This is a genomic window from Mechercharimyces sp. CAU 1602 (assembly GCF_024753565.1).
Taxonomy (GTDB): domain Bacteria; phylum Bacillota; class Bacilli; order Thermoactinomycetales; family JANTPT01; genus Mechercharimyces.
The window spans coordinates 57,216-114,886 of record NZ_JANTPT010000002.1 but is presented as its reverse complement, the minus strand read 5'-3'; the positions used below and the strand labels follow the sequence as shown (position 1 = coordinate 114,886).

48 protein-coding genes, 2 tRNA genes and 1 other RNA gene (2 of these 51 cut by a window edge) are annotated in these 57,671 nt (G+C 45.5%); 37 read left to right on the top strand and 14 right to left on the bottom strand.

Annotation, left to right across the window (positions count from 1 at the left end; all coding sequences use genetic code 11):
- The 12 genes from gap to NXZ84_RS11580 all read left to right on the top strand — a co-directional run.
- Positions 1–740, top strand: the 3' portion of a protein-coding gene (gene gap / locus NXZ84_RS11635; protein WP_258840497.1) for a type I glyceraldehyde-3-phosphate dehydrogenase. 271 nt of this gene lie to the left of the window's left edge; the window shows 740 of its 1,011 coding nt (coding positions 272–1,011); the start codon falls outside the window, past its left edge; it ends in the stop codon at positions 738–740.
- Between the two features lie 122 nt (positions 741–862).
- Positions 863–2,044 (top strand): phosphoglycerate kinase, encoded by a 1,182-nt coding sequence (locus tag NXZ84_RS11630; RefSeq protein WP_258840496.1) that lies wholly within the window; start codon positions 863–865, stop codon positions 2,042–2,044.
- Positions 2,045–2,076: 32 nt separating this feature from the next.
- Positions 2,077–2,844 (top strand): triose-phosphate isomerase, encoded by a 768-nt coding sequence (gene tpiA / locus NXZ84_RS11625; protein WP_258840495.1) that lies wholly within the window; start codon positions 2,077–2,079, stop codon positions 2,842–2,844.
- Positions 2,841–4,388: a 2,3-bisphosphoglycerate-independent phosphoglycerate mutase gene (gene gpmI, locus NXZ84_RS11620; protein WP_258840494.1), complete on the top strand. Its 1,548-nt coding sequence runs from the start codon at positions 2,841–2,843 to the stop codon at positions 4,386–4,388. The genes tpiA and gpmI overlap by 4 nt, the downstream gene beginning before the upstream one ends.
- Positions 4,389–4,400: 12 nt before the next feature.
- Positions 4,401–5,690, top strand: a complete 1,290-nt coding sequence (gene eno, locus NXZ84_RS11615) for a phosphopyruvate hydratase (protein ID WP_258840493.1) — start codon at positions 4,401–4,403, stop codon at positions 5,688–5,690.
- Between the two features lie 192 nt (positions 5,691–5,882).
- Positions 5,883–6,113 (top strand): preprotein translocase subunit SecG, encoded by a 231-nt coding sequence (gene secG, locus NXZ84_RS11610; RefSeq protein WP_258840492.1) that lies wholly within the window; start codon positions 5,883–5,885, stop codon positions 6,111–6,113.
- 160 nt (positions 6,114–6,273) lie between these two features.
- On the top strand, positions 6,274–7,098 hold the full coding sequence (locus NXZ84_RS11605) for an alpha/beta hydrolase (protein ID WP_258840491.1): 825 nt from the start codon (positions 6,274–6,276) through the stop codon (positions 7,096–7,098).
- Positions 7,099–7,111: 13 nt separating this feature from the next.
- Positions 7,112–9,415 (top strand): ribonuclease R, encoded by a 2,304-nt coding sequence (gene rnr, locus NXZ84_RS11600; protein ID WP_396654038.1) that lies wholly within the window; start codon positions 7,112–7,114, stop codon positions 9,413–9,415.
- A 73-nt stretch (positions 9,416–9,488) separates the two neighbouring features.
- Positions 9,489–9,953: an SsrA-binding protein SmpB gene (smpB, locus tag NXZ84_RS11595; RefSeq protein WP_258840489.1), complete on the top strand. Its 465-nt coding sequence runs from the start codon at positions 9,489–9,491 to the stop codon at positions 9,951–9,953.
- A 67-nt stretch (positions 9,954–10,020) separates the two neighbouring features.
- Positions 10,021–10,388: a transfer-messenger RNA gene (gene ssrA, locus NXZ84_RS11590) on the top strand.
- A gap of 83 nt (positions 10,389–10,471) precedes the next feature.
- Positions 10,472–10,546 (top strand) — tRNA-Thr (locus tag NXZ84_RS11585).
- Positions 10,547–10,686: 140 nt separating this feature from the next.
- A tRNA-Ala gene (locus NXZ84_RS11580) sits at positions 10,687–10,762 on the top strand.
- 298 nt (positions 10,763–11,060) lie between these two features.
- Here the strand turns inward: NXZ84_RS11580 and NXZ84_RS11575 are convergent.
- The gene (locus NXZ84_RS11575) at positions 11,061–11,888 is read right to left on the bottom strand and encodes a TetR family transcriptional regulator (RefSeq protein WP_258840488.1); all 828 of its coding nucleotides are present in this window, start codon (positions 11,886–11,888) and stop codon (positions 11,061–11,063) included.
- Between the two features lie 523 nt (positions 11,889–12,411).
- On the opposite strand from NXZ84_RS11575, the gene NXZ84_RS15120 reads away from it, so the two are divergent.
- The 12 genes from NXZ84_RS15120 (at position 12,412) to NXZ84_RS11515 (ending at position 28,663) form a co-directional block, all read left to right on the top strand.
- A complete protein-coding gene (locus tag NXZ84_RS15120) occupies positions 12,412–14,493 on the top strand; it encodes an SBBP repeat-containing protein (protein WP_309495866.1) in 2,082 nt (693 codons plus the stop codon).
- A 323-nt stretch (positions 14,494–14,816) separates the two neighbouring features.
- On the top strand, positions 14,817–15,005 hold the full coding sequence (locus NXZ84_RS11565; RefSeq protein WP_258840487.1) for a hypothetical protein: 189 nt from the start codon (positions 14,817–14,819) through the stop codon (positions 15,003–15,005).
- Between the two features lie 167 nt (positions 15,006–15,172).
- Complete coding sequence (locus NXZ84_RS11560) at positions 15,173–15,643, top strand: DUF1259 domain-containing protein (protein ID WP_258840486.1); 471 nt, start codon at positions 15,173–15,175, stop codon at positions 15,641–15,643.
- Positions 15,640–16,059 (top strand): DUF1259 domain-containing protein, encoded by a 420-nt coding sequence (locus NXZ84_RS11555; protein ID WP_258840485.1) that lies wholly within the window; start codon positions 15,640–15,642, stop codon positions 16,057–16,059. Before NXZ84_RS11560 ends, NXZ84_RS11555 begins: the two co-directional genes overlap by 4 nt.
- A 263-nt stretch (positions 16,060–16,322) precedes the next feature.
- Positions 16,323–18,410, top strand: coding sequence for an SBBP repeat-containing protein (locus tag NXZ84_RS11550; RefSeq protein ID WP_309495863.1), 2,088 nt, complete (start codon positions 16,323–16,325; stop codon positions 18,408–18,410).
- Positions 18,411–18,654: 244 nt separating this feature from the next.
- The gene (locus NXZ84_RS11545; protein WP_309495861.1) at positions 18,655–20,736 is read left to right on the top strand and encodes an SBBP repeat-containing protein; all 2,082 of its coding nucleotides are present in this window, start codon (positions 18,655–18,657) and stop codon (positions 20,734–20,736) included.
- 237 nt (positions 20,737–20,973) lie between these two features.
- Positions 20,974–23,052 (top strand): beta strand repeat-containing protein, encoded by a 2,079-nt coding sequence (locus NXZ84_RS15115; RefSeq protein ID WP_309495859.1) that lies wholly within the window; start codon positions 20,974–20,976, stop codon positions 23,050–23,052.
- A gap of 189 nt (positions 23,053–23,241) precedes the next feature.
- A complete protein-coding gene (locus NXZ84_RS11535) occupies positions 23,242–23,652 on the top strand; it encodes a hypothetical protein (RefSeq protein ID WP_258840484.1) in 411 nt (136 codons plus the stop codon).
- Between the two features lie 342 nt (positions 23,653–23,994).
- Positions 23,995–25,482 (top strand): spore germination protein, encoded by a 1,488-nt coding sequence (locus NXZ84_RS11530; protein ID WP_258840483.1) that lies wholly within the window; start codon positions 23,995–23,997, stop codon positions 25,480–25,482.
- Positions 25,483–25,507: 25 nt separating this feature from the next.
- Positions 25,508–26,599 (top strand): GerAB/ArcD/ProY family transporter, encoded by a 1,092-nt coding sequence (locus NXZ84_RS11525; protein ID WP_258840482.1) that lies wholly within the window; start codon positions 25,508–25,510, stop codon positions 26,597–26,599.
- Positions 26,596–27,672 carry a Ger(x)C family spore germination protein gene (locus tag NXZ84_RS11520; RefSeq protein WP_258840481.1) on the top strand — a complete coding sequence of 359 codons (1,077 nt, stop codon included), beginning with the start codon at positions 26,596–26,598 and terminating at the stop codon, positions 27,670–27,672. The genes NXZ84_RS11525 and NXZ84_RS11520 overlap by 4 nt, the downstream gene beginning before the upstream one ends.
- 85 nt (positions 27,673–27,757) lie before the next feature.
- Positions 27,758–28,663 carry a C40 family peptidase gene (locus tag NXZ84_RS11515; RefSeq protein WP_258840480.1) on the top strand — a complete coding sequence of 302 codons (906 nt, stop codon included), beginning with the start codon at positions 27,758–27,760 and terminating at the stop codon, positions 28,661–28,663.
- Between the two features lie 53 nt (positions 28,664–28,716).
- Here NXZ84_RS11515 and NXZ84_RS11510 read toward each other — a convergent pair whose 3' ends face one another.
- A complete protein-coding gene (locus NXZ84_RS11510; RefSeq protein ID WP_258840479.1) occupies positions 28,717–28,959 on the bottom strand; it encodes a hypothetical protein in 243 nt (80 codons plus the stop codon).
- Here NXZ84_RS11510 and NXZ84_RS11505 point away from each other — a divergent pair.
- Both NXZ84_RS11505 and NXZ84_RS11500 read left to right on the top strand, forming a co-directional pair.
- Positions 28,953–29,201 (top strand): hypothetical protein, encoded by a 249-nt coding sequence (locus NXZ84_RS11505; protein WP_258840478.1) that lies wholly within the window; start codon positions 28,953–28,955, stop codon positions 29,199–29,201. The two genes, NXZ84_RS11510 and NXZ84_RS11505, sit on opposite strands and share 7 nt — an antisense overlap.
- Before the next feature lie 248 nt (positions 29,202–29,449).
- On the top strand, positions 29,450–30,418 hold the full coding sequence (locus NXZ84_RS11500) for a 4-hydroxy-3-methylbut-2-enyl diphosphate reductase (RefSeq protein ID WP_258840477.1): 969 nt from the start codon (positions 29,450–29,452) through the stop codon (positions 30,416–30,418).
- A gap of 77 nt (positions 30,419–30,495) precedes the next feature.
- Here the strand turns inward: NXZ84_RS11500 and NXZ84_RS11495 are convergent, their stop codons facing one another.
- Both NXZ84_RS11495 and NXZ84_RS11490 read right to left on the bottom strand, forming a co-directional pair.
- Positions 30,496–30,666 (bottom strand): hypothetical protein, encoded by a 171-nt coding sequence (locus tag NXZ84_RS11495; protein ID WP_258840476.1) that lies wholly within the window; start codon positions 30,664–30,666, stop codon positions 30,496–30,498.
- Between the two features lie 177 nt (positions 30,667–30,843).
- A complete protein-coding gene (locus tag NXZ84_RS11490; RefSeq protein ID WP_258840475.1) occupies positions 30,844–31,155 on the bottom strand; it encodes a DUF1811 family protein in 312 nt (103 codons plus the stop codon).
- 130 nt (positions 31,156–31,285) lie between these two features.
- On the opposite strand from NXZ84_RS11490, the gene NXZ84_RS11485 reads away from it, so the two are divergent.
- From NXZ84_RS11485 to speD, 4 genes are all read left to right on the top strand, one after another.
- Entirely contained in the window at positions 31,286–31,690 is a 405-nt protein-coding gene (locus NXZ84_RS11485; RefSeq protein ID WP_258840474.1) for a hypothetical protein, read from the top strand.
- Positions 31,691–31,811: 121 nt separating this feature from the next.
- Complete coding sequence (locus NXZ84_RS11480; RefSeq protein ID WP_258840473.1) at positions 31,812–32,171, top strand: DUF2512 family protein; 360 nt, start codon at positions 31,812–31,814, stop codon at positions 32,169–32,171.
- Positions 32,172–32,251: 80 nt separating this feature from the next.
- Positions 32,252–33,019, top strand: a complete 768-nt coding sequence (fabI, locus tag NXZ84_RS11475; RefSeq protein WP_258840472.1) for an enoyl-ACP reductase FabI — start codon at positions 32,252–32,254, stop codon at positions 33,017–33,019.
- A gap of 273 nt (positions 33,020–33,292) precedes the next feature.
- Positions 33,293–33,706 (top strand): adenosylmethionine decarboxylase, encoded by a 414-nt coding sequence (gene speD / locus NXZ84_RS11470; protein ID WP_258840471.1) that lies wholly within the window; start codon positions 33,293–33,295, stop codon positions 33,704–33,706.
- 84 nt (positions 33,707–33,790) lie between these two features.
- Here speD and NXZ84_RS11465 read toward each other — a convergent pair whose 3' ends face one another.
- Entirely contained in the window at positions 33,791–35,641 is a 1,851-nt protein-coding gene (locus NXZ84_RS11465) for a M14 family metallopeptidase (RefSeq protein ID WP_258840470.1), read from the bottom strand.
- 381 nt (positions 35,642–36,022) lie between these two features.
- Between NXZ84_RS11465 and NXZ84_RS11460 the strand changes: the two genes are divergently transcribed.
- From NXZ84_RS11460 to NXZ84_RS11450, 3 genes are all read left to right on the top strand, one after another.
- Positions 36,023–36,739 carry a response regulator transcription factor gene (locus tag NXZ84_RS11460; protein ID WP_258840469.1) on the top strand — a complete coding sequence of 239 codons (717 nt, stop codon included), beginning with the start codon at positions 36,023–36,025 and terminating at the stop codon, positions 36,737–36,739.
- Positions 36,736–38,085: a sensor histidine kinase gene (locus tag NXZ84_RS11455; RefSeq protein ID WP_258840468.1), complete on the top strand. Its 1,350-nt coding sequence runs from the start codon at positions 36,736–36,738 to the stop codon at positions 38,083–38,085. The genes NXZ84_RS11460 and NXZ84_RS11455 overlap by 4 nt, the downstream gene beginning before the upstream one ends.
- 102 nt (positions 38,086–38,187) lie before the next feature.
- The gene (locus tag NXZ84_RS11450) at positions 38,188–41,307 is read left to right on the top strand and encodes an MMPL family transporter (RefSeq protein WP_258840467.1); all 3,120 of its coding nucleotides are present in this window, start codon (positions 38,188–38,190) and stop codon (positions 41,305–41,307) included.
- Between the two features lie 222 nt (positions 41,308–41,529).
- Here the strand turns inward: NXZ84_RS11450 and NXZ84_RS11445 are convergent, their stop codons facing one another.
- From NXZ84_RS11445 to NXZ84_RS11415, 7 genes are all read right to left on the bottom strand, one after another.
- Positions 41,530–43,023, bottom strand: a complete 1,494-nt coding sequence (locus NXZ84_RS11445; RefSeq protein ID WP_309495854.1) for an SBBP repeat-containing protein — start codon at positions 43,021–43,023, stop codon at positions 41,530–41,532.
- Entirely contained in the window at positions 43,024–45,123 is a 2,100-nt protein-coding gene (locus NXZ84_RS11440) for an SBBP repeat-containing protein (protein WP_258840466.1), read from the bottom strand.
- 20 nt (positions 45,124–45,143) lie between these two features.
- Positions 45,144–47,153, bottom strand: a complete 2,010-nt coding sequence (locus NXZ84_RS11435) for an SBBP repeat-containing protein (RefSeq protein ID WP_258840465.1) — start codon at positions 47,151–47,153, stop codon at positions 45,144–45,146.
- A gap of 118 nt (positions 47,154–47,271) precedes the next feature.
- A complete protein-coding gene (locus NXZ84_RS11430; RefSeq protein ID WP_258840464.1) occupies positions 47,272–48,771 on the bottom strand; it encodes an SBBP repeat-containing protein in 1,500 nt (499 codons plus the stop codon).
- A gap of 170 nt (positions 48,772–48,941) precedes the next feature.
- A complete protein-coding gene (locus NXZ84_RS11425; RefSeq protein ID WP_258840463.1) occupies positions 48,942–50,519 on the bottom strand; it encodes a GMC family oxidoreductase in 1,578 nt (525 codons plus the stop codon).
- Entirely contained in the window at positions 50,516–51,115 is a 600-nt protein-coding gene (locus NXZ84_RS11420) for a gluconate 2-dehydrogenase subunit 3 family protein (protein WP_258840462.1), read from the bottom strand. Before NXZ84_RS11420 ends, NXZ84_RS11425 begins: the two co-directional genes overlap by 4 nt.
- Positions 51,116–51,121: 6 nt before the next feature.
- Entirely contained in the window at positions 51,122–51,514 is a 393-nt protein-coding gene (locus tag NXZ84_RS11415; protein ID WP_258840461.1) for a hypothetical protein, read from the bottom strand.
- Positions 51,515–51,682: 168 nt separating this feature from the next.
- Here NXZ84_RS11415 and NXZ84_RS11410 point away from each other — a divergent pair, with 168 nt between their 5' ends.
- Entirely contained in the window at positions 51,683–52,804 is a 1,122-nt protein-coding gene (locus tag NXZ84_RS11410) for a mandelate racemase/muconate lactonizing enzyme family protein (RefSeq protein ID WP_258840660.1), read from the top strand.
- 92 nt (positions 52,805–52,896) lie between these two features.
- On the opposite strand, the gene NXZ84_RS11405 is transcribed toward NXZ84_RS11410, so the two are convergent.
- A complete protein-coding gene (locus tag NXZ84_RS11405) occupies positions 52,897–53,268 on the bottom strand; it encodes a DUF423 domain-containing protein (RefSeq protein WP_258840460.1) in 372 nt (123 codons plus the stop codon).
- A 90-nt stretch (positions 53,269–53,358) separates the two neighbouring features.
- A complete protein-coding gene (locus NXZ84_RS15110) occupies positions 53,359–55,263 on the bottom strand; it encodes a sulfotransferase (protein ID WP_309495851.1) in 1,905 nt (634 codons plus the stop codon).
- A 152-nt stretch (positions 55,264–55,415) separates the two neighbouring features.
- On the opposite strand from NXZ84_RS15110, the gene NXZ84_RS11390 reads away from it, so the two are divergent.
- The 3 genes from NXZ84_RS11390 to NXZ84_RS11380 all read left to right on the top strand — a co-directional run.
- Entirely contained in the window at positions 55,416–56,078 is a 663-nt protein-coding gene (locus tag NXZ84_RS11390) for an ArsR/SmtB family transcription factor (RefSeq protein WP_258840459.1), read from the top strand.
- Between the two features lie 59 nt (positions 56,079–56,137).
- Positions 56,138–57,412: an MFS transporter gene (locus NXZ84_RS11385; RefSeq protein WP_258840458.1), complete on the top strand. Its 1,275-nt coding sequence runs from the start codon at positions 56,138–56,140 to the stop codon at positions 57,410–57,412.
- A gap of 80 nt (positions 57,413–57,492) precedes the next feature.
- Positions 57,493–57,671 carry the beginning of a CBO0543 family protein gene (locus NXZ84_RS11380; protein WP_258840457.1) on the top strand. The gene runs 286 nt beyond the window's last position, so 179 of the gene's 465 nt are visible here — the first part of the coding sequence; it begins with the start codon at positions 57,493–57,495; its stop codon lies off the right edge, out of view.

Genomic DNA, 57,671 nt, shown 5'->3' with positions numbered 1-57,671 from the left:
TCGAGATTGTGATCGAATCGACGGGCCGATTTACAGAGCGTGAGGCGGCTGCTAAGCATTTACAAGGAGGAGCGAAAAAAGTAGTTATCTCCGCACCGGCAAAAGGTGAAGATTTAACTGTAGTGATGGGTGTGAATGAAGATCAATATGATCCTAATAGCCACCATGTCATTTCTAACGCTTCGTGTACGACAAACTGCTTGGCACCAGTTGCTAAAGTGCTCCATGAATTGTATGGAATTCGTCGCGGTCTAATGACAACGGTCCACTCCTACACCAATGATCAACAAATTTTGGACCTCCCCCATAAAGATATGCGCCGTGCGCGGGCAGCAGGCATGTCGATCATCCCTACTACGACGGGTGCTGCTAGAGCGGTAGGAAAAGTGTTACCTGAATTAAACGGGAAGTTAAATGGATTTGCCATGCGTGTTCCCACACCTAATGTCTCTGTCGTCGACTTTGTGGCTGAATTGGATAAAGAGGTAACAGTAGAGGAAATCAATGCCGCACTGCAACATGCTGCGGAAGGAAAGTTAAAAGGGATCTTGGCTTTTTCCGATGAGCCATTAGTGTCACGCGATTATTATGGCGACGCACACTCTTCTATTGTCGATGGTTTAACCACGATGACGATGGAGGGAAATATGGTGAAAGTGGTATCTTGGTATGATAATGAATGGGGCTACTCCAGCAGAGTGGTCGACCTAGCGGATTATATTGCCAAGCAAGGGTTATAAGAAATAGAATAAGGAGAGCACTTCTGTAAAGACCGTACGTATTGATGAAGCTACGGCGCGAGGAGCCGCTCTCCTTTTCGCTTGTATTTAAGGCGTAACCTATTGTCAAGGAGGCACAATATATGAACAAGCAATCAATACAGGATGTGAATGTTCAAGGCAAGCGAGTATTTTGTCGCGTCGACTTTAATGTTCCGCTCCAAGACGGACGGGTAACAGATGATACGCGAATCAGGGCGGCGCTCCCTACCATCTTATATTTGCGGGAACAAGGAGCGAAAGTGATATTAGCGAGTCATCTCGGACGACCTAAGGGAAAAGTAGTGGAAGAATTACGGTTAGATGCTGTGGCCAAACGCCTTTCTAATCTACTTGGTATTACGGTCGCAAAAGCGGATGAAGTGGTGGGTGAGGAAGTACAAAAGTATGCCCACAATATGAAGCAAGGGGAAGTATTTCTATTAGAAAACCTCCGTTTTCATCCGGGTGAAGAAGCAAATGATCCCCAACTCGCACAGGCGATGGCAGGGTTAGCGGATGTGTACGTCAATGATGCCTTTGGTGCTGCCCACCGCGCACATGCTTCGACGGAGGGAATCGCCACTCATCTCCCAGCGGTTGCCGGATTGTTGATGCAAAAAGAATTGGAGATATTGGGGCATGCGTTGGAACAACCAAAGCGTCCGTTTACGGCGATTATTGGTGGTGCCAAAGTGAAAGATAAGATCGGAGTGATCGAACATCTCCTCGATGTGGTCGATTCTTTGATCATAGGTGGAGGCTTAGCGTATACATTTCTACACGCTCAAGGACATGAAATTGGGAAATCGTTGTTAGAAGAAGATAAAGTGGAGTTAGCAAAGTCATTTATGGATCAGGCGAAGGCGAAAGGCGTTCAGTTACTCTTGCCGACGGATGTCGTTGTGGCGGAACGTTTTGCCGAAGATGCAGAAGCAGAAGTGGTTGATGTTTCTAATATACCGGCAGATAAGCAAGGACTTGATATTGGTCCTGCTACGAGAGCCACTTTTGCCGATGTCATTCATTCTTCACAACTGGTTATCTGGAATGGACCGATGGGTGTTTTTGAGTTTGATCGTTTTGCTCAGGGAACGTTTGCGATTGCTCAAGCGATGGCAGATTCAGGCGCCCTTACGATTGTAGGTGGAGGGGATTCCGCTGCCGCCATCGAGAAATCGGGGTTGGCAGAACAGGTGGATCATATTTCTACCGGTGGGGGTGCTTCTTTGGAACTGATGGAAGGGAAGGATTTGCCTGGTGTCATTGCATTACACGATCGTTAATCAACTCTATATGACGAAGGAGATGCACTCTCATGCGAACACCTATAATTGCAGGTAACTGGAAGATGAACAAGGATCAGGAGGAGACGATAGACTTTATTCGTTCTTTTCCTGCCTCTACCCTTCCTGCCGATGTATCCGTAGTACTATGTGTTCCTTTTCCCGTTATCCCGCTGTTGGTGCATGCGGCTGAGGAGACAGATGTGGCGATAGGGGCGCAAAATATGCACTGGGAGAACGAGGGTGCCTACACAGGTGAAGTAAGCGCTACGATGCTTGTCAAGGCAGGAGTCGAATATGTAATCTTGGGTCACTCTGAGCGCAGGCTTTACTTTATGGAAACCGATGAGATGATCAATCGCAAAGTGAAGAGTGCGCTTGCAAGTGGGTTAACCCCTATCGTGTGCGTAGGAGAGTCGCTGGCAGAACGTGAAGCACAGCAGACGACTGACGTGGTTAGAAAGCAAGTACTACGAGCATTAGCGGGTATTGAAACGACCGTATTGGAACGTGTGGTGATCGCGTATGAACCGGTATGGGCGATTGGAACAGGCAAAGCTTCTACCCCTGTAGAGGCGGGTAAAGTGATCACCTCCATTAGAGATACATTGCGGGAACAATTTACTGTTGCGGTGGCAAATGCAGTTCGTATCCAGTATGGAGGTAGTGTAAAACCAGATAATATTGCCGCCTATATGGCAGAAACAGATATCGATGGAGCCCTAGTAGGTGGAGCTAGCTTAGATCCCACTATGTTCTTCCACTTGGTGAAAGCGAGCATAGGAGGGGATGAAGGATGACACAGCGCAAACCAGTCGCCTTAATCATTCTCGATGGATTTGCTTTGCGCGAAGAGCGGCATGGTAACGCTGTCATGCAGGCGCATAAACCTAACTTTGATCGCTTGTGGGAGCAATATCCGCACACACAGCTACAGGCGAGCGGTGAAGCAGTTGGACTTCCTCCGGGGCAGATGGGTAACTCTGAAGTAGGTCATCTCAACATTGGTGCCGGACGTATTGTATATCAAGACTTTACACGAATCAGTAAAGCAATCGAATCGGGGGATTTCTTTACCAATCAGGTACTGCTGGCGGCGATGGAGCAGGCAAAAAACAAGGGAACTCAGCTCCATCTCATGGGCCTACTATCCGATGGTGGGGTACATAGTCATATCGACCATCTCTATGCGTTATTAGAGCTGGCAAAGCAGGTAGGATTGAAAGATGTGTATATACATGCTTTTATGGATGGACGTGACGTTTCTCCCACCAGTGGAGTGGACTATTTAGAACAGTTAGAAGCGAAAATAGAAGAAATAGGTGTGGGTAGACTCGCCTCACTGCACGGACGTTATTTTGCTATGGATCGCGATCAACGCTGGGAGCGTGTGCAACAATCGTACCGTGTGCTCGTAGAGGGTGAAGGGGAGAAAACCTCCGACCCGATCGCTACTCTGCAGCGAGCATATGAGCAGGAAGTATATGACGAATTTCTTCCCCCTACTGTCGTTATAGATGAAGAGGGGAAGGAACGTGCTACGATCTGTGATAATGACACAGTTATCTTTTATAACTTCCGCCCCGATCGTGCTATTCAATTGTCGCAATCGCTAACTTCCTCTTCGTTTATGGGGTTTGAACAGAGCAAACGTCATCCGCATGAGCTTTCATATGTGTGTCTGACGCATTATAGCGATTCGATCCAAGCAGAAATCGCGTTTGATTCAGTCGATTTAGAGGATACATTCGGAGAGGTAGTCTCCCGTGCAGGATTAACACAATTGCGGATCGCTGAGACGGAAAAATATCCGCACGTCACCTTTTTTTATAATGGAGGACGAGAGGAGCCTTTTATAGGTGAGGAGCGAAAATTGATTCCATCTCCTAAAGTGGCAACGTATGATCTGCAACCAGAGATGAGCGCATATGAGCTGACAGCGCAACTGGTGACTGAGATTGAACAGGAACATTATGATGTGGTTATCTTAAATTTTGCTAACCCGGATATGGTAGGTCACTCAGGCAAGTTGAATGCCACGATTCAGGCGGTAGAGGCAGTAGATGATTGCTTGGGACAAGTGGTTCGTGTCATTGAGGAAAAAGGTGGGGTAGCGATGATTATTGCTGACCATGGTAACGCCGATATGGTACTGGACGAGCAGGAACGACCTGTCACTTCTCACACTACTTTTCCCGTACCCTGTATTGTGACAGACGAGTCGATCCATCTGCGAGACGGGGGTATTTTAGCTGATGTGGCACCTACCTTGCTACAGTTATTGCAACTTGATAAACCAGCGGCCATGACTGGGAAATCGGTAATTGATACACCAACTAACTAGGGGGTTTTAGCTATGACCATGATTGAAGATGTATTTGCGCGTGAAGTGATTGATTCTCGTGGGAATCCAACCGTGGAAGTGGAAGTGATTTTGGAATCAGGAGAGCTGGGAAGAGCGATCGTACCGTCGGGTGCCTCTACGGGTGCATATGAAGCGGTGGAACTGCGGGATGGAGAAGAAGGACGCTTTATGGGCAAAGGGGTGCTACAAGCGGTCCAAAATGTGAACGAGGTTATTGCCCCAGCTTTGGAAGGGTTGGATGCGCTGGATCAAGTGCAGATTGACGCGATCCTTACTCAATTGGACGGAACAGAAAACAAAGGGAACTTGGGTGCGAACGCTATTTTGGGTGCTTCAATAGCGGTAGCGCGGGCGGCTGCACAAGCACTGGAATTGCCATTGTATCGGTATATTGGTGGGATTAATGCGAAGCGTTTACCTGTCCCTATGCTCAACATTCTCAATGGGGGCGAACACGCGGATAACAATGTAGACATACAGGAGTTTATGGTGATGCCTATCGGTGCTCCTACCTTTGCGGAAGGATTGCGGATGGGGGTAGAAGTATTTCATCACTTGAAAAAGGTTTTGTCAGAGCGAGGCTTATCTACCGCTGTTGGGGATGAAGGCGGGTTTGCTCCAAATTTGTCCTCTAACGAGGAGGCGTTACAAACGATTGTAACGGCGATTGAGCAAGCAGGATATGAACCGGGAGTAGATATTGTTCTCGCACTAGATGTCGCTGCTACAGAGTTGTATCAAGACGGGGAGTACCATTTTGCGGGTGAAGGCATCCGCCGCTCGACAGAAGAGATGATCACTTTCTATGAGGAGCTTGCTCACAAGTACCCAATTTATTCTATAGAGGATGGATTAGCAGAAGATGATTGGGAAGGGTGGAAAGCATTGACCGATCGACTCGGTAAGCGTGTCCAACTGGTCGGGGATGATTTGTTTGTTACCAATACAGAACGCCTGGCACGAGGAATTGAAGAAGGAGCTGGAAACTCCATTTTGGTAAAAGTGAATCAGATTGGAACATTGACAGAGACGATGGAAGCGATCGAAATGGCAAAAAAAGCTGGTTTTACGGTAGTGATCTCCCATCGCTCAGGCGAGACAGAAGATACTACCATTGCTGACCTGGCAGTAGCAGTTGGATCAGGGCAAATTAAGACGGGCGCCCCTTCACGGACCGATCGTGTTGCCAAATATAATCAACTATTGCGGATTGAAGAAGAGTTGGATGTGTGTGCTGAATATCCAGGGAAAAGTTCCTTTTATCAGCTTAAACGGGACTAAGGACTGGGGAGCTAGCCAACTATGAAGTGGGTAGAAAAGAGGGCTATCATTGGATAGCCCTCTTTTCTCTTTAATGTGTAACGTGTTCATATGCGTAGGGAAGGAGTAGTTTCTGAAGGCCTCCGCTATATTGCAAAATAACTGAAATTGTGATAGATTAAGCTGTATGAGTAGTGACGGGGGGTGGAACGGGTGGCAATAGCAGCAAAGATCATACTTGCGATCATCAGTATTGGCTTGATCGTCGCAGTTCTCTTACAATCAGGTAAAAGCGCAGGCCTATCCGGTGCGATTGCTGGTGGTGCGGAACACCTTATGGGTAAAACGAAGGCAAGAGGGATGGATGCAGTCCTTAACAAGGTAACCATCGTGCTAGCCGTCTTATTTATGGTGATGGCGGTAGCGGTAGGCTTGTTCGTATAATATAGCTTAAATATGCCTGACTTGGAACAGCGGGAGCAATCCGGCTGTTTTTGTTTATTTTGCATCCGTTTCTTCCGTTGTCACCAGGGGTGAAAAAAGTCGTGGTATGATTAGAGTACGGTACTTTCGCACAAAATGAATATAAAGGGATGAAGAGGGTATGAAAATAGTAGAGCGTTCGACACAGCCGTTTTTATATTCGGGAGGAGAAACGGGCATCTTATTGGTACATGGCTTTACAGGCTCACCGTCCGAGCTACGACCGTTAGGAAAACATCTGCACGAACAAGGGTATACGGTGCATGCGCCCCTATTAGCAGGTCATGGATCGTCTCCTGAAGAGATGGAAAAAACAGGTTGGGAGGACTGGTGGGGAAGTGTATTGGAAGGCTATAACCATTTGCAAGCGCAGGGGGTAGAGCGGATCATTGCTTGTGGTTTGTCGATGGGGGGAGCTTTGGTGCTCCATCTAGCTCATATGAAACCGCTGGCAGCTGTCATTCCCATGTGTGCTCCCATTTGGGTACAGGATCGACGCGCTCCTTTAGCGGATGTTTTACAGTATGTTGTTCGTTTCCGTCCGCGCGGAGGGGAGAAACCGGCTCATATTGAACAACATATTGTTCCCTATGATCGCACGCCGATGCGCAGTGTGGCCAGCCTTCGAAAATTTATTCGCCACTTACGCAAAACTTTGCCCCACGTTACGGTTCCTGCACTTGTAGTACAAGCGAGGCAAGATGAAACGGTGCGCCCTGAGAGTGGTCAATATATATTTGATCATATTGCATCGGAGAATAAGCAATTGATCTGGTATGAAAAGTCAAGTCATATCATTACGGTGGATCGTGAACGGAAGCAATTATTTGAAGATATTTCAACCTTTATTCAAGAGGTACTGCCAGCAGTTCCAGCAATGGAACCCGACCACTGGGGTGGTGAGATGATAAAGGAGGAAGGAGAGAGAGATGGACTTAGAATATAATATCTTAGAGTTTATGAGGAAGAAAGCATATAAGCCGATGTCATTTAATGAATTGGTGGATACCTTTGCTGAGCAACAAGATGATCGCGATCAATTTCAATATGTGTTAGATAAGTTGGAGGAGGGGGGACATATTGTTCGTACGCGCGCCCAGCGATACGGGGTGCCCGAACGCTTAAACTTAGTTCGTGGTACACTTCAAGGTAACGCAAAGGGGTTTGGTTTTGTGTTACCTGATCACCCCGACTTTTCTGATGTCTTTATCCATGCGAATGATTTGAATGGAGCTATGGATGGAGACACTGTGTTGGCACGGCTGCATGGTAAAGGAAAGCAGGGACGACGGGCAGAAGGAGAAGTCGTTCGGATTATTAAACGTGGTCGGCAGGAAGTAGTGGGCACTTTTCATCAGGCCTCCCAATATTTTGGGTTTGTTGTGCCGGATGATAAACGGCTGGCCGCTGATATCTTCATACCACACGAAGCACAGGCAGGGGCAACGGATAGGCAGAAGGTCGTCGTACAGATTAAGATTTATCCACAGGGAAGAAAGAACGCAGAAGGTGTTATTAAAGAGATTATCGGCCACAAGGATGATCCAGGGGTAGACATCTTATCTATCGTGCGCAAACATCAATTGCCCGAATCTTTTCCGGAGGAAGTACTGCAGGCGGCTGAACAAGTGCCTGATTCAATCAGTGAGGCGGAAGTTGCAGAGCGTCGTGATTTGCGCGATCGTCAAATGGTTACCATTGATGGGGCGGATGCGAAAGATTTAGATGATGCTGTTTCCATTGAGCAATTGGAACATGGACACGTGCGGTTAGGCGTACATATCGCCGATGTTAGTTATTACGTACGCGAAGATAGCGCGTTAGATGAAGAGGCGATGAGACGGGGCTGCAGTGTTTATTTAGTTGACCGTGTTATACCGATGTTGCCACCACGTCTATCTAATGGCATCTGTAGTTTAAATCCCCAGGTAGATCGCCTGACGATGACGTGTGATATGGAGATTGACTCTAGCGGGGATGTCGTTGATTACGATATTTATCCCAGTGTGATTCGTACAACAGAGCGGATGACATATGCGGATGTAAAAAGTATTTTGGTTGATGGGGATCCTGCGTTGATTGAACGGTACGCACAGTTGATCGACGATTTTCGCCGTATGGAAGAACTATCGTTAACCTTGCGCTCGAAGCGTATGCGCCGGGGGGCGATCGACTTTGACTTCACTGAAGCAAAAATTTTGGTAGATGAAGATGGAAAACCGACAGATATCGTTCCCCGGCCTCGCACCGTAGCCGAGAGAATGATTGAAGAGTTTATGTTGATTGCTAATGAGACGGTGGCAGAGCACTTCTTTCGGCAGGAAACACCGTTTGTCTACCGCATTCATGAAAAGCCAAACAGCGAGAAGCTTCAATCCTTTGCAGAGTTTATTACTCACTTTGGCTATCAGTTGCGTGGGCAGACAGATGACATTAAACCGCGTGCTCTACAAGATGTTTTGGAAGAGATTGCTCATACCCCGGAAGAAGCAGTGATTAGTAAGGTGATGTTACGTTCGATGCAGCAAGCAAAGTATTCACCGGAAAGTTTGGGTCACTTTGGCTTAGCAGCGAAATTTTATTCTCACTTTACGTCTCCTATTCGTCGCTACCCTGATTTAATCATTCATCGCATTATCCGTGAGTCGGTGACGGGTCAGTTGACACCAGAACGGAAAACTCATTATCAGCAAATTCTAGGTGATATTTCAGAGCAATCATCCCGTCGCGAACGGATGGCTATCGACGCCGAGCGTGAGACGAACGATTTGAAGAAAGCTGAATTTATGGTAGATAAAGTAGGAGAAGAATTTGATGGAGTGATCAGCAGTGTTACCTCCTTTGGTCTATTCGTCGAGTTGGAAAATACGATTGAAGGACTGGTTCATGTTAGTTACATGACCGATGATTACTATCATTATAATGAGCGAACCTATACGCTAAATGGGGAGCTCTCTGGCAAGGCGTATCATATGGGGGATGCCGTACGTGTAAAAGTGATGGGTGTCGATTTGGAAGAGCGCAAGATCAACTTTGAATTATTGGAGAGCGGAGAAGGAAGCACAACGCGCCGGCCAACAAAACAACCGCAGAAAAAATCGGCAAATAAGCGAGCGGGTCATGGGAAGCGTAAACCTAAAACAAAGGTGAAAGCCAAGAGTGGATCCCCTGTCAAAGGGAAGTCTTCTGAAGGCTCTCCTAAGGCGAAAAAGAAGAAGAAAAGCTATAGAAACAAGGCGAAAAAGAATAGAATGGCAAAGTAGGTTATTGACGGAATGCCAATATTCTTGCTAAAATATAACTCCGTATAGCTAACAGTAGTGGGTGGTGAGAATATTGGCGAAAAAAGGGAGTCGTGTCATTGCACAAAATCGCAAAGCACGTCATGATTACCTTATTGAAGAAACGTTTGAAGCTGGACTTGTATTGACAGGAACAGAGATCAAGTCGATCCGCCAGGGACGTGTTAATTTAAAAGATAGTCATGCGCTCGTCAGCGGTGGTGAAGTAAAGTTAGTCAACATGCATATTAGTCCGTTTGAGCAGGGAAACCGCTTTAATCACGATCCAACACGAACGCGTAAGCTCTTGCTCCATAAGAAGGAGATTAATAAGCTTATCGGCTTGATTAAACAGAAGGGTTATACTTTAATCCCCTTAGATTTACACCTTCGCAATGGCTATGCCAAGATTCAATTAGCACTAGCTAAAGGGAAGAAGACGCATGACAAACGGCAAGCAGTGGCAAAGCGGGATGCTGATCGTGAGATTCGCAGACAGCTGAAAGAACGGCAGATGTAGGCTTCCTCCTTTACATTAATGGATAGTTGTGATAGAATAGGTACCTGAAACGTTGATTTATTCCCGCGGGGGCGTTTATTGGATTCGACGGGGACAGATCGAGCGTTAGTAGCGAGTCGAGGGGCAGCGTCCTCGTAAATAACGCGAACGCCTAATATAACTGGCAACGATAACAATTACGCTCTAGCTGCTTAATTTAAGCTAGCTAGGATCCGGTCCACCATCGTCCGTGTGGTGTTTTCCCGGGTCTCATAATCTAGCGGACTAGCTGGTCAGGAGTGCTATCGACTGACGAGTGAATGATAGATAGCTGGTCAGACGAATAGCCTGTCGTTGGGCAGTTCGGCTGATGAGACTTCAATACAACGACTGCACTCGGAGAATCTAACGTGGCGATGTCTTCGGACAGCGGTTCAACTCCGCTCGCCTCCACCATAATAAATGACCGTCCAAGTATAGACTCTTCTATCAAAGCATGCTATAATCATGAGGGTCTGATGGCGATCATAGGTGAATAAGCTGGAGTAGCTCAGGGGTAGAGCAACGCACTCGTAATGCGTAGGTCGGGGGTTCAATTCCCTTCTCCAGCACCATGAAAAGACAGGGTGAATGTCCTGTCTTTTTGTATATGATCATGATGAGATCTGTGTATAATGTGAGTGATATGTACTTCTTGACATCGCATCAGATATGTAGTAGTATAAATCTTGTCTTTCGAAAAAGATTATTTTATGGGGCATTAGCTCAGCTGGGAGAGCGCTACACTGGCAGTGTAGAGGTCAGCGGTTCGAGCCCGCTATGCTCCACCACACCAACCCTCGAGAAATCGGGGGTTTTTCTATTTGAAAACGTTACTAACGGAGCACTAAAAAGTAAATTGGGGGCCAAATGTGGACACGCTTACTTAGGCACACCTTTTGGATAAAGGTAGTTTAATTTTAATTCGTTACCCTCCCCACTAAAAAAGCACCTTGTGGGTGCTCTCTTGTTTGTTTCATATATTTTATAAACATATCTTTCACACTTTTTTAATCTCTTGCTTCTAAATTTTACTTGGCTCCAGCTTGATCTGGCCAATTATTTTATATCCTCTTTACCTATGTACTTTCAATGCTCTTCGGGATTGATTATCCTATAGACGTTAACGTCATCATTATTTATGGATAAAAAATGATGTGTTTCATTGTCACCTAGTCCCCGAACATAGCCTGGAATATTTCCGATTGGTTTTGGACGACCTTGACCGATTCTCCAACTATATAAACGTTCTTTAGGACGATACGAACCTTGAAAATATGCGTTTTTCCCTCGAGCGCAAAGAGCGTATGAACCGTGTACTTCCTTGGGAGTTTTGTAAGATGTATATGTTTTACTAGATGAATCTATTTGGAGCAAAGGAAAATCACTATAAGGGAAAATCCATATTGAAGAACCTTTTCCTTTACAGATGGCATAACAATCATCTATAAGCGGAGCTCCCAGTAAATCAGTATGGTATCTCAATACTGGTGTACCCTCATAGTTAAATTGTATTAGACCTTCATGTCCTATACTATCCCCAAAGACACCTTCGTCAAAATAGCTAATCCATATACTTTCATTATTGACTAATATGTCTTCAATGCCATCTCCACAATTAAAATGATTTTGTTTAATTCCATTCATATCAAAAATATGCAGGTTCATTCTGTCCTCATTTCTACTATTAGCAATGAGAAAGTGATATTTATCAATCCATCTGATGAAGAGGGAATGGAATCTCCTAATACCTAAGTTGGTCAAGTACATAGTTCCGTCATTGATTTTAAGTATGAATTGGTTGTTCTCTTCAATTAGCATTAACAATCCATAATCATCTTTCCAATCACAATCTATGATTTTGGTATTTTTGTTTTTGGATTTTAATGTATATAAATTTTTTTCTATAATATTCATGCTAACATCTCTCCAAGAATGTGAATACTAAAAGGTTACTCATTAATCGAGCTGAATGCATCGCACACAGTGATATATGTGGCTGATCGAAGATTCCACCTATGAAAGTGGGACAGATTCTCCTGTTAACATCCATTTTATACCTAGCAAGGGACGGATTCAATTATCATTTAATACCCGCTTATACTCTTTAATCTTGTGCATGCTTTGTGTAATGTCTACCTCAAGGAAGAATTGTTTTACCGTCCCTTGTCGCAAAATAAGCGTCTGACCGGATGATATCACTTCCTATCTTCAGCTCGAGTTCAGTCTTTCATTGAACAGGGCGATACTTTATATACACATTATTCCGCGATAGGTAGTGATGGACGGCCAGCATCTTTTTTCTCACAATCGTATTCCTTCCTTCAACGATGATTGGCACGCTCATGACGAGGGTGTTTTTTTGACTTTGCCCATGCCCAAGTTGGAGTTGGATGCATAGGATAATGCATCATGGTAACATTCGATGGAGGAATATGGGATGAAGAATATACAGAAGGCTGAATTGCAGTTCAAAGCGTGTCAAGGGGACAGTTGTGAAAGGGATGCTTATGTTGCAGAAGGGCAAGGAATCCTGTATACGTTTCTGCCAGAGGGAGTACGGTTTACGATAGAGGGGTCTGATGAGTTGGTACTGCGGTTTGTGGATGCACATGATGGGGTGGCTCCCAGAGGGTTAGAGCTAAGTGGACGAGGATATAAACGTGTCATCTATGAGAGCGTATGGCAGGGGATTGATGTGGTGTTCTTAAGTGATGAAGAGCGGCTGAAGTATGATGTGGTTGTTTATCCAGGGGCGCGTGTTGAAGATGTTCGGCTGAAATATGAGGGTGGAAATGGAGTGACCCTGGGCGAGTATGGTGATTTATATATTTATACAGATGAGGGTGTTTACTGCGAAAAAAAACCAATTAGCTTTCAGTGGACAAAACAGGGAAAAAAGTACATTCGCACACAATTTGAGCTCAACAAAGATGGGTCTATTCAATTTGGAATAGATAAAGAGAAGTACGATTCTACTCAAATGGTTGTCATTGATCCGGTCGTCTTTTATTCCACTTACCTTGGGGGCTCAGAAGTAGATACTGGGCAAGATATTGCGGTGGATAAAGCACAAAGTGCATATGTAGTAGGACAGACGGCTTCCACAGATTTTCCTGTGACAACAGGGGCTTTTCAAACCATGTTTATGGGTGTTGCTGATGTGTTTGTTAGCAAATTTAATAAGGGTGGTACCTCCCTTATTTACTCTACCTACATTGGAGGAGATCTTGATGATTTAGGAGTAAGTATCGTTGTGGACAGTGCTAATCGTGCTTATGTGACGGGAGTTACTTTTTCGAGTAACTTTCCTGTAACTTCTGGAGCCTTTCAGACGATGCCAAGATCAATATTTGTAACGAAATTGAATGCCCCAGGTACTTCCCTTGTCTATTCTACTTATTTAGGAGGTACAAGTTTGCTAGATTCAAGTTCTGCCATAGCAATTGATGGGGAGGGCAATGCTTATGTGACTGGAGAAGCACAATCCACTGACTTCCCAACGACAACAAATGCATTTCAAACGATTTTGGGAGGGAGTTCAGATGCATTTGTAACTAAATTAAATACAACAGGAAGTAATCTAGTCTATTCTACATTTTTAGGAGGGAGTTCGATTGATAGTGGACGTGATATCATTGTGGATGATAGCGATCAAGCTTATGTTACTGGCTCCACTCAGTCAACGGATTTCCCTATAACTACAGGCGCTTTTCAAGTTACGTTTGCAGGAGTGATTGACGCATTTATTACGAAGTTGAATGCTACTGGATCATCACTCGTCTATTCCACTTTTCTAGGTGGTTCCAATCAAGATGGCGGTATAGGCATTGATTTGGATGAAGCTAGCTATGCGTATGTGACAGGATTTACATTTTCTGTGGACTTTCCAACAACAAATAATGCATTTCAAGTTACTCGACCTGGACCTGAATCTGCTTTTGTAACAAAGTTGAATCCAGGTGGGAGTGCGCTTGTCTATTCCACTTACTTAGGTGGAAGTCAGCGAGAAAATCCCTTGGGCAGAGGAGGTATTGCTGTAGACTCGTTTGGAGGGGCATGGGTGATAGGGAATACCAATTCTACTGATTTTCCGCTTACCACGGATGCCTTTCAAGATAGCTTAGCGGGAAGTTTTGATGCCTTTGTCACACAAATGAGTTACTCTGGACAGGGAATTTCTTTCTCCTCTTACCTTGGGGGTAGTCAGAATGAAAGTGGAAATGGTGTGGTGCTAGATTCAGCGGGATCTGCTTATTTTGCTGGCTTTACAGCTTCAACGGATTTTCCAGTCACTTCTCAAGCGTTTCAGGAGACCAATTTCTCACCAGGGATTAATAGCGCTTTCGTCACGAAAGTAGGATCGCTTACCTCCGTCGGTGCTACCGGTCCGACAGGAGCGACGGGTCCAACAGGAACCACTGGAGCACAAGGTCCAATAGGACCAAGAGGACTAAGAGGACGGCGTGGTCCAAGAGGAGCAAGAGGTTTGCGTGGAGATGGAGGAGAGTTTAACGGGTAGAGAAAGCATCACTGCAAGGTGTGGATGGGGAGAAATTATAATGAGAAGAAGTGGCGAGTAAATTGAGTCGTTTAGGCAGGTGGGAGGATGATATGTCGTAGGGGAAATGATTTTCATGTAAAATAAGGAAATAGTGATCCCGTGAACTAATTTAAAGATGTGAAGCATCCGGTGTGGATGCTTTTCTAATGCCTTTTTTTCAGAGTGAGTGGTAGTGAGGAAGATGATCAAACGAAAGGACGATGACTATCTATGTAAATGTGCACAGGTTGATTGAGATCATGGCGTATGAGATACGAGCGGTCGGATGACGATCTAATGGATTGGATAGAGAATCAGTTACAAGGGCTGTTGTCGGGATGGATGGATTTGATGAGATTATGGCAAGTTGGATAGCGGAGCAAATAAGCGTATCGAAGACAGCGATGTTAAAATGGGTCAATGGTATGAATGATGAAAGAGATAAGAAGTGGAATGAGCACATACTTACAAAAAATAAATACATATACTAAATGAAACTGAATCGGAATGATATATTTTGATCTTTCGTAATAGTTTTCACCTACTTCTCATTAGTGGGTTTTTCCAATCAGTTGGGGAAAAGCTCTACCTGATTCCCTGATGTTTCAGCTTAAGTCCAAATCGAGTTTGATAACATAATTTTCCGGAGGTGAATTTCATGGGTTATCAGCAAGTGTGTCAATCCTTTGGGGAAGTACTTGGATTTGCGCCCAAGATTATAAATGGGAACTGTGGGGTTCAGCTATTGAGGATTATTCCAAATACCATAATGAATAGAAGGGCAGCAGGTCCACAAATATATCCTGCTATCTTTACCTTTGGGAAGGTGAATCGTGATGCAACTGCTCTTAATCTGGGTGTATTGGGGCTATTGCAAGAGGAACTGGAGCCTGTTCTGCAATTTTTGCGGCAGAACAACTTTACCCTCGCACCGATCCAGAATCATTGGGTATTTCAAAAACCGTTAGTTATCTATATTCATTGGCAGTCGATAGAAAATCCCATTGTCTTTGCTCTGAAAAGCAGAGGAGTGTTTCAAGTATTAAAAAACAGGAATTTTGTTAATATCCTTTCTGCCCGACCCGTCCACAAAAGACAATATATAAAGATTGAGGAGAGAGGAAGATGAGTTCTTTTGCTGACATTTGTAAAGTGTATGGAAAGATCTTAGGAGGGAATCCTCAGATTATCGATGGGACTTGTTTTGTTTTTCTTTTCCGAAATGTTCCTACCACGATTTTAGGACAAGAAACGAGAAGCCCATATGTACAGTCTTTTGCATTTTCATTCGGCTCACTCGACTGCCGGGGTCGGTCACTAAATACGAGTGAGTCAGGGATGTTTGAAGGAGAGGTAAATTCTTTTGTTCGCTCGTATCTTAAAAATAATGTCTCGATTGCGGCGATGCACAAACACTGGATCTTCGATCGTCCTAGCATCATGTATATTCACGCCCAATCAATAGAGAACCCCATTCGCTTTGCTTTGAAAGCTAGGGAAGCTCTCCAGACACTTAGGTTCCGAAAGTTCCAATCTGCGTGTTAAGTTATGAACCTACGTGTGGTTCTTTCGAGAAATCAGGTAGTATCTGATTTTAAAGAATGTTTACAAAATATATTTCGGAGCGGTGGAGTGTTCTATCTCTGTGTCAGGTAATGACTGTTTGGAGGGTCCTCACTTAAAAGAAGAGGGATAAAGTGATTTAGCTGAGGGTGAATGAGAGGGGATGGTGTGATTTTGCCCATATCCAAATTGGATGTTGAACATAGGATAAAACATGATAGCGACATCCAATGGAGGGATAGTGAATGAAAAAGGTGAAAACCGAGAGGCAATCACTTCGGTTTAGGCGGAGCACTGAGAATGGGAAGGGTGCTTATGTTGCAGCAGGGCAGGGAATCCAGAGTATGTTCTCGTCAGAGGGCATACAATTTACGTTAGGTGGATCTGATGAAGTGATCTTGCGATTTGTTGGTGCGATTGAGGGAATTGTACCGGAGGGGCTCGATCTAGCCGAGCAAGAGTATAAACGCGTAGTCTATAAGGGTGTCTGGCGGGGGATGGATGTGGTTTTCTATGGAGATGGAGCTCAGTTGAAATACGATATAGTGGTTTATCCAGGCGCTTGTGTGGGAGATATTCGATTGCGGTATGAGGGTGGAGGCGATGTGACATTAAGTGAAAGAGGAGACTTGTTTGTATATACGTCTAATGGGGTGATATTTGAACCAAATCCGGTAAGTTATCAAATGGTGAAGGGGAAGAGAACGGGGATTGCAACTCAGTTTCAACTAGCAGACGATGGGACAATTGGTTTTATTATAGATGGGGGTTATAAGAAAGATAACCTATTGGTGATAGATCCTCTCGTCCTTTATTCTACTTACTTAGGGGGAAGTGAATCTGATAGTGGGAGTGGGATTGCTGTTGATAGGAATTTAAATGCTTACGTGACAGGGAGTACTATATCCTCAGATTTCCCTGTGACAACAGGTGTTTTTCAGACGATATACACTGGTGGGACAGATGGTTCCAACGCATTTATCAGTAAGTTTAGTGTGTCGGGTAACTCCCTTATATATTCTACTTTTCTAGGTGGAACAGATAGTAACTCGGGGGCAAGTATTGCTGTTGATGGGTCAGAAAATGCTTATATAACCGGGTTGACTAGTTCTACTAACTTTCCCGTTACCTCTAACGCTTTTCAGACGGTGTTGCCTGGCAATCAATCTGCATTCGCAACAAAATTAAATGTAACAGGGACTTCCCTTGTCTATTCTACTTACCTGGGCGGTCAAAATGGATCGGAAATAGGAAGAGGAATTACTGTAGATGAACTGGGAAATGCCTATGTGACTGGGATTACGGGTGCTAATGATTTCCCTGTAACAACAGGTGCTTTTCAAACACAGTTTGGGGGAGGGCCTCAAGATGCATTTATCTCTAAATTAGATACAACGGGAACGGCTCTGGTTTATTCTACTTTTTTAGGAGGAAATGGAAATGATGACGGCAGAGATATTGTAGTGGATAGTGACAATCAAGCGTATGTGACTGGAGAAACAACCTCAACCAATTTTCCAACGACACCGGGATCTTTTCAGACAATATTAAATGGCGGGCGGAATGTATTTGTAAGCAAGGTTAATTCTGCAGGCTCTTCATTGATTTACTCCACTTATTTGGGTGGGAATGTCTCGGATACGAGTTTAGGCATTGATTTAGATGGAAGAAATAATGCCTACGTGACAGGGGCAGCACAATCTACTGATTTCCCAATAACTAACAATGCATTTCAAACCGTATTTCTAGGAAGTATCACAGCTTTTGTAACAAAGTTGAATCCTCTAGGCAGTGCACTTGTTTATTCTACCTTTTTAGGTGGAAATGGGAGTGATACGGGTGTTGGCATTGCCGTTGACTCTTTTGGCACAGCATGGGTGAGTGGTCAAACTACTTCCACTAACTTTCCAGTTACATCGGATGCCTTTCAAGATAGTAATGCTGGTGGAGTGGATGCATTTGTTTCACTAATGAGCTTCTCAGGCGGGGGAATCTCTTTTTCTTCATATCTAGGGGGAAGTGGGACGGATAGAGGTTCTCAGATAGCAGTCGATACAGAGGAGAATGCTTATATGACAGGGAGTACGGGATCAATTAATTTTCCCGTTACCTTTGGAGCATTTCAAAGTCAATTGGTGGGATCAACGAATGCCTTCGTCATAAAAGTAGGGCAGCTCACTTCCGTTGGTGCAACAGGCCCGACAGGTCCGACAGGTCCGACAGGAGCCACCGGTTCGACAGGAGCTCAGGGTATAAGCGGCCCGCGTGGGCGACGTGGTCCCAGGGGACCCAGAGGTCCGCGGGGTACAGGGGGAGGAGAGACGGGATTGTAGAAAGGTACATGATAATGTGCAAACGAAGGGGGCAACTAAGCTGATCCTATTGGGGGAGAGGGTTGCTCTTTTTGTGCTGGTTCGCTCCCCCGACTGCCCCGTAGAAGGGTGCTTATGTAACGGAGATTTGAGGGGGATTCTTGTCGGGACCGTCAGCTTGGAGGATAGCAAGGAGTGTTTTTGACACCGGAAGAAGGTTTTCTTCATAACATGAATCATTAGTGATAAGTGAGGTGTGGAGATCGTGCGTGTAAGCGTGGATGAGTACCACTACAGGCGAGGTGTACAGGATCGGTGTGTCGTCGGAATAGAAGGTGAGAGCGGGGGGATGCGCTTTGTGTTTCATTCCCATGGGGTGGCTTTGCAGTTGGCATCGGATACATGGGTACAGCTTCAGTTTTGCCACGCGCATCGCAACCGGGTACCAAAGCGAATGGCAAGTGGAAAGATAAGGTTTCATCAAGTCATGTATGAGCAGGTATGGAAAGGAATTGACCTTCTCTTTTCGTGGAGTGAGCAGCAGTTTAAGTATGACTGTCTCGTTCATCCGGAAGCGGCAGTCACAGACATCCGCTTGCGCTATACAGGGGGGACGCCCTTGGGGATTGACGTAAACGGCCACCTTCTTGTGGGCACAAAAAGTGGGGTAGTGCGCGAGGAGAAGCCAGTCAGCTTTCAGCAGGACGGAAGTGTCCGCATTGAAACCGAGTATACCTGCTATCCAGATGGAGGGTTTGGCTTTCGCACCGTCACTTCTTATGATCGCCGCCAGCTGTTGGTGATTGATCCCAATGTGCGCTACTCCACCTTTATTGGAGGATCTACAGGTGCTGATAACGGGCTTGCGATAGCGGTTGATGCTTCAGGCAATGCGTATATTACTGGACAAACGAACTCAACCGATTTCCCGGTGACTAGCGGCGCGTTTCAAACAATAAACAATACGACACTTCCAGGGTTAACAGATGCGTTTGTTACCAAACTAAATTCAGTAGGAAGTTCCCTTCTCTACTCCACCTATTTAGGAGGAAACTCGGCTGACCGGGGGAATAGCATTCAAGTAGATACTAGTAATAATGCCTATGTGGGTGGGTTTACGTTATCTATAGATTTTCCAGTCACGTCAGGAGCATTTCAGACCATTGTGGGTTCCACTAGTGGATTTGTGACAAAGCTAAATGAGACGGGTACCAGTTTGATTTATTCTACGCTTCTGGGGCAAGGTACACTTATAAACGGATTAGCTATCAATGCTAGTGGAAATGCGTATGTGACAGGTGCTACTTCTTCTGATTTCCCAATCACCTCGGGTGCCTTTCAAACGGTATTTGGTGGTGGAGGTTCTTCTGACGCTTTTGTTACGCAATTTAATGTACAAGGTAGCTCCTTAGTTTATTCTACTTTTCTCGGTGGCAATGGTGCTGATACAGGACTAGGTATTGCTTTAGATAGTAGTGAGAATGCTTATGTGACTGGAAGTACGAGTTCAACCAATTTTCCGGTCTCCACCAATGCTTTTCAGACAGTGCTCCTTGGCTTAAGCACGAGTGCATTTATAAGTAAGCTAAGTGCTTCTGGGTCAACCCTTACCTACTCCACCCTCTTAGGCGGGAGTGGGATAGACTCAGGCAGTGAGGTTATGGTGGACTCGTTTGGATTGGCGTATGTGACAGGGGATACGAATTCAACTAACTTTCCTGTTACCCCTACTGCCTTTCAAACGGTATTTGGTGCGGGTTTAAGGGATGCTTTTGTTACCAAACTGAATGCGACAGGTTCCAATCTTCTCTTCTCTACTTATCTAGGAGGGAGTGGGAATGACTTTGGGATAGGGTTGTCTCTCGATTCTTTTTTCAATGCATGGGTAACCGGTAGAACCTCTTCCACTGATTTTCCACTTACTTCGGATGCCTACCAAGTTAACTTAGGTGGAAGTCAGGACGTGTTTGTTACTCAAGTAAGTTCATCGGGACGGGGAATTATGTATTCTACGTACTTGGGGGGAGTGGAACTTGATATTGGAAATGGCATTGTAGTAGATCGGAATAACCAGGACGATGTATATGTAGCAGGACCTGCAGGAACGGGGTTTCCAACTCTGCCTGGAGCGTTTCAAACCCTTAACCCTTCTACTGCCCCAGGAAATCCGAGTGTGTTTGTGACAAAGTTCTCTCAATTAACTGCTGTAGGAGCCACGGGCCCGACTGGTCCGACAGGAGCCACCGGTTCGACAGGAGCTCAGGGTATAAGCGGTCCGCGTGGACGGCGTGGTCCCAGGGGACCCAGGGGACCGCGGGGTGCAGGGGGAGGAGAGACGGGATTGTAGAAAGGTACATTAATAATGTGTGTAAACGAAGGGAGCAACTAAGCTAATCCTATTTGGGGAGGAGGGTTGCTCTGTTTGTGCTGATTAGCTCCCTCGACTGTCCATAGCAGTTACAAGGATCCGATGTACGTTGTTGTTGGGACAGTCAGCTTGGAGGATAGCAAGGAGTGTTTTTGACACTGGAAGACGGTTTTCTTCATAACATGAATCATTAGTGATGAGTGAGGTGTAGAGATCGTGCGTGTAAGCGTGGATGAGTATCACTATAGACAGGGTGTACAGGATCGATGTGTCGTCGGATTAGAAGGTGAGAGCGGGGGGATGCGCTTTGTGTTTCATTCCCATGGGGTCGCTTTGCAGTTGGCATCGGATACATGGGTACAGCTTCAGTTTTGCCATGCGCATCGTAACCTGGTACCAAAGCGAATGGAAAGTGGAAAGATAGGGTTTCATCAAGTCATGTATGAGCAGGTATGGAAAGGAATTGACCTTCTCTTCTCGTGGGATGGGCAGCAGTTTAAGTATGACTGTCTTGTTCATCCGGGAGCGGCAATCATAGACATCCGCTTGCGCTATACAGGGGGGACGCCCTTGGGGATTGACGCAGACGGCCACCTTCTTGTGGGCACAAAAAGTGGGGTAGTGCGCGAGGAGAAGCCAGTCAGCTTTCAGGAGGAAGGAAGTGTCCGCATTGAAACCGAGTATATCTGCTATCCAGATGGAGGGTTTGGCTTTCGTACCGTCACTCCTTATGATCGCAGCCAGCCGTTGGTGATTGATCCCAATGTACGCTACTCCACGTTTATTGGAGGATCTACAGGTACTGATAACGGGCTCACGATAGCGATTGATGCTTCGGGCAATGCGTACATCACTGGACAAACAAATTCAACCGACTTTCCGGTGACTAGCGGCGCGTTTCAAACCACAAATAGTAGTGTTGGAGGAGCAAGAGATGCGTTTGTTTCCAAACTGAATTCAGTAGGAAGTTCCCTTCTCTACTCCACCTACTTAGGAGGAAACTCGGCAGACCGAGGGAATAGTATTCAAGTAGATGTAAGTAACAATGCTTTTGTGGGTGGGACTACGCTTTCTACCGATTTTCCAGTTACGTCAGGAGCATTTCAGACCATTGTGGGTTCCACTAGTGGATTTGTGACAAAGTTAAATGAGACGGGTACCAGTTTGATTTACTCTACTCTCCTGGGGCAAGGTGCAACTATAAACGGATTAGCAATCAATGACAGTGGAAATGCGTATGTGACAGGTTCTACTTCTTCTGACTTTCCGGTCACCTCGGGTGGCTTTCAAACGGTGTTTGGTGGAGGTTCTTCTGACGCTTTTGTTACGCAATTTAATCCACAGGGCAGTTCTTTAGTGTATTCTACCTTTCTTGGTGGAAATGACACTGACACAGGACTGGGAATTGCTTTAGATAGTAGTGAGAATGCGTATGTAACGGGGAGTACGGATTCAACCAATTTTCCGGTCACTACCAATGCCTTTCAGACAGTGTTCCCTGGCGGAACCTCAAATGCGTTTGTAAGTAAGTTTAATACTTCTGGGTCCACTCTTATCTACTCTACCTTCTTAGGCGGGGCAGGTGTGTTAGATTTTGCTAATGAGGTGGTGGTGGACTCGTTTGGGCTGGCATATGTGACAGGGAATACGAGATCAACCAACTTTCCCGTTACCCCTACTGCGTTTCAAACCGTGTTTGGTACAGGCGTAAGTGATGCCTTTGTTACCAAATTGAATGCAGTAGGTTCCAATCTGTTGTTCTCTACCTATCTCGGTGGAAGTGGTACAGATTTAGGAATAGCGCTCTCCCTCGATTCCTTCTTCAATGTATGGGTAACCGGTAGCACCTCTTCCATTGATTTTCCGCTTACTTCTGATGCCTACCAGGCTAACTTTGGTGGGAGTCAGGATGTGTTTGTCACCCAAGTAAGTTCATCGGGACGGGGAATTATGTATTCCACATACCTAGGAGGGCCGGTGCAAGATAATGGCTTTGGCATTGTGGTGGATGGGAATAATCAGGACGATGTATATGTAACAGGATTTGCGGGAACGGGATTTCCTACTCTACCGGGTGCATTTCAAACCCTTAATCCGTCTGCCGATTCAGGAAATTCGAGTGTGTTTGTGACAAAATTCTCTCAATTAACTGCTGTAGGAGCAACCGGCCCGACTGGTCCGACAGGAGCCACCGGTTCGACAGGAGCTCAGGGTGTACGTGGCCCGCGTGGACGGCGTGGTCCCAGGGGACCCAGAGGTCCGCGGGATGCAGGGGGAGGAGAGACAGGTTTATAAGCATGATGATAGAAGGAGATGTATGGTGAGTAGATGCATCTTAAGTGAAGCAACCCTCGAGAAATCGGGGGTTTTTTATGTTTCAGCTTAAGCTAGAACGAGTTTGATCGCGCCTATCAAGTTAATATTAGGATCACAGCAACTTCATATTTTACATAAAATAGAAAGAAAGGATAAAAGGAGGATAAAATGAATCAGTTTAATATCTCATCAGACATATTGAGGCAAGGGCCGTTACCGTTTAACGTATATGTGCATGCGTCTGTTGCAAAAAGTATTTTATCAAATATTTTAGGGATCGAATCGTTATTGCGAGGTGCTGCACGAGGGACACAATCTATAGAAATGGTGGGGAAAACATCTGAGGCACATGGTCACTTAGTATTTGTGTTGACGCAATCGGGTCAAATCAGTGCACGTCTGATTCAACTTGGACAAGGGTCTATATTGACACGAACAGGGACGACTCCGTTATGGGCGGTTCCACAACTGGTTGCCGCTCGGGCAAATTTGAAGGAGCTGTCAGATGATGAGGACATCCCGTTGTGGGCAAGAGAATATCTTATTTTAGCAGAAGCACAGTTGGCTATTATACTTTAGTGCTTGGTCATCATATAGGGATTTTAAGTATATTGCACTGAATCAATGAATCTAATTAGAGATGGGACAGAGGGATGAAGTGTACCGATGTCCGATCTTTGTTTTTTCGCTTAGTGTCATGAAAAGAAGAAGGGTTTCCACTCATTAGTGAATGAAAAAGAAGGATTATGTAAAGGAGGATGAGGTTGAAACTTCCTGAGTTCATCTCTTTTTAAATGAGAAAATAAACACAATGCTGCTTATATCTCATGTTCGAAAATAGAGGTAATGTTTTCCCTTTCTCTAGCTCATACTATGCTAGAAGTATGCAGTAAGCTGGAGATATAGACAGGGGGGAAATAGATGTGGTTTAAGAAACAGGATCGTGGGCGTAATATAAGGGAGCTTATGCGCGCGCTGAGTAAGTCATCCGACTTTGTTCATTATCATCAAAATCAAGGCCCTCGTACTTACTTGATCTACTACTTTAAAACTTTGATTGACTCGACACAGATGCATCGCGATATCTTGCCTTATTTAGATCGGGATGGGATCGACAGCTTAGAAGATATGAAAGGGTTATTTCCTATTAATGATGTTGAAATTTTAAGTGATCCGGCAAAGATCGAAGAAAAATTGTTAGCCGGTTACCTCTTTATACAGCTGCATGAGCGGGATGGGAAAGGAATTGTCGTTCAAGCGGCTCTCACTAAATCGCGAGCTGTCTCTCAAACTGAAATCGAGTTTAGTGTAACGGGTCCCAAAGAAGCATTTATAGAGGATTTAGATACGAATCTAAACATGATTAGGCGGCGTATACCTAATGGAAAACTGCGGATAGACGAGCTAACGGTTGGGAAGGCTACTAAAACCAATGTGGCTATCTTGCACTTAGAGGGAATAACGAATAAGGATTATGTGGATCGCTTGCATCATCGGATTACAAATCAAAACTTCGATATGTTTACCGATTCCAGTTTATTAGGTGAGATTGTGAGCGATAACTCTCTGTCTATCTTTCCGCAGGTTTTGGAGACGGAACGAACCGATCGGGTGGTGGCATTATTAGAATATGGTAGTGTGGTCTTTTTGAGTAATGGTTCTCCCAATGCGGTAGTGATGCCCGCAACCTTAGGTTGGTATTTTAGCTCATTTGATGATTACTATCTTCCTTGGATTATTGGGTCTTTTTTCCGCATCATTCGTATGTTTGCTGTTCTTTTTTCAGTGGTGGCTACCCCGCTTTATGTTGCTGTTTTAACGTATCATTATGAAATGATTCCCTCTGATCTTCTCGCTACGTTGGTTTCCTCACGTACCAATATTCCCTTTAGCCCTTTTATGGAGGCACTCTTTTTAGAGATTACGATTGAGCTTTTGCGTGAAGCAGGGGCGCGCATGCCGACAAAAATTGGACAAACCCTGGGTATTGTGGGCGGTATTGTGATTGGAACAGCCTCAGTGCAAGCTTCTTTAACAAGTAATGTGTTGTTAATTATCGTCTCCCTATCTGCACTTGCCTCCTTCACTACGGCTATATACCGCATGACGAACACTGTGCGTGTGTTACGGTATCCTCTGTTAATATTTGCGGCTACTTGGGGATTGGCAGGTCTTGTACTTTGTCTTCTCTTTTATATGGTACATCTGATTAGACTTACTTCACTGGGAGTGCCCTATTTAGCACCCGTCTATCCTCCACGCTGGCACGACTTGACGCACCAAACATTATTTCGCCCCTCTTATGCGCGTGAGTATTTGCGCCCCAGCTTTTTGCGCGCACAAGAACCGAAACGATTTGATCCAAAACCAGACATAAGGGAGAAAGAGAAGAAGGATATCGACGAATAATTATGTGGTGGAGGGTGGGTACAACATGCAAGTAAAAGTGAAAGAGAGAAATCAGATCTCACCCTCATTGGTATACTATCTCGTCGTCGCTAACCAACTGGGTGTAGGGGTGCTCGGATTTGAACAAATTCTTTCTCACTCGGTAGGAAATGAAGCATGGATCGTGGTACTGATCGGTGGGCTTACGATTTATCCGCTGATCTGGATGATATATCGCATATGTGAGCAGGAACAAAGCGATGTGATGGGGATTCATGAACATTTATTGGGGAAATGGGTGGGGAGTTTTGTTAATTTATTATGGATGGGATACGGTTTCTTGATTGCACTCGTCATCATTCGCACTTATTTGGAGGTATTGCAAGTATGGCTGTTCCCTTCTCTAAATGAGTGGGTATTTGCAAGTATGTTTCTTATTTTATCTTACTATGTTATCTCAGGTGGGTTTCGCACGGTTACAGGAATAGCATACTTCTCAATTTTATTAACAACATGGCTAGTCTTTACAACCGTTTATACGTATGAATTTGCTCATCCCAGTAATTTACTTCCGATCTTTCACCATAAGTTAGGGGAGTTTGTTCAAGGATTGAGGGAAAATACGTTAAGCTACTTAGGATTTGAGTTGCTACTTATTTATTATCCCTTCATTAAACAGGCGGAGAAGTCGAGAAAATGGGCCTATCTAGGACATTCGACTACGGTCTTTTTTTATCTGTTTGCTGTTATTGCTTCGACGATGTATTACAGCCAGGGTGAGCTGGCGGAGACGATCTGGTCGTCGATCAACAAATTAAAGATGGTGGAACTTCCTTTCTTGGAACGGTTTGAGTATTTAGCGGTCGCTGTTTGGATCAGTGCGGTGTTACCGAACTTATGCATGGGACTCTGGGTAGCCAGCCGGATTGGGAAGAAGATATGGGGGGGAAGGCAACGACATATCTTAGTAGTAATGATCCTGGTCTGTTTACTGTTAACGGGTATGATTGAAGAACGGGAGACGATTAATAATCTAAATAACTGGCTAGCCATGATTGGGTTTTATTTGATCTATGTGTATATTCCCCTTTTATTCCTATGGGTGACGTGGAGGGGGAGACGGGGGGTAAAAGCATGAGAAAAACAGTGATCTGGATGGTGATTATCTTTGTACTACTTATGGTAGGCAGAGTAGAACAATTAATAGTAGATGAAGTGCAGCTTTTATTTGCCGTTGGCTTTGATGTGTCAGAGGGGAAGGATAAATATGAAGCTACCATCTCCGCTCCCACCTACGAACCAGATCAATCGCTCAACCGCAAGATTGTTTCAGCTAAGTCTAATACGAGTAAGGGATTGCGCCACAAGTTGGGGAGTGAATTGGAGCGCCCGTTTGCTATTGGAAAGCTAAGCATGGTCTTACTGAGTGAAGAGGTGGCGAAGAAAGGGGTCATCACCTTATTGGATAGCTTTTTACGAGAGCCTAGTGTAGGAAGTCGCGCTCATATTGCGGTGGTAGAAGGCGATATAAAGGAGTTGTTACAGGGAGAATTCTCTCGCAGTGAAGATATCGGGATGTATTTAAGTGAAATCATCTTGCAAAATATGAATATAGGTTACTTGCCGGAAAGCAATATTCATTTATTTAATTATGCTTATCATGAAGATGGGGCGGATCCGTACTTGCCTATCTTTAAAGCGAAAGAAGACACGGCTCAGATTATGGGGTTAGCTCTTTTTCAAGACGATCGCTATGTGGATAAGTTAGAGTTAAACGATGTCTACTTGTTTAGCATGTTGCATGAGGGTGTGAATCAAGGGAACTATGAATTTTCCTTGGACAAAGATCAGTTTGTAACGGTACAAAACAACGGCTCTTCCATTAAGTATCAACTACCAAAGAGCGGAGAAAAGCCTACCATTAAAGGTGAGTTATCCATGAAAGCGACGGTTATTGAGTATTCTGGTGAAGAAGTGACGGGTCAGCAAGAGAAGTTGATCAAAAAAAGGCTAGAAGAAACATTGAAAAATAATGGTGAGGAAATGATTCGTTCGTTTGTTGATAAGGGGATTGATCCCTTAGGGTTTGGTGCTAAGGCGCACAATCAGTTTGGTGGATGGGCGGTAGATAAGTGGTATGAAGTATACCCTGATGTGGAGATTTCCCTTCAGGTGACAGTGGAAATTTTAAGTACAGGGGCTTTAGGGTAAGGTTTTAAGGACATAATGGTGATTTAGTTGAATACATAAAAAGGGAGATCACTTTTTCACTAGTGATGAGGGGAATGATGTACATTTGCGAAAGAAAGTAGGGATGATGACGGGAGCGGCTGTAGCTTGCAGTATGGCACTACCGCAAGTGGTGGATGCTAGTGAGCAGCTACACACGGTTGCAAAGAATGAAACGTTATATGGCATTGCCAGTAAGTATAATCTCTCCGTTGAAGAGTTGATGGAGCAGAATCAGAAAGAGACGACGTTGATCTTTCCAGGTGATCAACTTTTCATTGCTGCAGGAACAAATGAAGGAGAGCAAGCAAAGAGTGCGCTCGATCAGGAGAAAAATACAATATGGAAATTAGCGCGTGAGCACCATTTTAGTTTGAATCATCTGTTAGAGATGAATCCACATATGGAAAGTGTAAACCTTATCTATGTCGGTCATGCTGTTAATTTGATTCCTAAACCGAAAGCAGATCCAGTAGATTCGGTCAATCAAAAAGAGGGTACCACCTTAGCTTCTTCTACATCAGCAAAGCAAGTGGAAGATAAGAAGAGTTCAACTCCTTCCATTTCAAAGGAAAAGAAAGATGGCAAGAGCGATACGGGTGAATGGCAAACGAAGGCACAGCAGTTGGTCTCCTTTGCGAAAGGGTATATTGGAGTGCCGTATCGTTATGGTGCAAACGGCCCGTCTGCTTTTGACTGTTCAGGATTTACGCAATACGTTTATCGCGAATTTGGAATTTCACTTCCCCGTTCGTCTTCGCAACAAAAAAGCGTTGGTAGCTATGTTGCGCGGGATCAGCTCCGTGTGGGTGACCTTCTCTACTTTGGCAAGGGTATCTCACATGTGGGTATATATATTGGCGATGGAAAGATGATTTCTGCGGAGAATTACGGTACCAATGTGCGCATTGCAAGTGTTGCTAGTGGGTATTGGGCAGACCATTATGTGAGTGGTCGTCGCCTCATTCAATAGTAGTTAGATGAAAAAGAAAACCTCCTGTGCAGGGGGAGGTTTTCTTTTCGTTGTCATTTTTGTTCTTCCCATCCGCCCCACTTGGTTCCATCCCAGTCTCCCTGCCAGCATCCTTGTCTCTTCATGGCATATTCCATCATCATCGACTCCATATTATGGCACATTTTCATGTAACGATACATATATTTCATTGTTTCTGGGTCCATCTGTGGCATCATGGGCTGTTGATACGCATCCATCGGATAACCTGGTGGCATCATTGGAGTTCCAGGTGCGGAGGGGGATTGTGGTGGCATTTGCGGACTCCCTTGCCCTTTATCATATGGGTTGGGTTGCATTGGCATATAGGGCATGGGGGGCATGCATGGATTGGGCATGCACGGATCACACATCGGGGGCATCGGAGGGCACTCCATATGTTTTTGAGGTGGGGGTGGTGGAGGCATACAAGGTTGATATGGATATTTCATGGGTGCCTCTTTTGCCGGCTCTGGTGGGGGTGGCATTGGATAAGGCTGTTGTGTTTCTTTCTCCATGATTTCACTCCTATTCGCTATTCGTAGCTGAGCACATTGTTATCATATGAAAGGAGCCTGTAGGTAGGTGCCATATAAACTAGCCTATTTGGACTTTAGGCGCATCAGCCTACAGCTCGTTCGTTTTTCATTTATGCTAAAACAATGTCGTTACAGGTGAGGCTGTTTAATATCTTAGTTGTGGTTTGAGATCTGCCCACTAGTTGCGATATAATGAAACGAGTGTCTCCGATAGAATGGAGGATGGGAAATGGAAGTAGTGAGAATCGCCCCTCGTGGGTATTGTTATGGCGTGGTAGATGCGATGGTGATTGCGCGGCAAGCGGCAGACAATCCAGATTTGCCTCGTCCGATATATATATTGGGAATGATTGTTCATAATCGTCATGTTACAGATGCATTTGAAGACCTTGGAATAGTGACACTAGATGGTCCTAATCGTCTTGAGATCTTGGAACAAGTGGAGAAGGGGACGGTTATTTTCACTGCACACGGGGTCTCCCCGGAGGTGCGCCAACGTGCGGAGGAGAAAGGCCTTGTCTGTATTGATGCCACCTGCCCTGATGTAACGAACACCCATGATTTAATCTTGGATAAAGTGAATAATGGTTACGAAGTGGTTTATATCGGGAAAAAAGGTCATCCAGAACCAGAGGGTGCACTAGGGGTGGCACCGGGGAAAGTTCATCTGGTAGAAACGTTAGCTGATGTAGATGCGCTCGATATTGGGGCAGAGAATATTATGATTACAAACCAAACGACGATGAGTCAATGGGATACGATGGATTTAATGATCAAGATACGTGAAAAGTACCCTCATGCGGATCCGCACAAGGAAATTTGTATGGCGACACAAGAGCGGCAGGAAGCGGTTGCGGAGCAGGCGAAAGGGAACGATCTCGTATTGGTAGTAGGTGATCCACGCAGCAACAACTCCAATCGCTTGGCGCAGGTATCGGAAGAGATCGCTGGTGTGGAAGCACATCGTATTGCTGATGTGACAGAGATAGATCCTGAGTGGTTAAAAGGGAAACAGCAAATTGGTGTAACCGCAGGGGCATCCACGCCGACTCCAGTCACTCGTGAAGTGATAAAGTATCTGGAAGAGTTTGATGAGCATAACCCTGATACGTGGCAACCTGAGCGCACAATTAATAAAAAGAAACTGCTCCCTCCTGTACGGAAGAAGGGGACGGAACGCAAGCAAGCTCGGAAGTAATAAGGTAAAATAACCACCTACTAAAACGGGTGGTTATTTTTTGTGATCCATTATTCTGAAATAAAAGAGTGGAAAAGTTATTGTGCGGCTGTAGGATAACGGATGGCTACATAGTCATAACATTGATTCATCGAACCGCGAAATTCAACACGATGATCCTTCTTCATCGGATTGTACCACTCAAAATAGTGATCTTCATGCAGAATAGTGGGGGGACGATGGTCTGTATCAGAAACGACATAATACATTTGTGACCGTTACGAATAGATCTAGCAGGTGAAGACCTTGACCGCTCTTCGTAACGGATTCACCTCCTTTGCAATGAGCACAGCAGACGCTCCCATTTGTATGGAGATTCGTCATTGTGCTGAGCCTCTTGCAGTTCAGTATTGTCCAAAAACATATTAACTATTCTTTTCCAGTTATTATTCTCTCTTAGAGAACTCTAACCTTCCTAGTGGGATCGCTTGTAGTTGTTTATCTTCACACCAATTTCCCCATGCCATCACCCCATTTAGATATTGGACAGTAAAAGGGGCGCAACTTCCTTTGACGCGATATGATGTGTGCAAGGTGATTTCTTTAGGATCGACAAGATAGGATAAGGCGAAGTAGCGACGTTGTCTGATTACTTCTGTCTGGGTAGGGTCTTGATGTTGTTTTTCATGTTCTTCCTTCTCTAAGCGTTTAATCTCCTCGATTAACTCTGCTCGTGTCATGTGTCCAAAGGTCGGCATAATCGTTCACTCTCCTCATAGGGACTAGTAGCCCGTCTCTGCTTTTCTACTAGTGTACCATGAACGAATCCATATCATCTCATCAGGTTTAAGGAGAACGTAGCTATGTTACAATGGGAGGAGTTGAAAAATGAGGTGGAAAATGATGACTAAACGATATGTGCCACAAGTAAATGAAGCGTATGTTCCAGAAGACGGAGCATGGGCGGAGCTATCGGAAGAAAACGTACTCATTTTATCCATGCCGGAATGGAAAGAAGAATTAGATTGGAATGCAGATGGGTATGAATTTGCCTGGTTGTATGATCACGGAGCTGATGCCTATCTGTTCTGTTTTCGATTGCCTGACAAAACCGAATGGGCGATAGTCTTCCCAAAAGATCATGCGGGTCAACTATTGCGGGATGGACGGGCATACGAATCCTTCTGCCTGCTATTATTGGCAGGTGAGATTAAAGATTTGGAGCAGAATCAAACCCGTATGATGCTTTTGCGTGATATTTCGTTGAAACGTCATCCGCAGGCAGGATGGTAAGAAGAAATAGCAAGCGCTCTTTGTCAGTCAGCACACAGACTGATCGAGAGCGCTTGTTTGTTGTGTACAGTTAGGTGATTGTGGGCACGTTAGAGGTAACGCTCAGGAAGGAGGGATGGGTGTGAATGGATGGATAAAATGGGCATTATTCTCCACTGTTTTGCTTGGTTTTTCTCGTTATCACACGGGCGTTTATTTTAAGGGAAGAGGAGAACCTCTCCTGATTGCAGCTTTGTTTGCGATTGTGGGACATTATGCAGATCGCTTTGTGTTACCAAGGTGGGGCAACCTTCGTTCGGCGACTGCGGGGACGTTATTTATGATTGTGATGTTATGGATGCAACAGTGGTTGTTTTCGTCTGCACGAATACGGTTATCGAGCGCTGCTCTCATAGGTTCCCTGTTTGGCTGTTATGAAGTGGGAGTGCATCATTTCTTGCTCAGTACTCGTCCTGGAGCGCGAATCAAACTGAATGGCTAATTTTGATTGACAATTCCGATCGTATTCGCTACGCTTATCATAATTAGTATCAGGTACTAATTATTAAGGGAGGTATTTCCATGTTGCAGTTAGAAGGAAAGCGCTTTCTTATTATGGGCGTAGCGAACAAACGGAGTATCGCTTGGGCAATTGCTAAAGCTCTTCATCGGGCGGGAGCACAACTCGCTTTCTCCTATCAGGGAGAGCGATTAGAGAAGTATGTGCGCCGCTTGGTGGATGAAGAGATTCCAGGAGCTCCTTGTATTGAGTGTGATGTAACGTCGGATGAACAATTGACGACAGCTTTTGCCGAGATGAAGGAATTGTGGGGTACGCTCGATGGTGTTATTCATAGCATTGCCTTCGCACGCAACGAGGATTTGGAAGGCAGCTTTCTTAACACTTCTCGAGCAGGCTATGCGTTGGCACAGGATATTAGTGCATATTCCCTTATTGCAGTCGCACGTGCGGCCAAACCGTTAATGGTGGAGGGTGGAAGCCTGATTACGATGACCTACCTCGGCGCCGAACGTGTTATCCCCAATTACAAAGTGATGGGTATAGCGAAGGCGGCATTGGAAACCAATGTCCGTTATTTAGCCGAAGATCTTGGGAAAGATAATATTCGTGTCAATGCGATCTCAGCAGGACCGATTCGTACTCTGGCTGCACGTGGGGTGAAAGATTTTAACAGCATCCTAAAAATGATGGAAGAAAAGGCGCCTTTGCGCAGGGTAACAGATGTGGAAGAAGTTGCAGATACTGCTCTCTTCCTCGCAAGCTCGTTGTCGCGGGGGATTACTGGTGAAGTGATTCATGTGGATAATGGCTTCAACCTGATTGGATAATTAGAAGCGCTCTTTCTTTTATATTACAGTTGATCTTCTGGATCAAATATGATAAGTTGGAGTGCGTGAGCTTTTGTATTAATTTGATCTACTATCCAATCATACTGGGTAAGAAGATATGCAGTACTTTCTGCTATTCTTCAACATAAAGGATCCAAGATTCACTTAAAGGGTTGGGACCTCACCGGACTAACCTTCCCCCGTGGTGAACGAGCAGATTCTAGAGGAATATTGGCTCACTCCAAATATTTCCTAGGAAGGGGGCCGAAAGCTATGGAATTTTCCACTTTCGGACGGCATGTGGCCCTGGATGCATGGGGCGTCGACTTTGATCTGCTCAACGATGCCTCGCTATTAGAGCAGCATATGAGAGTGGCGGCTAACAAGTGTGGAGCGACAGTGATGTCTGCTCAATCGAAGCAATTTGATCCTCAAGGAGCAACGGTTTTGCTCCTGTTGTCGGAGAGTCATATCTCCATCCACACTTATCCGGAGCGCGGATTTGCGGCATTGGATTGCTACACCTGTGGTACGGAGGTGGATCCAGCTATTGCGATTCAATACATGGTTGATATGCTGAATCCACAGCAAGTTTTTCACAAGAGTATGCAACGTGGTCAGGGTCCGATCAAGATGGTCCAACCAGATTTGGAACACCAGACAAACCGTATGGTTGAATTAGCATAAATGTACAGGGTAATAGAAAGAGCCGCCCTTCGCTTTCTTCAAGAAAGCGAAGGGCGGCTTTGTTGTTATTGTTTGATAAGAAATTTATCTTTTTTCGATGAGCAGATCATCAAATCCAGCCTCTACGAGACTGGCGCTACCGGCATCGGCAGCTTCAATCTGAAGTCGAATGGTTTTTCCAGCGTAGGCGGATAGATCTAAGTCGCGAGTAGACCAGGAGGCATCTCGATTAGAAGACGCACCTCGTTCTTCGAAGAGGGTCGTCTGATTGTTGCCATCAATCAGCTTGATACGGAAGTAATCGTCGCTGGAGGCATTGCTGTAATAACTAAAATAGTAAGCGAAGGAGAGGCTGAGTGTTCCGTCTGTTGGCAAGGATATCTCTGGGGAAAGGATGGATGTTTCGCCCCCATCGATATCATTGCTTCCTACAGAGGAACCAGCTGAAGCTCCAGTAACCAAATCATAATTTCCGCTTTTGGTGGTGCCGAGCTGTTTTGCACCTCGATAGCTGGTCGATTCGGGATTGGCACGCTCCCACTTGCCTGTAGTGGCAGTATCATCTCCATCTGGGTTAGGGGTCCAGCCCTTATTTGACTCAAAGTCATCAGCGAAGACGGTTTCGTTATCTCCGCCACCATCATCTCCACAGTATTGCCCTTCCTTACCGATGGTACGGTATGGACAATCTGCTTGTTCTGTGAAGTAGAGAACGGCTTCACGGTTGCGTGCCGTTTCTTCTGCGATCACTTCGTCATCAGGATAAAAGCCTGGGAATCTTGATGTGGGGTACATTTCAAAAGTGAAGGCAAAGATGCCATGCTCACCGTATGCCCAGTCGGTCATCTCACCATCTGTTACGTAGAGGTCACTACTTTGTTGCGGTGTATAGCCGTTGGTATCTGCCATCGAGTTTGCCATTTCTTCAAAAACAGCATAGTCGTCCGGATTCATATCGCTTGGCAATTCATCGTATGTGTAACCATAGGGATAAAGAATGAGCTCACTGTAGGTGTGAAAAGAGATAAGCGACTTGATCTGTTGTTCTCCGTCGATCTCACGGGACTGAACGAAATCGCGTAAAGCAGCTGTCTCTGGGGCAGAGAAGGGACTAGATCCACGATAGGTGTCGCTGGAGGGACTTCCGCTGGATCCTCCACAGCAACCCCATTTATAGCTGTAATTGCGATTAAGGTCAGTTCCGACATAAGAAGAGCCGGAATTAGGTTGACGGTTCTTACGCCAATACTTGTAGTTACCATCTCTGACATCGTATTCAGCTCCATCGGGGTTGAGCGCAAATAGGATGTAAATTTCGCGAGAGTTGACCAAATCGGTAATCTGCGAATCGGAGCCATAGTTGTTGGTATAAAGATCTAGTAAGTAGAGGGTCATCTCTACGGTGAGGTGCTCACGGGCATGATGCATACCGGTGTACAATAACTCAGGCTCATCTTCATCCTGACCTGGGTTGTCGCTGATTTTTACCATCCACAATTCGCGCCCTTCGTACGATTGTCCGATGCTAAATTTCTCAACGATGTTACCGTGGTCACGAGCGGCATCTTCAATCTCGCTCACCATTTCTTCATAGTTATGGAACCCAGAATCGGAGGGAGGGAAGTCCATCGTGCTCTGCAGTTCTTTGACAGAGAATTTTGATGCTTTCAATGCTTTTATTTCGGTTGGTTGGGCAATGACGATCACATAATCTTTGCCCACTTCTTCAATGGAAGCACCTGTTCGAATGATTTCCGTTCGCTGTTCACGTGTGCTTACTCCTTCTATGCGATATATCTTTCGCTCATCGGGTGCCTCTTTTACTTCTGTTGTTGCTGTGGTGGTATTTTCAGCTAGCAAATTACTGCTGAATAAGGGTAGGCCAAGGAGTGATAAAAGGAGCATCATCGCAATCAACCCTCTAATTTTACGCAAGCTTTCCGCCTCCTAGATCTGGTTTTGAGCTACAAAGAAGTAGTAGGGATCTTATAGTGGTCATATTATAAACACTATTAAAATATTTTTGAAAACTAGATTTATTATAATTCATATTTTCTGTAAATTCAAGTGATAATAGCGTTAAAAAAACCAGAAATCGAGCTTGTAAGGCAATCCATTCTTTGAAGCGAGTGGGGTGAAGAAGGAATCTTCCCCTGGTACCGATGGCTTTCTCAATACCAGGACATGCGATATAATCAGTTGAAATATAACAATTATCGAGTACTTCCGAGTGAGCGGTGGATAATAAGAAGTGAGTGATCTGTAGCAAAAAGAAGGAGCAAATATGAGGGCAGTCGATTGGAAGGAGGAAGAAGGATGAATCAAAGAACAGTACTAGTGGTAGATGATGATAAAGATATTGTACGGCTTATTACAGAGACGTTACAGTATGAACAATTTACAGTGATTGCGGCGTATTCGGGACAAGAGACATTGGAGAAATTGAGACAACATCCAGAGATTTCATTCTTAATTTTAGATATTATGATGCCTGGAATCGATGGGTTAGAGGTGTGTCGGCGGGTGCGGGCGGAGAAGAGTATCCCTATTCTGCTCTTAAGTGCACGTGATCGCGAGATGGATAAAGTGATAGGGCTGGAAATTGGTGCAGATGATTATATGACGAAACCGTTTAGTGTACAAGAGTTAGCCGCACGAGTAAAGGCGCATTTCCGCAAATCTGATCGGATGAGGCATCATATCTATCAGCATCAGGGGCAAGTGGGGGGGAATTTATTACGTGTTTCCCGGCTGGTCATTAGTGAACATACATATGAAGCGTTTCTCGATGGAGAAAAATTGGATTTGTCTACTAAAGAGTTTCAAATCCTACACTATCTTGTTCGCCATGCCAATCAAGTACTGACGAGGGAACAGGTGTATGCAAATGTATGGGGTGACGAGTTGGGGGATGTCCATACCGTAACCGTTCATATAAAAAATCTACGTAAGAAGTTAGGTAATAAACAAAATTATATTAAGACGGTGTGGGGTGTCGGATACAAGTTTATAGACGATGGGGGACACTTATGAAGCTAAAAGTGAAGATCCCTTTAATATTTTTGTCGATGTCTCTTACGATCTTTTTGTTGCTGTTTCTATTCGTTCATTTGGTTGTGATCGATGGGGTGATGGAAAGAGCCAATAAACAGATGGGCGAACTAGAGCCCCAAGAAAGAGCTATCGCAGCGGATATAGGGAGTTTATCCGCAAAGGGAGAGGAAGATATCGCCCGTTTTATGGAAGCGAAAGCGAGCGAGCATCAGATTGCCTTAGCGTTATATGAACCGCAATCGCAACAAGTTGTATATAAGGCGAATCATTTGCAAGAAGGGGGACGTTATATGGGGCCCCGTACATATCCTGTGTGGAATAATGAAGAGAAGTTGGTAGGTGTACTCACTGTTAATCGCAAGTTGATGATGGATGACCCGAGAGCGATTGCCGTTACCATGATGGTGTTGGTATTTATACTCGTAATTGATTTTATTATGCTTACCTTTGTGTTTCATGGCATGATTACTTATCCGTTAACGCGGCTTAATCGTCGTCTTGATCATTTTAACTTGCGTCATCATAGAGAACCTTTAGTAACAACGCGTTGTGATGAGATCGGGAGCTTGTACCGCCAGTTTAGTAAAATGGAAGAACGGCTAGTTCGCTCGCATCGTGAACAAGTGGATATGATTGCGGCGATTGCGCATGATTTGAAGACCCCGCTTACGACGATTAATGGGTTTATCGAGCTGATTTTAGCACATCCTGATATGACTGATGAGAAGAAAGAAGAATATATTCGTCTCATCGGGCGTAAATCTTATGCCATTACGGATTTGGTGGATGAGTTTTCTGCCTATGCGAAAGATGAAGCAACCCTGCAGCAAATGTCGATGAAATCTTCTTTATTTCACCCTTTTTTTTCTGCACTTATTCGTGAATATGAAGTTGAATTATCGGGGTTGGGTCATGAATTGATATGGGAGTGTCAGCTGCCAGAGCAGGTGAGAGTGCAGATGAATGAAGCGATGTTGCAACGCGTGTTTGCAAATATCTTTAGTAATGCAGTTCGATATGGGCAACGGGAACATCTTACAATCTTTATTAGTGGATGTGTTGAGAAAAATGGTATACGGATCCGTATTGAAGATGATGGAGTAGGGGTACCTGAGAATGATCAATCACAATTATTTCAGATGTTCTTCACCGTAGATCAATCACGCCAACGGGAAACAGGAGGCACAGGATTGGGGCTTGCTTCTAGTCGTGCGATTGTGGAACAGCATGGGGGGCAGATTCGGGCTTATACCGCAAGTGGTGGTGGCTTGGGCATTACTTTTACTCTTCCGATTGAGAAGAAGGAGATACATGAGGATAAGTGAATGATTTCATCTTTATTTTTTTTTAGGTTTGGTTCACTTTTATTTTAGGTTTATTGGTTATGATAAGTATGGGTAAGTTGATAATGGAGGCGGTGTAATACCATGCAAAAAATCTTAAAGATACGAGTGATTCTGTTCGTCGCATGGATCGTGATAACGGCGGCAGCTCTATTTTTGATGCCTAACTTAGAGCAATTAGTAAAGGAGAAGGGGGATCCAGAGATCCCGGCGGAATACTCTTCGCAGGTAGCTGCTGATTTACAAAAAGAGATGAATGAAGGGTCTACTGAAGGTAAGGACCTCACCTTTATGGTGGTTTTTAATGCTGATGATAAATTATCGCAATCGCAGTTAGGAGATATCGAAGAGGGTCTTTCCAAACTGGAGCGTGAAAGAAGTGAGCTCGGTATAACGGATATGCTGACTCATATGGACAATGAAGAATTAAAAGATCAGCTGATCTCTGAAAACGGGTCTACCGTTCTCGCCTCTTTAAAAGTTGGGAAAGGGGATCGCAGTGTTGCTGAGGCACGAGCAGATGTAGAGAATGCTCTGTCTGATGTAGATGTGACGCATTATTTGACTGGTCCGGAATTAATTACGGAGGATATGGCGGAGACGACACTGGAAGGGGTAAAGAAAACGGAGATATTTACGGTAATCTTTATCATTATCGTGCTAATTATTATTTTTCGCTCTCCGATTACGCCATTGATCTCCTTGTTAACGGTAGGGATTTCGTACTTGGTCTCACTATCGATCATCGCTAACCTCGTTGAAAACATTGATTTTCCGTTCGCCAACTTTACGCAAGTCTTCCTGGTGCTTGTTTTGTTTGGGATTGGGACGGATTATAATATATTGCTGTTCTCTCGTTTTAAAGAAGAGATGGGTCAACATCGTTCCACCACCCGGGCGGTACTAGAGACGTATCGTACAGCTGGGAAGACCGTATTATATAGCGGACTTGCTGTTATGATCGGTTTTAGTGGTTTATATTTTGCGCAGTTTTCTATCTATAAAGCAGGAGCAGCTGTAGCTATTGGTGTATTTACGTTATTGGCTGTACTGTTTACGGTACTTCCATTTTTCTTCGTCATTCTTGGCCCCAAGATGTTTTGGCCGTCCAAAACAGATGGTGGACACAAACAGAGTCGTATTTGGGGTGGGATGTCGGCGAAGTCTGTGAAACGGCCCATTATTGCAATCATTATTGTCGTCCTACTCAGCTCCCCAATCTTATTTTTCTATGATGGATCGCTATCCTACAACAACCTGGATGAGGTAGGGAGCGAATACAACTCCGTTAAAGGTTTTAATAAGGTCTCTGATAACTTTGGCCCGGGTGAATCTATGCCGACCAGTATTGTGCTTAAATCGGATGATTCGCTCGAATCAGATGAGGCGCTTGCCTTGATTGATGAAATAACTGGGGCTTTACGACATATAGAGGGTGTGAAAGATGTTTACTCTCCTACTCGCCCTAAGGGAGAACGGATTGAAGACCTGTATGTGCAAGAGCAAACAGGTAAAACGGAAGAGGGCTTAGGAGAAGCGCAAGAAGGGCTTGATCAAATCGAAAGTGGCTTGGGAGAGGCAAGTGAAGGTGGATTTGACAGCGTTGGTCAATTAATTTCTGCAACGGAACAAATCCGTGCTGGCCTGCAACAGATGAGTGCTCAGTTAGAGCAACAGTCAGATCCCAATGCAGCCGCTAATGCGAAAAAATTAGCAGCGGGAGCAGCCGAATTAAGTGCAGGGCTTACAGAACTTAATAAAGGCATGGCTCAAATTAATAAAAGTTATGATGATCTGTATAAGGGTTACAGCCAGCTAGAAAATCAGTATCGCCGTTCGGCTTCTGAATTAGACCAGGTGCGAAATGATCTAAATGCACGCTTTGCGGGTATACAAACAGCTACGGGTCAAATTGCAGCTGAAAACCCAGATGTGGCAAATAGCGCGGCCTTTAGGAATTTGCAATCTGAAATAACATCAAGTGCCGACTCCATTAAAAAGCTAAATGTGCAAGTGATTACTCTGACTGAAGTAAATAAGAAGCATAAAGAAGCAACTGCGGGATTGGCAGAGATTAATAAAGAGTTAAAGAAAATCGAACAAGCACAAGCACAACTTGCAGAAGGTGCGAAGGAGTTGGAGGGAGGGGTTAATCAGGTTGTCGCCGGTCTTGAACAGGGGATAGGTGGACAACAGCAGTTAATTAGTGCTCTCAACCAGGCAGAACAAGGATTGGGTAAAGTAAACGATGGTCAGCGCAAATTGAGCGCTGGGTTAAATGAATTGGAAGAAGGGCTTGCTAAGAGTACAGAAGGGTTATCAGAGATCTCAGGCGGATTAGAAGATGCTCAAGATTTCCTAGCACAGCTCGCTAGTACGGAAGCGACCATGCGTTTCTTCGTCCCTGCAGATGTAAAAGAGGATAAGGAATTTCAAGAGGTACTAGATGCCTACATGTCGGATGACCGTAAAATTATGGAGTGGCGTGTCATTCTCGAAGAGGATCCTTACTCTGAAGCGGCGATTGATACCATTGGTGAAGTACAGAACCTTGTAGATGCAAAAACGAAGAGCACGATTTTTGAGGATGCTACCTATGGAGTTGGTGGCACCAGTTCAATGAACCGCGATCTTAGCAATATTTCTACAAGCGATCTCACGCGAACTGCACTCTTTATGTTTGGTGGAATTGCGCTCATGTTATTGTGGATCCTGCGTTCTTTCTGGAATACGGTATATATTCTCGGTTCGCTATCTCTGGCTTACTTTATTGCCCTAGCATTTGGTGAACAGGCATTTACTGTCTTCTTCGCTGATTACGCAGGATTATCGTGGACGATTCCATTCTTCTCCCTCATCATGATCGTCGCCTTGGGAGTGGATTACAGTATCTTCCTGATGATGAGGTACAAAGAGAGCGAAGGAGTATCCGCCAGTGCTTCTATCGTAAATGCTGCGAAAAATATTGGTGCAGTCGTCATCTCAGCTGCGGTGATCTTGTGTGGTACTTTTGCTGCCTTGTACCCATCAGGGGTGTTATCGCTGTTACAAATAGCAACAGTGGTTATCGTCGGCTTAGCATTGCTAGCGGTCTTTTTCCTCCCAGTGCTCTTGCCAGCATTGATCTCTATACAGGAACGGATTAATCGACCGCTCTCGCACGAACGCAGAAAAGATGATGAGTTAGCTCAGGAAGAAGTGTAACGAAGCCAACAAACGAATGAATAGAGGATGTAAGGTAGTTGAAGAAGGGCCATGGCGAAAACGCCATGGCCCTTCATTTTCTTTTTAAAATCTGCTTAGATCCTCATTTTTACATAATAAACAGACTAACAGACTAATCTTATTTGGTAGAGCCAAAACTCAACTTTACCTGATTCCTCGATGGCTCAGCTTCAGCTGAAATAAGGTTGATTTCTAGCGATATTAGGATGTCTCTTCTGCGGATGTTCGTCCGCGTGGACCGCGCGCCCCCCGCGGTCCACGCGGTCCAGTAGGGCCTGTTGCTCCCGTCGGACCCGTCGTTCCGGTGGCAATGACAGGACCTAGCTTGACGACAAACGCATCGCCAGAAGTCCGACTGGTGCGCAGTTGTGATTGAAAGGCTCCTGGAGTGATAGGAAAGTCGCTAGAGTCAGTTTCACCGGTAGCATAGATGCGTTGTTGCCGGTCGATAGCGACGGCAGTGGATCGATCGACGATCGATCCACCATAGTATGTGGAGTAGAGGACACCTGTGCCCGCAAAACTGAGTTGAGTGAAAAAGGCACTTGTAATACCGAGCAAGCGTAACTGAAAGGCATCTGAAGTTACAGGAAAGTTAGTTGATTCGGTATCTCCTGCGATCCATGCGTTTCCAAATGAGTCCAATACAATTCCGTTGCCTTGATCGACGCGATTCCCACCCAAAAAAGTGGAATAGATGAGTTGCGATCCAGTGGGGTTTAGTTTGCTGACAAAGGCATTTTGGCCACTGATGATCGTAGCCAGTTGGGTTTGGAAGGCACCCGATGTGATGGGAAAGTTGGAGGATCCTGTTCCTCCCGTCACATAAGCGGCACCTGTGGAGTCGATCGTAATACTAACCCCGATGTCACTGCTACGCCCTCCTAAATAGGTGGAGTAGAGGAGTGAAGTAGCGGTGGCATTTATTTTACTGATGAAGGCATCCTCTGAACCACCAGCAAATTGGGTTTGGATGGCATTTGTTGTAATGGGGAAATCGGTTGATGAGGTAAAGCCAGTGAGGAACGCCTCACCAGCATCATTGAGCACAATAGACTCCCCATTATCCATGCCATTACCACCAAGATAAGTGGAGTAACTAAGGGTAGTGCCAGTGGGATTTAATTTACTGACGAAAGCGCTAGTGCTTCCCTTTAAGCCCGTTTGCAGCGCACCGCTGGTAGTAGGAAAGTTGTTCGAAGCAGTAAAACCCGTAAGATAAGCAAACCCCTCAGTATCAACGGCAATGCCATTAGCACTATCAAAATTACTTCCCCCAAGAAAGGTAGAATAGAGTAACGAGTCACCCGTGGGAGAGATCTTTGTCACAAACGCATCGATGTCATTTACCCGTGTTTGAAAAGCGCCAGAAGTAACAGGAAAATTAGAGGAGTCGGTCACACCTGTTAAGTAGACGGCTTCTTCGCGATCGATGCTGATGCTATTGGCAATATCACTCATATTGCCCCCCAAGAAGGTGGAGTAGACAAGAGAAGTACCTGTTGGGTTCATTTTGCTAAGAAAGATACTAAACTGTCCACCTGGATAGATGGTTTGAAAGGCGCCACTAGTGATAGGGAAATCTGATGAATTGGTACTACCTGTAATGTAGGAGAAATTACTGCGATCGACCGCAATCCCCAATCCACAATCACTCTCAAATCCACCGAGAAAGGTGGAGAAAAAGATGTTCATCTATACCCCTTCCTCATTATTAGACTTTCCGCGTGCCCCTCGCGCTCCACGAGGGCCGCGAGGACCGACAGCGCCTGTAGGACCGGTGGCACCTGTTACCCCTGGAGGGGAGTCAAAACCTATTTTGACGACAAACGCATCCGTAGTGGTAGGGGCAGAGTCAAACATGGATTGAAAGGCCCCCGGAGTTATAGGGAAGTTAGGAGATTCGGTCTGTCCCGTCGCATAAATACGATCTTGGGGATCAATTGCCAGTGCAAAAGATTGGTCAGTGTTAGATCCCCCATAGTAGGTAGAGAACAGAAGCCCGGTGCCTGCATAGCTAACCAGAGAAAAAAAAGCATCGGTTATTCCCATCAATTGATTTTGAAACGCATCGGCTGTAACTGGGAAGTTATCCGATTCGGTATCCCCGGCGATCCATGCATTGCCAAAGGAGTCTACAGCAATTCCATTTCCTTGTTCTGTGCCGCTTCCCCCGAGGAGAGTGGAATAAGAGAGGGCGGTCCCAGTGGGATTAACTTTCGTAATAAAAGCAGTTTCAAATCCGCTAGCGATGGATTGAAAGGCACCGCTGGTCACAGGGAAGTTATCCGATTCCGTTCCTCCCGTTATATAAGCAGATCCGGCTGGATCGATGGCGATGGCAACGCCAATGTCACGTGAAGAGCCACCTAGGTAACTGGAATAGACCAATGAACGACCGCTGGGATGTAACTTTGTGATAAAGGCATCTTCTAGTCCACCCCCAAAGATTGTTTGAAAGGCGGATGAGGTGACGGGGAAATCAGGAGAACAGGTTTCCCCAGTGACATAGGCAGACCCATTGTTATCCACGGTGAGAGCAAAGCCTTCATCAACTTCACTTCCACCTAGGTAGGTGGAATAGAGGAGGGAAGTTCCAGTCAAGTTTAGTTTGGTGACGAAAGCACTAAAAGAACCCGTTTGTTGTGTTTGGAAGGCGCCGCTGGTCACAGGGAAATTGTCAGAGGCAGTTGTGCCGGCTACATAAGAAAATCCTTGTTGATCCAGTGCGATTCCCTGACCCACATTGCTATTATCTCCGCCGAGGTAGGTGGAAAAGAGAAGAGAAGAGCCGGTGGCAGTAAGCTTTGTGACGAAAGCTAAAGAGTCAATACTGTCGAAGATGGTTTGAAAGGCACCTGAAGTAATGGGGAAATTCGTAGAGCTGGTAACTCCCGTAACATATGCTTCTCCATCGGAATTGACACGGATAGCGTTTGCTACATCACTTTCTCTCCCCCCGAGGAATGTGGAATAGACGAGTGAGGTGCCGCTTTGATTTATTTTTGTGACAAATGTACTAAACGTTCCCCCAGGATAGGAGGTTTGGAATGAACCACTAGTGACAGGGAAATTTCGGGACTGGGTGCTCCCTGTTACATAAGAAAATCCAGAGCGATCGACGGCGATTCCCATTCCAGTATCGCTACCCCTCCCCCCTAGATAGGTGGAGTAAAAGATGACTGGGTCGATCACTAGTGGCAGGGAACGATCCACTTCCTCCTCTAGAACAAAGCGAATCTGCTGTTTGTTATCTAGGCTGAAGCAGGTGTTGATCTCCGTCTTATGAGGGGGTTGGAAACTTACCGGTTTTTTTTCTACGAGCATGCCATGGGCCGTATAGAGATGAAGATCACCCGAGGGGTGAAGGTAGAGGTGATCAGCACCGTGGTAGGAAAGGCAAATATCGTCAAGATCGGCACGAGGACTTACGATAAACTCGTATTTTAGTCGTCTGTTTGTTACATGGAAGCGAGCTGTAATACCAGGCCATAGATCGTGGTACAAGATCTCAGTAGCAGATGCGAAGGGATTTTCGGATAGATTGGATGAGTTTGTCAGGATGACTTCAGGGTTGGGGGCGAGAAAGCGAAGTTGAAGTGTGGTTGTCGTTGTCGGAAACAGTAAGGTGACGTACTCGGGATGGAAGACACATCGAAATGAAGAGTGAGATGTGACTGGATAAGAGTGCGCAGCATCTATAGTAGGAAAGGGCTGGGAGGAAAGTAGATTGTCTGCACCTCTGATGTCAAGGTTGCGCTCATTAGGGATCTGCCTTGCTGTTGTCGTAATCATAGTAACCTCCTATACGGATTTTAAGACTCAATAATATCCCCACCTGCTCCGCGTGGGCCGCGTGCTCCCCGTGGGCCGCGTTTCCCTTGGGCTCCTGTTGCTCCGCTTGCACCTGTCGGCCCTACAGGCATGAGCGAGCCAACTTTGAAAACAAAAGAATCTTCTGTGGCAATATCAGACCGATATTGACTTTGAAAGGCACCGGGTGTGATGGGAAAATTAGCGGAAGTGGTAGGTCCTGTAACGTAGACTCGTTGTGCAGAGTCAAGAGCGATGGCCGCTCCCATATTTTCGGAGCTTCCCCCATAGAGAGTGGAAAAAAGCAAGCCAGAACCTGCAAAGTTGAGATGGGTGAGAAATATATTCGTAAAGTTACCTTCACGTACTCGCTGGAAGGCATTATCGGTAACAGGAAAATTGTCTACACCTACAAAGCCTACTATCCAAGCGTTGAAAAAACGATCCAATACAATATCAACACCTACACTGCTGTCACCAAGAAAGGTTGAGTAAACTAATCTGGATCCGCTAGGGGAAAATTTTGTGATGAAGGCGGCTGAACTTTCATTTTCTCTTTGAAACGCACCTGCGGTAGTGGGGAAGTTTCGGGATGCCGTTTCACCGGTTATATAAGCGGAACCGAAAGGATCGATCGCAATCCCTGTCCCATTATCCTCTAATTCTCCTCCAAGGTAAGTGGAATAGAGAAGTGATGTTCCCTCAGCATTTAACTTGGTCACAAAAACAGAGTTGGAGAAGGGAGAAGAGGAGGGATTGATCGTTTGAAAGGCTTGGCTGGTAACAGGAAAAAGAGTGGAACTGGTACTACCGGTCACAAAAACATTACCAGACTTGTCAAGCGCGATGGCTGACCCTTCGTTAACTACATTAAGTCCGCCTCCTCCGAGTAAGGTAGAGTAGATGAGCGAGTTTCCCGTCGCGTTTAACTTACTTATAAAGGCGTCACGCGGACCTTTGAGGATGGTTTGGAAGGCACCGCTGGTAACGGTGAAATTCTCACCTGCGGTCCCAGTTAGATAGGCGTTGCCTGCACTATCAGTGAGGATGTCGCATCCCTGTGTGATGAAACTTGGACCGCCAAAATAAGTGGAGTAAAGGAGAGAAGAGCCGTCAGGAGAGAGCTTTGTAACAAACGATCCCCCCACAGTAGTTTGGAGTGCTCCTGAAGTGACAGGGTAATCAGTGGAACTGGTCTCGCCAGTTACATAGGCAGCTCCAATATCATCGAGGGTTATGGCGTTGGCGCCGTCAAAAATATTGCCCCCGATAAAAGTAGAGTAGACGAGTGAGCTTCCAGTTTGGTTAAACTTTGTGACAAAGATGCTAAAATCTCCTGCTAAGATTGTTTGAAAGGCACCCGAAGTGATCGGGAAATTATCCGATTCAGTAAACCCTGTTACATATGCGGATTCTGACTGGTCAACGGCAATATCGGTAGCCTCATCCACCCGCATTCCACCCAGATAAGTAGAGTAAAACACGATCGGATCAATGATGAGCGGGAGATCGGAATGATAATCTTCTAAGAGAAAGCCGATTGTTTTGTCAGGATGAAGAACAAACGATGTGGGGATAGTGAGTGCCTCATCATTTGTGACTCTTTGAAAGCTGATAGGTTTTTTTTCATGCCAATATCCTGCAGGGGTGAGAAGCATTAGTTCCCCATCCGAGTGGAGAGTATATGAGGTTACTCCGAAGTAAGAAAGTCGAATGTGATTGGGATTGGCTCCTGGATGAACAATAAATTCATATTTAAAATGTTCTGAATCTAAATAAAAGCGAGCGTCAATCTTCTGCCAAAGTTGAGGGTAGGTGATGTAATTTTTTTCTCGTACGGGAGATGAACAGAGAGAATCAGCAGGTTTATGAAAGTGTAAGGATAGCTCTGGGGTTGATGAGGTGGAAATGCCCGTCTGGAATACCACATGGTTTTTGTAACAGAGAAGCCGAAGATGGTTATGTTGAAGTATATAGAGAGGGGGGAGTTGAAGTGTTGCTTTTTTCTTCAATGGAATATCATCCCTTCTATAGGTATCAAAGACTCTCCTACGGGATTATGCAAAAGCCGGCTTGTTTCAGAACGAATGAAGCAATCAAGTGCTTGTCATATGAGATACTAAGAATGGATTATCTCCCGCTTCCACTCTCTCCTCTCACCCCCCGTGCTCCCCGTGGACCACGCATCCCTTGTTCGCCAGTGGCACCAGTGGCACCTGTTATTCCAACAGGTGTAAAGGTTCCTATTTTGATTACATAAGCGTCAGGAGTATCAATGGCACTTTGAAACGTTTCTTCTAGGGCACCAGGTGTGGTAGGAAAGTTAGTGGAGGTGGTATCGCCTGTTACATAAGCGGAGCCCATGCTATCAATCCCAACCCCTCTTCCCATCGTGACTCGGGAACCGCCGATATAGGTGGAGTAGAGCAATTTACTTCCCGTTAGATTCACTTGAGAGAGAAAGGCACTGGTGTCCCCCCGTTGTGTTCGCTGAAAGGCTGTAGGGGTAACGGGGAAATCGATTGATTCTGTCGATCCTGTCACCCATGCTTGCCCCTGCGCATCCACTTGGATACCGTTCCCTTCATTTACAAAGGTTCCTCCTAGAAAGGAGGAGTAGGCGAGTTGAGATCCGTTAGGGTTTACTTTGGTGACAAACGCACTTTCAATTGCATTCAATTGCGTTTGAAACGCTGAGGAGGAGATGGGGAAGTTACCAGATTGAGTGCCACCGGTTACATAGGCGGCCCCTGTAACATCGACAGCGATTCCCGCTCCGTAATCTCGGCTTGTTCCCCCGAGGAATGAAGAATAGTTGAATTGGGAACCCGTGGCATCTATTTTACTGACAAAAGCATTGGAATTTCCTTGTCCTGCAAATTGCGTTTGAAACGCACCTGTCGTGGTAGGGAAGTTGGTGGAGCATGTTTCCCCAGTTATATAGGCTGATCCATTTTCATCGAGAGCGATCGCGAAACCAAAGTCTTCTTTCGTTCCACCGAGAAAGGTGGAGTAAAGAAGGGAGCGGCCTGCCTGATTGATCTTTGTTACATAAGCATCAAACCCGCCACCGCTAAACTGGGTTTGCAGGGAGGAACTCGTGACTGGAAAATTTGATGATGCCGTTATGCCAGTCACATAAGTGGCTTTCTCTTTATCCACTGCGATCCCGTTACCAAAGTCATTTTGATTTCCACCTAAGTAACTGGAGAAGACGAGGGAGGTACCTGTTGCATTAAGCTTACTGACAAAAGCAGAGGCGTCGCCGCCAGGGTATTGTGACTGGAAGGCATTTGTCGATACAGGAAATTGAGTTGAGCCTGTTTCCCCAGTTACATAGGCACAGTTCTCATCGTCGACAGCGATCGCACTCCCTATATTTACTGCTCTTTCACCCCCGAGATAGGTGGCGTAAACGATCCCTGAACCGGATTGATTTAACTTGGCTACAAAGACACTACAAGCGTCAGGAAAAATGGTTTGAAAAGCGCCGGATGTGACGGGAAAGTTTGTGCTATCTGTCAACCCTGTGATATAGGTGAAACCGGCTTCGTCGGAAGTGATGGCATTTCCACAGTCAGCCGAGCTTCCCCCGAGATAGGTGGAGTAAAGGACGATGATCGGATTCAAAAGAGATTCCTCCCGTGATGGTGCTAACTGTTGTTATGTATATGTAAGAACAGAAATAGGGTGCCATCAGTGATAACTTAAGATAAACTAAACATCGCTATATTAAATAAAGGGCCTAAAGAGGATATAAGCTTTGTCCTCTTTAGGCCTTATCAAATCATTGAGGGAGTTTACATACCTAAATCCCCTTTTTTTGCTTTTTCTTTAATGTGATCTGCTGAGCGCAGAGCTAATGCCATTACAGTTTCCGTTGGATTTCCACCTCCGGAAGTGACAAACGTACTCGCATCGCAGATGAACAAGTTGGGGATATCATGCGTTTGACCAAAGGAGTTGACCACGGAGGTAGCAGGATCGTCACCCATGCGACATCCCCCCATCAAATGAGCCGTATCGGGAACGACAAAGTGGGGCCAGCCCCCTGCTGCTTGAATGATCTCTTTCATCATCGTGACGGCGTGGGCAATTAAGCGTTTGTCGTTCTCACCGTATTGAAAGGAGACCTTGGCGCGAGGTACGCCATGCTCATCTTTCTCTTCCGCTAAGGTTACCCTATTTTGTTCTGCTGGCAGAACTTCTCCTACTAAGGTGATACGTCCATAATGGTTATAGTCGAGCAGTGCTTGCCGTAAGTTTTCTCCCCATAGAAATCCACTTTGCGAATGGGTGATCCCACTGGCAAACTCCATGGGGCGTGCGCCATGGGCATGAAGCGTATATCCCCGTGTAAATCCTCGAGCAAGATCCGTTTTATAGTACTCTTGTGTGGTGGCAAGAACAGGTGTCCCCTTGTAGAGGCGTACTTCCATATCGAACTTACCATACACATCGTGACTGCTGTGCGGCATGATAGCTTTACCCACCCACCCACTGTGATTAGCAAGGCCATCGGGAAACTGGGCATTGGCAGAATGAAGGAGAAGGCGCGGGGTTTCTATCACAAAAGCGGACAAGATGACGAGCCGAGCTTTTTGTTGATAAGACTTTCCTTTGTAAATAAATTCGACTCCCGTTGTCCGTCCTTCTTTATTCATCATGATTTGCGTCACGGTACAGTTGGGCAATACTTCAGCACCAGCTTTGATCGCTAGTGGGATGTGTACGATCAAGGTGCTAAATTTAGCATTGGGCATGCATCCCTGGTTACAAAATCCACGATTGATACAGGGTGGTCTGCCTTGAAAGGGAGCAGATAAGATGGCGAGTGGAGTTACTACTGTTGGAATGGATAGTTTCTCACACCCTTTTTGAAACAATTCCGCATTTGGGCTGAGGGGCTCACGTTCAGGAAAAGGATAAGGGCCGTGAAAATTCCCCCAGGGAAAATGGTGGGGGCCAGAGATGGCAATCTCTTTTTCAATGCGATCGTAATAAGGGGCGAGCTCATCGTATGTGAGCGGCCAGTCCTCCCCTACGCCATCAATGGTGCGCGTGCGGAAGTCGGAATCGTGAAAACGAAGGAAAACCCCGGTGAAGTGAACCGTGCCTCCACCTACACCCCGTCCACTATTGTTTTCCCCCATGGTGAGTGGATTAAGCCCGGCAACGAGGCGTGTATCTTGCCAAGCTAGCTTTTTCATCGCTAATTCATCGCTGACAAAATCTTCTTGTGGATCCCGCATCGGACCAGCATCCAGTACAACGACAGACATCCCCGCCTCGCTCAACTCTTTGGCAAGCACTCCACCTGCGGCCCCAGCGCCAACGATAAGGACATCTACTTCATCTTGTCCATACTTCCGTTTCATGATTTTTCTGCCTCCCAGGGATCACGTTGGCCAAGGTGAGCACGAACATACCCGCGAGGATATGCAGGCCCGCCATAGCCGATTTCTGACCAGATGGTGGGGTGGGCGGTGTACGCTTCCACAGTTAATGTGAGTAGTTTTTTAAAGAATGGGATGCTAGGTAGTCCACGCCATTCGCTTCTCATGCCGTATTCACCCTGGCTTAACTGGGTCAAGAGGTGATCTAATTGGGTGGGTTTTAGTAGTGGGATGGATTGTTTAAATTCTAGGTTACATGTCTTTTCTAATGCTTTTAGCCCACTACGAACTAGAGTGGGTGCGGGGGGAACGTGCTCCTCCCGCTGTCCCTCCCCGGGGGAGGAGTGAAGTGTTTCGTCGATATGAGCGATGATAAAGGTGAGGATCTCTTCTTCGCCATCGTAGAGGAGAGCATGTGCTAGGATACGAATCAGGTTTGCCTCGTGTTGAGTAAGGTAGTGATAGTTAGTGGTTGCCGAAAGACGCCTGTTCACAATTTGCTGTGTATGCTTATCCCAATTCTCTTTCTCTTTCATCACGTCATAAGTAGGATAATTGGAAGAAGGGGATGAACTCATGTGTACTCACCTCCAATACATAATAATGAGACCTAATACGCTGAGCGCAGAAAACATAAGGGGCATCATAATAGGCGGCCCAATCAAGAAATTACGTAATTTCCAGCCACCAACTCGGCTACCTACTCCTTTAACGTGATAGATAAATCCGATTAGGCCGTCGATCAATCCGAGCCACATCAGAAAAAGAAAGAGGGAGGCGAGCCAGGATACATTGTAAAAGGTAAGCGATAGTCCAACGATAAAGAAGAGGGGAGCGGCGATCACAGGAATCCACATCGCCTTCTTATGGAAATTTTGCCGATAGTGATACATGGTCACCTGTACAGCAATCATCAGGAATGCGAGACTGACAAATAAAATTAAGACGCGATCCCATTCCCATCCAGACCAATTCATAGGTACACTCCTTTTCCGCTGTCGAATTGCAAGGCTTTCACTATTGTCTCCTCATTTTGGGTTTTCATGCTCGTGCAGGGATAATAAAAAGGGGAGATATGGAACAATAGGGATATGAACGAGAGATGGAGGCGAGCGCGGATGGAAGGACATGCAAACTGGCGGGGAATGCAGATTGAAAAAGTAGAAACGTTTCCTCTCTTTTATCATTTGGAGGAACCTTATGGAGATGCCAATGGCTTAAAAGCATATCGGAGCCTCTTTCTTATTCGTCTTGTCACACATGCAGGCATCGTGGGGTGGGGAGAGTGCAAAGGTTGGTTACCACAATTGGAAACTCAGTTTCAACAGTGGGTGATTCCTTTTTTGCGGGGTAAGCATGTGATGGAGGAGGCGAGATGGCTCCCCTTACTACAGCAGGAATCGGCTGCTCTGGCAGCGGGAGTAAGCATGGCCTTAACGGAAATTAAAGCCACCTGCGCAGGACTTTCTCTTGTGGACTGGTGGGGAGGGTGCCGACATGAGCAGATTCCGGTCTACGCTTCTTTTCAATCTTATAGTGGTCGTATCGATTGGATGGAGCGTTCGATAGAAAGAGTGGAAAGTGCCTTTGATGCAGGCTTTCGTCAATTTAAAGTAAAGGTAGGAGGAAGGACATTTTGTGAGGATAAAAAGCATATTCGTGCTCTCCAAGAGCGCTTATGTGAAGCAGGCGAAGTCGCCCTCGATGCGAATCAAAGCTACGATGTGGGTACCGCTTTGAAGTGGAACGAAGTGTTTAGCGACCAATGCCATTGGATGTGGTTTGAGGAACCCCTTCCCATCCAGCAGGTGGATGGATACCGTCTCCTGCGTCAACATGCACTTCTGCCGATTGCCGGGGGAGAGAGACTACCTACGACCGCTTCTTTTTTACCGTTATTACAGGAGGGGGCACTTGACATCATCCAGCCAGATCTACTTCATCTGGGAGGAGTGGAATCGTTTCGGCAAAGCCTTTATTTGGGACGTCACTTTGGGACGCGCATTACACCTCATACATATGATGGGCCACTCTCTCGTCTGTATGCGCTCTGTGCTCAATCTACCCTCCCTGCATGGAGTAAAATGCAAGGGGATGGGATTGAACCAATAGAATGGGATTGGATGGAGAATTCGTTAAACCAGTTGATCTCGCTCATGCCTGAGGGAGGACAAGTTCCGATTCCGCAAGGAACGGGGATTGGGGTGGAGTGGGACGAAGAACGACTTACCTATTTACGCTGGGATGGAAGGAGTTTTACTCCTTAATAAAAGAGGAACAGATGAAAAATGAGGGAACAAAAAAATCAGCTGCTACGATCGGTTTATATGCAGCTGATTTTTTTGTTTTTACTTTTTTGCTATATGGTTTTTAGTGCAGCTACAGCGATTAAAATCCAGCCGATAAGGAATGAGACTCCACCGATAGGAGTGATCATTCCCAGTTTGGTTACATCAGTAAGCGTCATCAGATAGAGACTGCCAGAGAAGATGATGATGCCGGCAAGGATAAACCAGCCTCCTGTCATCACCAGTGGGGAAGAGCCGGTAAACTTGGCTACTAATCCAATGAGCAATAAGCCGAGCGCATGCGTCATATGGTAGGAAGAACCTGTTTGCCAATTAGCGAGCATCCGCTCCGATACTTTTCCTTCTAGCCCATGAGCACCAAACGCACCTAGCGCAACAGCTAAAAACATATTGATCGCACCGAGAAAGATCATGATTTTCATCTTTGTCACCTCGTATATGATTCTTCTTAGCTACGATTGTACCACGAGGGAGTAGGTTCATGCGCAACAGCTGTGTGCGATTGTGTGACACTATTTATCCTCATATCCCATCGCTCGCATCTCGTCAGCTGCTATTTCCATAAAGAGGTGCAATTGTTCCTCCGTCAGTTCCGTCTTCCAGCGACCGATCTTGTGCGTGTAAATGGGCTGAATCACTTGAGAGACACTGCTCTCTTGACCGAAGGTTTCCCCTAAATCATGAGGCTGCTGGTGATGGCGCAGGAGTGCATCATCCCATGGTTCTTCTAGAAATGCCATCACACGCTGTAACGTTTCCTCAGGAGAGAGGACGAGATCTTCGTATTTTACCTCTATATACCTGTCAGTCATCGAACGGTACTGGCGTCCTAACTTCATCGTATATGTCCAGCGCTGAGCAAATTGTTTTACATCTTTCGTTCCCCAATTCATTGTTAGATGTGAGCTAAATGCATCACGTCCATCACGGATGAGATGAATAAATTTCATGTCAGGAAAGCAGCGATGAATAAAGGGGATAGATAAAATGTTCTTTGGTGTTTTATCTGCCCAGCGACGTTTTCCTTTAGATTTCATATAGCGTACGTGAAACTGCTCCAGCATTTGGCCAAAAGCGAAGTCCATCGTGTTCTGGGGAGAGGCATCATATTCAAGTAGACGAATGCGGTATGCTTGTGCCAATTGATTAGATAGTTTTTCTACATGAGGGTGGACAAAAAATCCAGTTTCAGGACCACAGGCAATATGGGGATGACTATCGAGAATAATACGCATTAAAGTGGTTCCAGAACGTCCTTCACCACCGATAAAGATGGGAGAGAAGCGCTCTTCTTCAGCAGAGAATGAGTCATGGATAGAGGCGGTGTGAACGGGAAGTGGTTTTTTTAGGATGGAATCTAAATACTTTTTATTGTGTAGTACGCTGGCATCATGTGGACGATAGCGACGTGCCATTTCGTTGTGGTAGTAGGCACGTTGTCTTTTGCCGAGCCGGTCATAGGCGACACATAATTGTAAGTGGGGAAGCCAGGTCCAATAGCTGTGGTTAAGGTGTCCTGTGAAGTCAGTAGGCGGTTCTAACTTTGTAGCTAGTTCATACCAATAGACGGATGTGTTGTTCTGCCCTTTTTCTAGGAAGTAGTTTCCGAGCCAACAGCACGTTTCGGCTCGTGGAGCATCCAATTTAAGTGCGAGTAAGGCGGCGGCGGCTCCACGTTCGGCATCACCGAGCTGAACACAGCAGTCTGCTAATTTGAGGGTGGCATTGATGCGGTCTTCGATCCAGCCGCGACCGCCGTCTAGAAACTTTTGATAAAAAGTAGCGGCATCTTCGTAACGCTTATGTTCCATTAATTCGTTTGCGTAATAGTAAAGTTCGCGGGGAGTAAACTCTTTTCCCTGTGCTAAGTGATGCTCATAGATACGGAGGTTGCGATCCCCCTTTTCTTTCTTCTTTATGGGTTGATGCGTGACAATCACATCACTGTGAACAATCTTCCCGCCAATCGGTAAGCATTCATGGACGACACCTTCCCAGTCATAGCGAGTTTCACGTTTGACCAGTCTGTACCGTTTTAAGCTGTAGGTCACTTTTCCGTTCTTATCGAAGGAAAGGTGATAATCCATCGATACGGCATCAGTGGTGTTGTCAAGCTCCTGTTTTAAGGAAGCTAATTTTTGTTGATCTTGCTCTAGGAGCACATCGTCCGCATCTAACCACATGATATACTCTTTGCTTGCTTGTTCAAATGAGTAGTTACGGGCAGCGGCAAAATGATCAATCCATGCAAAGTCATAGATACGATCAGTATAGCGGCGGGCAATTTCTTTGGTGCGGTCTACCGAACCTGTATCCACAATATTAATCTCATCGACAATATCCTTCACCGAATCGAGACAGCGCGCAAGTGTCTTCTCTTCGTCACGAACAATCATACATAAACTGATCGTAATCATCATTTCACCCCATTATTAGCTACTTATCATCTCAATGTATGCCTAAAGGGGTGGAGTGATGAGTGCTGAAAAAAGCATTGACTCCTCTGCTTGTCTAAGTATACAATACGGGTAAATAAATTTTACCGTGTAAGAAAAGGAGCTTGATTTAGATGCCGGATATCAAGCAGAAGAGGGCTTTTCAATTGGATCGCTATGAACAGCTTAAGGCGATTAGTGATCCACTACGCATCCGTATGTTACTTCATTTGATAGAGCGCGCATATACAGGACAACAATTAGCGAAGAAGTTAGAACATTCTCGTTCCCGTATCCATTATCATTTGGGGGAGTTAGAAAAGAATGGGTTAATTTCTCTAGTGCGTAAAGAAGAGAAAAAAGGAATCGTACAAAAGTTTTATCAAGCGGTGGCTATTGATTTTTATATTTCAGATTCCCTGTTGCCACATGTAGCAGAGTTGAAACAGACACGGCGCTACACAATTGTAGAAATGCTAAATCGCGCTAAACAGCGTGCCTTAATGGCACCGGATGAAGCATTTGAGATGAGAGAAGGTGCCCATGATACTTGGAGCAACTTATCGATGCAAGCCGAATATCGGCTACGTGAAGACCAGTTTAAAGAGTGGTTATCACGTTATCGCAAACTGGTAAGTGAATTGGATAAGCTGCAGGATGAAGCGGGTGAGTACGGAAAATGGTATTACCTCAGTAGTGTTGGATTTCAAACGGAGGAGAAAACAGAGATATCAGGTTGCGTTGTTGAGGATGAAATCGGACCGCAGACGGAGCCTACTTCAAGCGGGCGACCGTAGGAAGAGGAAGAAACCTAGGATATTATGAGTGTAGCTTATCAACACTAGGAGGAAAAGGCATGGGAGCAGGAGCGGTACATGTGGCAGAAAATAAAGTGGCATTGGAGAAAACAGGTGGGTCGCTGTGGCGGAATCGCTCGTTTCTCCTGTTGTGGGTGGCAACGATATGCTCTGGTTTTGCCATCTCTATGTATATGATTACAGAATCATGGTACGTGATTAAAGCGTTAGGCTTACACGCCTCTCTGGGGATGGTGATGATGGCAACGACCGTTCCTCGCATTCTTTTTATGATGGTGGGAGGCGTAATCGCGGATCGTTTTCGTCGCTCCACGATTATGGCGGTTTCAGATGGTACACGAGCCCTCTTAGTGATAGCGATGGTAGCCATTTTACTGTTCGACTACCTTAATATTTGGATGCTTACCTTTTTTGCTCTTGGTTTTGGTGTATTAGATGCTTTTTTTTGGCCGGCGCAAAGCTCTCTTCTTCCCCGCATCGTGAGCAAGGAGAAGTTGACGAGGGCCAACGCGGTTATTCAGATGACGATGCAATCCTCAATGATGATTGCTCCCATGTTGGCAGGGATGACCATGGTGATCGGTTATGAAACTTCATTTTTAAGTATTGCCGCTGTACTGCTTCTTGCTGTTGTTGCTCTTCTCTTTATAAAAGAAAAGGAAACGGATGAACAGGAGTCCCACGTAGCAGCAGGTAAAACCTCTGTCTGGAAAGATATGAAAGAAGGATGGAGTTATGTACGCACGTCCTCCTTTTTACTGACGCTGATGGGCATAGCAATGGTGGTTAACCTCTTTTTTAGTGGCGCGTTAATGATGGGTGTTCCCCTCATCGTCGACCTCTTTCTCGCTGGAGACGCCCTTGACTTAAGTTATATGGAAAGTGCGCTTGCTGGGGGGATGCTTATAGGGGCTGTAGTGGTTGGAGGATTAAATATCCGTAAAAAACGTGGATTGATCGCTATGGGTCTGATGGTTACGCTTGGGATGTGGCTGATCTGCTTAAGTCAGATTGATGCTTTGTGGCAAGGGATTTTGTTGCTTTCTATCATGGGAGCTAGTCTCGCTTTTATCGATATTCCCATTATGAGCTTATTGATGGAGAAAACAGAGGAGGATAAGATTGGACGTGTGATGGGAATGGTTGTGACTGCATCAATGGGGTTAAAGCCCTTGTCTTTCGCTATGATTTCGATCTTGCTCTCCGTCGGTGTCTCCTTGCGATTGATCTTGACGGGTTGCGGACTGGCTGTCATGCTTTTCGCCCTTTATATGATCATTAAAAAGAGAAAATTAATCCTTACTGTTGATTGATAGAAAAGTGCTATAATACCTGAGCTGTGCATGCTCCCTTCTCTCTAAAACCATATTAAAGAGGAGGGAGGTGTTTTTTTATGCCGTTTCTGCTGATGGCGCTGATTTTCTGGGGGTTAGGGATAGCGATAATTGATAAATCACGGTGGCGTATCGGGTATCCGACTGCTCTGTTTGGAGCGTTACTTTCGTTTATTTTGGATACAATTTTTGTCACGTGGGGGTTTTGGTATTATAAAGATCCACTTCTTCCGGATTT

Coding starts and splice junctions, on each gene's coding strand:
- NXZ84_RS11425 (WP_258840463.1), bottom strand. CDS start 50,519: ATGAAACGGAAGTATGGACAAGATGAAGTAGATGTCCTTATCGTTGGC.
- speD (WP_258840471.1), top strand. CDS start 33,293: ATGGAATTTTCCACTTTCGGACGGCATGTGGCCCTGGATGCATGGGGC.
- NXZ84_RS11455 (WP_258840468.1), top strand. CDS start 36,736: ATGAAGCTAAAAGTGAAGATCCCTTTAATATTTTTGTCGATGTCTCTT.
- NXZ84_RS11405 (WP_258840460.1), bottom strand. CDS start 53,268: ATGAAAATCATGATCTTTCTCGGTGCGATCAATATGTTTTTAGCTGTT.
- NXZ84_RS11385 (WP_258840458.1), top strand. CDS start 56,138: ATGGGAGCAGGAGCGGTACATGTGGCAGAAAATAAAGTGGCATTGGAG.
- gpmI (WP_258840494.1), top strand. CDS start 2,841: ATGACACAGCGCAAACCAGTCGCCTTAATCATTCTCGATGGATTTGCT.
- NXZ84_RS11605 (WP_258840491.1), top strand. CDS start 6,274: ATGAAAATAGTAGAGCGTTCGACACAGCCGTTTTTATATTCGGGAGGA.
- NXZ84_RS11445 (WP_309495854.1), bottom strand. CDS start 43,023: ATGAACATCTTTTTCTCCACCTTTCTCGGTGGATTTGAGAGTGATTGT.
- NXZ84_RS11550 (WP_309495863.1), top strand. CDS start 16,323: ATGAAAAAGGTGAAAACCGAGAGGCAATCACTTCGGTTTAGGCGGAGC.
- NXZ84_RS15110 (WP_309495851.1), bottom strand. CDS start 55,263: ATGATTACGATCAGTTTATGTATGATTGTTCGTGACGAAGAGAAGACA.
- NXZ84_RS11560 (WP_258840486.1), top strand. CDS start 15,173: ATGGGTTATCAGCAAGTGTGTCAATCCTTTGGGGAAGTACTTGGATTT.
- NXZ84_RS11390 (WP_258840459.1), top strand. CDS start 55,416: ATGCCGGATATCAAGCAGAAGAGGGCTTTTCAATTGGATCGCTATGAA.
- fabI (WP_258840472.1), top strand. CDS start 32,252: ATGTTGCAGTTAGAAGGAAAGCGCTTTCTTATTATGGGCGTAGCGAAC.
- NXZ84_RS11485 (WP_258840474.1), top strand. CDS start 31,286: ATGAGGTGGAAAATGATGACTAAACGATATGTGCCACAAGTAAATGAA.
- NXZ84_RS11440 (WP_258840466.1), bottom strand. CDS start 45,123: ATGATTACGACAACAGCAAGGCAGATCCCTAATGAGCGCAACCTTGAC.
- NXZ84_RS11630 (WP_258840496.1), top strand. CDS start 863: ATGAACAAGCAATCAATACAGGATGTGAATGTTCAAGGCAAGCGAGTA.
- NXZ84_RS15120 (WP_309495866.1), top strand. CDS start 12,412: ATGAAGAATATACAGAAGGCTGAATTGCAGTTCAAAGCGTGTCAAGGG.
- NXZ84_RS11520 (WP_258840481.1), top strand. CDS start 26,596: ATGAGAAAAACAGTGATCTGGATGGTGATTATCTTTGTACTACTTATG.
- NXZ84_RS11525 (WP_258840482.1), top strand. CDS start 25,508: ATGCAAGTAAAAGTGAAAGAGAGAAATCAGATCTCACCCTCATTGGTA.
- NXZ84_RS11495 (WP_258840476.1), bottom strand. CDS start 30,666: ATGTATTATGTCGTTTCTGATACAGACCATCGTCCCCCCACTATTCTG.
- NXZ84_RS11410 (WP_258840660.1), top strand. CDS start 51,683: ATGCAGATTGAAAAAGTAGAAACGTTTCCTCTCTTTTATCATTTGGAG.
- NXZ84_RS11420 (WP_258840462.1), bottom strand. CDS start 51,115: ATGAGTTCATCCCCTTCTTCCAATTATCCTACTTATGACGTGATGAAA.
- NXZ84_RS11530 (WP_258840483.1), top strand. CDS start 23,995: ATGTGGTTTAAGAAACAGGATCGTGGGCGTAATATAAGGGAGCTTATG.
- NXZ84_RS11535 (WP_258840484.1), top strand. CDS start 23,242: ATGAATCAGTTTAATATCTCATCAGACATATTGAGGCAAGGGCCGTTA.
- NXZ84_RS11575 (WP_258840488.1), bottom strand. CDS start 11,888: ATGAATATTATAGAAAAAAATTTATATACATTAAAATCCAAAAACAAA.
- NXZ84_RS11490 (WP_258840475.1), bottom strand. CDS start 31,155: ATGCCGACCTTTGGACACATGACACGAGCAGAGTTAATCGAGGAGATT.
- NXZ84_RS11510 (WP_258840479.1), bottom strand. CDS start 28,959: ATGCCACCACAATCCCCCTCCGCACCTGGAACTCCAATGATGCCACCA.
- NXZ84_RS11415 (WP_258840461.1), bottom strand. CDS start 51,514: ATGAATTGGTCTGGATGGGAATGGGATCGCGTCTTAATTTTATTTGTC.
- rnr (WP_396654038.1), top strand. CDS start 7,112: ATGAGGAAGAAAGCATATAAGCCGATGTCATTTAATGAATTGGTGGAT.
- NXZ84_RS11555 (WP_258840485.1), top strand. CDS start 15,640: ATGAGTTCTTTTGCTGACATTTGTAAAGTGTATGGAAAGATCTTAGGA.
- NXZ84_RS11450 (WP_258840467.1), top strand. CDS start 38,188: ATGCAAAAAATCTTAAAGATACGAGTGATTCTGTTCGTCGCATGGATC.
- tpiA (WP_258840495.1), top strand. CDS start 2,077: ATGCGAACACCTATAATTGCAGGTAACTGGAAGATGAACAAGGATCAG.
- NXZ84_RS11460 (WP_258840469.1), top strand. CDS start 36,023: ATGAATCAAAGAACAGTACTAGTGGTAGATGATGATAAAGATATTGTA.
- NXZ84_RS11500 (WP_258840477.1), top strand. CDS start 29,450: ATGGAAGTAGTGAGAATCGCCCCTCGTGGGTATTGTTATGGCGTGGTA.
- eno (WP_258840493.1), top strand. CDS start 4,401: ATGACCATGATTGAAGATGTATTTGCGCGTGAAGTGATTGATTCTCGT.